Genomic DNA, 57,671 nt, shown 5'->3' on the forward strand with positions numbered 1-57,671 from the left:
AAGTCTGAATCTTGGGGTTCGTCAATAACTACTAGGACTAAGATCTTAGGGTCGTTAACCGGTGCATATCCGATAAAAGAAACTACCTGCTTCGTATAGTCATATCCGGCCTCACCATTAGTTTTAGGCTTAACCGCGGTACCCGTCTTCCCGGCTACACGGTAACCCGGAATGTACGCATGGCGCCCTGTACCGATTTTCTGGTCAGAGACAACCTGCTCCAGGTAGCTTCCCACTTCCTTGGCTTTATCCGGAGAGATTACCTGCCGAACGACTTTCGGCTGCGTAATCACCGGGGCTCCTGCTGGCGGATCAATCTCCTTGATAATATGCGGCTCAAGCAGCTTGCCTCCATTGGCCACTGCGGCAACTGCCGCAACCTGCTGAATCGGGGTCACGGTAATACCGTGGCCGTAGGTCGTGGTGGCATACTCAATGTCCCGCTGTGGGTTAACGATCCCTTTCGCTTCGCCCGACAGCTCAATGCCAGTCTTTTGGCCAAATCCGAAGCTCTTGATGTAATTCAGCAGTCTCTCCTTGCCCAGCATCTCGTAACCCAGCTTAACAAAAGCTACGTTACTCGAATGCTTAACCCCTTGAAGATAAGTTAATGGCCCCCATCCTTCATGCTTCACGTCATAGAGAGGAGTCTTGTAACCAGGAATCTTGATATGCCCTGACATGTAGGTAGCGTTCGGGTTGAACAAACCCTCCTGAACGGCACCTGCCAAAGTCACAATCTTGAAGGTCGATCCCGGCTCATAGGTAGAAGCAAGCGCATGATTCCTAAAGTTATTCTTGTACTCTTCCTTCCAGTATTCATTCGGATCGAAAGTTGGCATATTGGCCATCCCCAGAATCTCCATCGTATTCGGATCAGCCGCGATAACCGTCATACTGATCGGCTTCAGCTTGGCAAAGGCCTCTTTCATCGCACCTTCGATATAATACTGTATTGTATCGTCGATCGTCAGCTTGATATTACTTCCATCTTTGGGAGCCTTGTATACTTCCTCGGCTTTTGTCAGCTTGACGCCCTTCCGGTCACTCTCATATTTAATGGAGCCGTCGACCCCGTGCAGAAGATTATCATACTTTTTCTCCAGGCCCGTTATAGCTGTGCCCTCCCGGTTGGTGTACCCCAGGATATGAGCAGCAAGGGTTAACTTGGGATAATACCTCTTCTCATCTGCGATGAAGGTGATGCCGGACTCTGCAAGCTTCTTAGGTTTGTGATCCTTCTTAATCTGTTCCGAAAAAGCGTTAACCTTATCCTTCAGTTCCTGATCAATCTTCCAGCCTTCATTTCGTACCTCAACCTGATCAAGTGTCTCTCCCTTTTTGCTCTTGCTGTGAATCAGGCTCTTAATTTCACTTTCCGGCTTGTTCAGCAGCTTGCTCAGCCCACCAGCAACCTCGTCCTCCAACCCGTATTTCAGAATCACTTTTGGCTGAAGGGCTACGGTATAAGCTGGCGCATTAATAGCCAAAGCGTCTCCGTTCCGGTCCGTAATCTCACCGCGCACAGCCGGAATGGGCTGATTCCGGGACCAATAGTTGTCTTTACCGTATGCCTCCCAGAAGGAACCTTGGACAATTTGAAGCCAGAAGACTTTACCTATAATTACAAGAAAAAAGAGGGTAACGAGTCCCCCTATAAGTAGTGTCCGAAGTTTTATTCTCTTGTCCATCTCTCAAAACCTCATCTTTATCGGTTAATTCCGGGCAGTCTTCGTCCCGGATATATCCTTACCGGCAGCAGAAGCGCTTCCGCTCGGCTCATTCTCGCTGTCACCAGGCTGCTCGTATCCCATCTGCATTGCAGTACTTAGAACCGCCTGCTCCAATTGCTGTCTCTTCACTTCCAGCGCCGACATTTTCTTTTTGACTTCGGAAATTTCGTAATCCGTTTTGTGGACCTGGTAGTTCAGATCATAGACTTTGGCATTCTGCCATGTCAGCAGACTCGCCACTGCCACACAGAAGACTACAGTAAAAATATACAGCAGCTTCTCACTAACTGGCAGCGGTGCGCGTCTTGTAACAACCTTCGTCGTTTCTTTGTATTTAGGTAATGTTTGAGTTTGAGCTTGTCCCCGTCCGGACGTTTTCTCTTTAACTGCCAGGTTTCCCCGTGTGTAGGCCATATCAGATATCCTCCGCTATAGATTGCAATTTCTCCGCTACGCGCAGCTTGGCTGAGCGCGCCCGGGGATTATGAGCCAGCTCCTCTTCAGAAGGAACCAGCGGTTTCCGGTTAATCAGTTTGAGCGTTCCCTTCCCTCCGCATACGCACATTGGGAAGTCCGTAGGACAGGTACATTTCTCTAGATATCCGGCAAAAATTTGCTTGCAGATCCGGTCTTCCAGTGAGTGAAACGTAATCACCGAAATACGGCCACCGGCAGCCGTGCAGCGAACGGCTTGATGCAGCCCGTCCTCGAAGGCACCCAGCTCATCATTTACGGCAATTCGCAGGGCTTGGAAACTCCGCTTCGCGGGATGCCCTCCGGTTCTGCGTGCCGCAGCCGGAATTCCCATCTTAATCAGTTCGACAAGCTGGCCAGTGGTCTCAACCGGCGCCTCCTGCCTGCTGTCAACAATGACCTTGGCGATACGCCTGGAGAATTTCTCTTCCCCATATTGAAACAGAATACGGGCAATTTCCTTCTCCGGCCATTCGTTAATAATTTCTCTTGCAGTGAGATCCGAGGAACGGTCCATCCGCATATCGAGCGGCGCATCTGCATTGTAACTAAATCCGCGTTCGCCCTCATCGAACTGAGGAGAGGATACACCTAGATCATACAGAATACCGTCAACCTGCGGGATTCCTCCTTGCTGCGGAACCCAGTCCAACTCTTTAAGTTTCTCTTCCAAATAACGAAAATTGCTCTTCACCAAGGTAAGTTGGTCTCCATAATCGGATAGCTTCTCTTTGGCGTTCTCGTGTGCCCAATCATCCTGATCAAAGGCAATCAGTCTGCCGCCAGGCCCAAGCTTCGACAAGATTACCGAGCTATGGCCTCCGCCACCTAAGGTGCAGTCCACATAAATGCCGTCCGGCTTGATGCGCAGCCCTTCTGTCGCCTCTTCCTTGAGTACCGTGATGTGATGAAACAAGCTGCCGCCCCCCAGACTCTAGAATATAAATAGTATGTTCTCTTTATAGTTCGAAATTGAAATCAACCAGCTTCTCCGCAATTTCATTGAACGTATCCTCCGATTGCTGGAAGTACTGTTCCCACGTATCGCGGCTCCAAATTTCTACCCGATTGGATACACCAATCACTACACAATCCTTCTCAAGCTTTGCATACTGCCGGAGAGTAGCCGGTAAATTTACCCTTCCCTGCTTGTCCCATTCACATTCAGTAGCCCCGGAGAAAAAAAAGCGGGTAAAAGCGCGTGCATCTGACTTCATCAGTGGCAGTGCTTTAAGCTTCTGCTCCATAACACCCCATTCATCTTGGGGATATACGAACAGACATTGGTCCAGTCCGCGGGTAACAACAAAAGAAGTGCCCAGAAGTTCGCGAAATTTAGCCGGGATGATAATTCGGCCCTTATCATCAATGCTATGCTGATATTCTCCCATAAACATTGGATGCGCTCACTCCTTACCTCTTTCCCCCACTTTGCACCACTTTCCACCACTTATAAATAATACTTATTCTCCGCACTATTGTAAACTCCTTCTAAGCGGGGATAAAAATTTAATGGTAAATTGCGGTACTTAGGTCCCAAACGCAGAACTCCCTTCCTGAACAATCAGGAAGGGAGTTCTCACATCTTTTAATTTGTTATTTCCAGCTGTCCAGATAGGCCTTCTGCTCTTCACTCAAGGTGTCAATCTGAATGCCCAGGCTGTCCAGCTTATATCTGGCGACCTGTTCATCAAGCTCATAAGGAACATTGACTACGGCGCTGCCGATTTCTTTATAGTGATCATTTACATATTTCAGTGATAGGGCCTGCAGAGCAAAAGTAGTATCCATGATCTCAGCCGGATGACCATCCGCAGCACCAAGATTAACCAGTCTTCCTTCTGCAATCAAGTACACCTTACGCCCATCCTTGAACTTGTATTCTTCAATATTCTTACGAACGGTGCGAATGGAGACTGCACGCTCAGCAAGTTCAGGCTTGTTCACTTCCACATCAAAATGTCCTGCATTGGACAGAATTGCCCCATCTTTGATGACATCATAATGTTCTCCGCGGATAACCGAATTGTTGCCGGTGACCGTGATGAAGAAGTCTCCGACTTTAGCTGCCTCGATCATAGGCAGAACGTCGAAGCCGTCCATATGGGCTTCAACCGCACGAATGGCATCCACCTCGGTAACAACTACTTTTGCGCCAAGGCCCTTGGCCCGCATAGCGACACCTTTACCGCACCAGCCATAACCAACAACGACAACTGTCTTGCCCGCAACGACAAGGTTGGTCGTACGAATCAGGCCGTCCCAAGCGGATTGGCCGGTACCATAGCGATTATCGAACAGGTATTTACAGTAAGCATCGTTCACGGCAACCATCGGGAATTTGAGAGTTCCCTCTTTCTCTAGTGCCTTCAGACGAATAATCCCTGTTGTGGTCTCCTCTGCTCCGCCGCGGATTGTCTCCAGCAGGTCAGGACGCTCTCCGTGTAGAACCGATGCGAAATCACTTCCGTCATCGATAATGAGATCTGGCTTGGTCTCGAGCGCTTTAACAATCAGCTGCTTGAACTCCTCCGGCTCGGGGTTGTATTTGGCGAACACGGTAATACCGTCTTCCACCAAGGCCGCACACACATCATCCTGTGTAGATAGCGGATTGCTTCCCGTAATGGTAACTTCCGCGCCGCCAGCCTGAACAACTTTGGCCAAATACGCTGTCTTCGCCTCCAGATGCAGGCAGATCGATACCTTCAGACCTTTGAACGGCTGTTCCACCTCAAATTGCTTGCGCACCCGGTTAAGGACAGGCATATGGGCTTCTACCCAATCGATCTTCAGATGCCCTTCAGGGGCTAATGAAAGATCCGTAATAATACTATTCTGAACAGCTTGTGTACTCATTGGTCCACTACCTCCACTAATTTCTTTCGTTGAGCTAAAGCTCTATAATTCGGTGTCCACCTGTAATTTCGTAAGGAATTTGCAGCAGCTCATGCACCCACTCTTGCCCGTACTTATTCAAGTAATAATATGCATTTAGAACCCGCTCCTGCGGCTTATCCATAGGGAACAGAGTAAGCCCTATACACTCCCACTGCTTCAAGGCCGCCGCATGGGCTTCCTCCAAGGCTCCCAGGGTTCGCTGACGCAAAAATTCAATCTGTTCCCTGATCTTCTCCTTATTGGCAGCACCCAACTTCAGAAGTCCGCGTCTAACTGTCCCGATCTCTTCGATCAAAGGTTCGTACAAGGCTTCGAAAGATTGGATGACCTCATCGAATCGGCCATCCACGTCCATATCCACTTGACCCGCAAGCCAGGCTTCTCTCTTGTCAGCCATTCTATCTTTGACATCTTCAAAAGAAAGTTCGTATTTAGTCATATACTTCTGTACGGCTGAATCCGTCATCGTAAATGACATTCTCGGCAGCAGAATTGGCATTTGGAGGCCCATAGCTGTAAAGGCTCTTCCTGTAAGGCCCCAATAGGCGATCTCTCCTGCCCCGAGCACGGTTCCCAGAACAGGCAGAAGTGAATCCTGCATCAGAGGGCGGGTCAGCACATTATTGCTGAAGCGTTCAGGATGAAGATCAGCCTGCTCAAGCAGCTCATCCCGGCTGAAAGATATCAGACCTTTACGGTCCTCAAATCTGCCTTCACGCTTGAATAGAAGCAGCCGTTCTCCTTCATGTATGTAGAACAGGTTGGCTCCATCTGGAGCCACTTCCGCCTGGGCCTCAAAGCCAAGGCTCTCCAACTGATCAGCGGCTTCCCGGTACGCTTGCCCCAATCGGTCGTTATCCAGAATAATTCGTCTAAAGACGGACTGTTCGACCTCCCGAAGCCCGTTATCCGAGGAATCCAGCAGAATGAGACCGTACTGGCCGAACCACCTGCCAAGCTGCTTGGCAAAAAACTCGGTCAGTGTTCGGGAAGCGGCAGCGTCTGCTCTCAAGTCCGCAAGTAGCTCGGCCTTGTGCTCGCTATCCTGCAGAGCCCCTGAGAGCTTCTCGATAACCGTATTCCACGATTCCTGACTAACCTCCGTCTGGCCGACCTGGGTTCGCCTGTCATCGTTCTTATGAAGCCGGATACGGGTAACGTCAAGCTCACGAGTTAGTACATAAGCATGATTGGCTTCTTCCCAGTCATGATCTTCGCCCGCGATCCAGAATACGGGAACCACGGGTTTGTTCAGCTTCTTGGAAGCGTGAGCAGCCGCCTGGATGATCGTAATAGCTTTATAGATGACAAGCGAAGGCCCTGTAAATAGCCCAGATTGCTGGCCTCCCGTCACTACATACGTATCCGGCTGTTCCAGCAGATCGAGCGCAGCAGACACCTCTGGAGAAGCATTATGCAGAGCGTTATAACGACGAAGCCGCTCAACAACCGCCTTTCGATCCACGCGGGTATCTTCCGAGCGGTCCAGCCACTCTGCCCGGTTCATCCAGCTGACATCCAGTCTTGCATCACCTGTATATAACTGCTGCACAGCAGCATAGTCCGAGACCAACGCTTCAGCCAGCGGCTGCTGCGATGGAAGCGGCTCAGATATGATATTCATAGGGTGTGATCCTCCTGTCTGTAGCCCAACTAGCCTTATTTGATTGTACTCAATCTAAAGCTCCTCCGTCAAAAGAAAACAGAAAAACCGCCGACTATGATCATACCACTGTCTTGCTCACAGTGGAATGACCCCCTCGGCGGTCCATTTTTAAGAATTAGGTATGGCAACCCAGTGTCCCTTGGTCACTTCAACAAGAGAAGAATTGTCCAAGTTATAGATATCGCCGGACGCAGCTCCGTCCTTGGCTGAGTGAATGGGACCCGAGCCCGTGTCATTCAGCAGAATGCGCGGCTTGCTCGCTTCAACTTCCGGATCGGGTACCGGAATGGCAGACAGCAGCGTTTTCGTATAAGGGTGCATCGGATTCGCATACAGCTCTTCACTTTCAGCAAGCTCGACCACTTTACCCAAATACATAACAGCTACCCGGTTGCTGATATGCTTCACCATGGATAAGTCATGGGCAATGAACAAATACGTCAGTCCAAGCTTCTTCTGAAGATCCTGCAGCAGATTAACAACTTGTGCCTGAATGGAGACATCCAGCGCCGAAATCGGTTCATCACAAATAATGAACTTGGGATTGACTGCTAGTGCACGGGCAATACCAATACGCTGACGCTGTCCCCCCGAGAATTCGTGCGGGTAACGCGTCGCATGGTCCGGATTCAATCCGACCATATCCAGCAGCTCCTCAACACGCTTTTTGCGTTCCTTCCGGCTTCCGGCCATATTATGGATATCCAGAGCTTCCCCAATGATATCCGTTACCGTAAAGCGGGGATTGAGCGAAGCGTAAGGATCCTGAAAGATCATCTGCATATCGCGGCGCATCGCCTTCATTTTGCCTGGGGACAGCTTGTAAATATCAGTTCCGTTAAACCGGACGCTTCCTGCCGTAGGCTCGTACAATCTAAGAATTGTACGGCCTGCGGTGGACTTACCGCAGCCCGATTCCCCAACAACGCCCAGCGTCTCCCCTTCATTAATGGAGAAGCTGATGTCGTTCACGGCCTTCAGGACGTTCCCCTTGCCAAGATTGAAATATTTCTTCAGACCTTCTACCTCGATTAACGGTCCACTCATGAAGATTGCACCTCCTGTGCCATCGGATGCTGCAGCCAGCAGCGTGACATATGCGTGTCGCTCAAATGGGTTGGATCCGGATCGATACGCTCACACACTTTCATGGCATGATCACAGCGGGCGGCAAAAGGACATCCAACCGGCGGCTTGATCAAATCCGGAGGTGTACCAATGATCGGGACAAGCGGCTCATCTTTGCGCTGATCAATTCTTGGGAGTGAGCGGAGCAGACCCCGCGTATAAGGATGCTGAGGATTCTTGAAAATCTCCATGCTGGTTCCCGTCTCAACGACTTCCCCAGCATACATCACGATAACCCGGTCTGCCATCCCGGCTACAACACCAAGGTCATGGGTAATCATAATAATGGAAGTGCCGAATCTCTCCTGCATATCCTTCATCACGTTGATGATTTGAGCCTGTATGGTAACATCCAGTGCCGTGGTAGGCTCATCCGCAATCAATAGCGACGGGCGGCAGGCTAGAGCAATGGCGATCATAACCCGTTGGCGCATGCCTCCTGAGAACTCGTGCGGATACTGATTGAACCTTGCTTCGGCATTTTTGATCCCGACCAGCTTAAGCATTTCCACTCCACGTGTCTTCGCCTCAGCGAAGGACAAGTTCTGATGCTTGATCAACCCTTCGGTAATCTGCTTACCTACTTTGATCGTCGGATTCAGGGAAGTCATCGGATCCTGAAAGATCATTCCGATATCTTTTCCGCGAATGGCTTCCATTTGTTTATTCGTCTTGCTAAGCAAATCCTCCCCGTTAAAGATCACCTGGCCCTGCTTAATCTTGGACGGAGGAGAAGGAATCAGCCTCATAATGGTCTGAGCGGTAACGCTCTTGCCGCTCCCTGACTCACCTACAATTGCTACGGTCTCCCCTTTGCCTACCGTGAAGTTCACGCCTCGAACAGCCTTGACTTCACCACCGCGGACAGAAAAGGACACGTGAAGATCTTTTACTTCTAAAATGGATTCCATACTAGTCTCACCCCCTATTTTTTGAGTTTAGGATCAAGTGCGTCACGCAGACCGTCACCAAATATGTTAAATGCGAGCATAGTTAAGCTGATTAATAGAGCAGGGAACAGCATCCGCCAAGGATACAGCATCCAGCCCGACAGGGAGGAGCTGATCATCGAACCGAGCGAAGCTACGGGCTCCTGTACACCAAGACCCAGGTAACTCAGGAATGCTTCAGAGAAAATTGCATTGGGTACCGATAGAGTTAAGGTAACGATGATCGGCCCCATCGCATTCGGAAGCAGATGACGGAACAAGAGCCGTCCAGAGCCCGCTCCCATGGAACGGGAGGCCAGTACATATTCTCTGTTCTTGAGCTGCATAATCTCACCGCGGACAATCCAGGACATATTGATCCAGCCTGTAATGGTCAGAGCCAGAATAATGGTGCCCAGACTCGGTTCAAATACAACGAGCAGCAGAATCGTAACCAACAGATAAGGAATAGAGTACAGAATTTCAGCGAATTTGTTCATGATCTCATCCACACGACCGCCGAAATATCCCATGATACCGCCATAAATAACACCAATCATAACGTCAATTAAAGCTGCTGCAAGGCCGACGACCAAAGAGATCCGCGCCCCCATCCAGGTACGCACGAACATATCACGGCCAAGATCATCCGTGCCGAACCAGTGAACTGAGTTCGGTGGCTTATTGGTATTCATAAGGTCATTCGTCTGATAATCAAACTTGGAAATCATCGGTCCGATAAAGGCCATAATGACCACAAGCGCCATAACAATCAGGCCGGCCATCGCAAGCTTGTTGGAACGCAGCCGTTCCCAGGAATCACGCCAAGCGGAGAGGCTTTCACGCTGAATGACTTCGGACTGCTTCTCGTCCACTCCGATTTGCCGGAAGTCTTCCGGTGTCAAATTGGCAGCTGAAGCCTGAGGAATCAATTCATTTTTCACGCTCAAGGTTAGCCCTCCTTTCTGTTCGTCAGTTTAATTCGTGGATCTACGAACACATATGCAATATCAGTCAAGAAACGGGCAAGCATCAGAATGACGCCATAAAAGATGGTTACGCCCATGATCAGGGTATAGTCACGGTTGCTAATGCTTGAGACAAAGACTTTCCCGAGACCCCCAATTCCGAAGATCTGTTCTATTACGACGGAGCCTGTAATGATGTTGGCTGTCATCGGACCCAGATACGTGATTACGGGCAGAATCCCGTTTCTAACCACGTGCCTGAACAGAATCGTCATCCAGTTAAGCCCTTTGGCTCTGGCTGTCTTGATATAGTCCGCATGAAGCACCTCTAGCATGCTTGAACGGGTCAACCGGGCTATGAAGGCAATCGGCTGTGCTGCAAGAGCAGCCACAGGCAGAACATAATCAAGTGGTCCATTGAATCCCATAACATTGAAGATACCTGCCTTTTGAGCAAAAACGAACTGCAGCATGGACGCCACCACGAAGCTTGGAACCGCAATTCCCAGCACAGCAAGGACCATGGCCACATTATCAATCAGTCTCCGGTGATAGAGTGCAGCCAGGAGACCTAGCAGCACACCTACAACTAGAGATACAACAATAGCAACCAACCCCAGCTTCAGGGAAGCGCCAAACGTATCCGTGATCAGCCCGGTTACCTCTTTGTTCTGCATCTTCATGGATATCCCGAAGTCACCTTGGGCAATATTCTTCAAATATTGTCCATACTGTACGATAACCGGCTTATCGAGACCGTATTGTTCCATCAAACGTTCCCTGATTTGCGGGGGCACCTGCTTTTCCGACATAAACGGGTTACCGGGAATAGCTTTCATCAAGAAAAAGGTCGCCGTAATAAGAATGAGCAAAGAAACTAACATATATAGAAATTTACTGGTAATGTACCGAACCATACAGCCTTCACCCCAATCTGTCTGTGTTATCCATTCCCTCTATAACTTCTCCAAAGGAAACAAGATATGGTAAAATCCCCTTTACACAAAAAATCGGGATATATATGGAGGAACCCGGTCCTCACATATACACCCCGAAGCAATCATCCGGTTACAGAAGATTACTATTAATGTTCCATCAGTTTAACGCGTGTAATATCAAGCTGACCTGCATAGTCTACAATTACGTCTTTCACGTATGGCTTAACCAGTTGAATGTTCGTGTAGTAGTAGATCGGAAGGATAACCTGGTTGTCTTTAATCAGAATATCTTCCGCCTTCTTCATTGCAGCATTGCGTGCTTTGTTATCGTTGCTGGAGTATGCTTCTTTAACCAGCTTGTCATATTCAGCATTCTTGAAGCCAGTATCATTATTACCACTAGTTGAAGTGAACATGTCAATGAATGTCATCGGATCATCATAGTCCGCACCGAAGCCGGCACGTGCTACTTGGTAGTTCAGGTTGCGGCGGTTCTGCAGGAACACACCCCACTCCTGGTTCTGAACAGTTACTTCAGCGCCCAGGGTCTGTTTCCACATATCCACAATAGCCAAAGCCAGCTTCTTGTGGTTATCGTTCGTGTTATAGATCAGAGTAATCTTAGGAAGCTTGGTCAGGCCAGATTCTTTCAGACCTTCGGTAAGAAGCGTCTTAGCTTCATTAGCATCTTCCTTGCCATATACGGTATCCGGATTCTCTTCACGGTATGCTTTGTCTACGCCTTTGATGCCGGGAGGCACAAGACCGAAGGCAGGAAGCTGGTTAGCCAGAGTTACGTTGTCAATCAGCGCTTGACGGTTGATTGCTTTAGTGAACGCTTGACGGATTTTTACGTTATCAAAAGGTTTTGTTGTTGTATTGAACAGGTAGTAGTAAGTGGATGCAATCCCCTTAATCGTCAATTCATTCGGAACCTCGGATTTGAGGGAAGCGATCTGATCTGTAGGAATCTCGCCGATAGGCTGTCCTGCAAGATCAAGCTGACCGCTCTTATAGCTGCTCACTTCTGTAGCTGCTTGGTCTACGATTGAAGCCGTGATTTTATTCAAAGTAATGTTCTTCGCGTCCCAATACTTGTCACTCTTCTCCACTTCAAGAGCTTGTCCAGTTGTCCAAGTTGTTAGCTTGAAGGGTCCGTTGGAGATCAGCGTACTTGGATCGGCAGCCCATTTTGGATTGTTCTTCACAGATTGATGCACGGGGTAGTAGGTTGTGAATGAAGTAAGTCCCAGGAAATAAGGGGTTTCATTCTCAAGCGTTACCTTCAGTGTCTTATCATCAACCGCTTTCACGCCAACTTGACTGGCGTCAGTGATCTTCTTCTCATTGTAAGCTTGCGCATTCTTGATGTAATACAGTTGGTAAGCGTACGGAGGAGCTGGAACCGTTGCCGGGTCAAGCACACGCTTCCAAGCGAACTCGAAATCTTTTGCGGTTACAGGATCACCATTGCTCCATTTTGCATCTGAACGAAGGTGGAAGGTGTATTCCTTACCCTTTTGTTCCCATTTCTCAGCCACACCTGGAACGATGTTGCCGTCTTTATCCTTAAGCGTCAAGCCTTCGAACAATGTTCTAAGCACCGCGCTGGATACGTTATCCTGCGATTGAGCTGGATCTAACGTTGGCGGCTCGGAAGCCAGGTTGATATGGAACGTTTGATCTGCTGCGAGCTTGTCGCTTTGGGTCCCTGCATTGCCCTGGTTAGTTGAACCAGCATTACCATTATTCTGACCACAGGCGGCTAGAACGGTGCTGAGTGCAAGCAATAGTGTTACAAGAACCAATAATTTCTTTCTGTTCATCTAGCTGTCTCCCTTACAATGTTGGTATGTTGGTATGTGTGTACTCGATTATACAACCATTGGTCAAAAAATCACAATGGGAATTCCTGCCTCTCCCCTCTGATTTAAATAAAACAAAAAGCATATTCACTAAGAAATATGCTTATGTTTATTGGTTTTTTTCAATAACCGAGCAGGAAATCACATTTTTATGAAAGTTCTGTTTGAAATGTAATGATTGGTTTTCAATTACATCTTATGCGTTGTGATGCTAAATTAAGTATGTCTCTGTTACACCCCTAATATGTATGGAAAGAAACCAACAATTACAAAAATAATATAGGCAAACCCGGCTGCCAGAAACGCTAACCTCCACACCGCACGAACCAATCTTTTGACATCCACCTGCCCTTTCATCCGATTCTGGGCTCCTCCAATCAATCCTCCAAGGATCAGAAGCAGCAGCACAATCAAATAGAAACCGAACCCTGAGGCAAAGATTAATTTGAACAAGGCGGAGACGGATAAGATAAGAAAGACGGTGGTAACATCTACAGCCAGCAGTAAGGATTTCCTCCGATCCCTTCTCCCATTCCAGATATAATGAATCATATATACGAGCAGGAAAGGAACAATGGGCACAGCACTGAAAAAGATAAACGGAGCGAGCAGTATATTCACATCTTCCACCTCCACATAATTTGAACTTGCTCAATTTAAGTTATAGGCTCCTCGGCTTCGATCGTCATGGAAGCAACTAGCCGCCAGACCATCTCCAGAGCGGGTACCTCTATTTCTTTCTCACGAGCCATCCTCACCAGGTGGCCATTTATGCTGTTCACTTCCGTGACCTGACCAGCCAAAACATCCTTCAGCATGGAGGACATGTTATTCGCCGTAGAGCGGCATACCTGAGTGACTTGGTCCTGGATATCAGCATCATATGTAATTCCATAGTGATTATAAATTTGTAAAATCTCCTCAATCAGACTAGCCAGCAAGGCTCTCCGCTCTGTAGAAGCAAGCAATTCCCCATTATGGACTCTCCATATTGCAGTCAAAGGATTAATGGCTGCATTAATCAGAAGCTTGCGATAAATTTCCTTATCGATGTCATTCGACAATATGGAGGGAAATCCTGCCACGGACAGGCGTGAGGCTAAATTTTCAGCTTTTTCCCTCAACTGCTCTGCCCCGTCATGCATCCCCGTCAAACCTAATCTTGTCTGCCCTGACCCGGCACGGTAGATGGTATAATCCCCCTCTTTCCGGGCCCCCTCGGTAGTCAGTGCTGCTAGAACCTTTTGCCCTCCCAGCGCCTCACCAAGCCGTTCAATATGCCCCACCCCATTCTGGAAACATACTATATCTGTTCTAGGTCCAAGGAGTGTCCGCAGTTGCGAGTGTAGACAGTCATTCATATGCCGCTGCTTCGTTGTCACGAGAATCCAATCTGCATTGAACTTATAGCTGCACGCCTTGTCCATATTTCTGGCACTTTCCACTTCGAAAAGGTCAGCTGGTATGAGCTCTTCTTGTCCACCTTCCATAATGAGCCGGATTCCGTTCCTGCTCAGTTCCCGGGCCTGCTCGGAAGTACGAGTCCAGAAACGCACTTCCTCCCCTGCTGCAGACAGCGCAGCTCCGAACATCAAACCCAGCGCTCCTGCGCCTACAATCTCTATTCTCATCCCTATTCCCTCACTTTGAGCAAGTTTATCTACATTCTTTTATACCATAAAAAAACCCCCGACCTCACAGACCGGGGATTAGTTCTATTCTAAAAAGCACATTCACTATTCAATACGCTCCAAATTTCCATTTGCATCCATTTTAAACCGGGATTTCGATTCTTCATCTTCCTCATTGAGAAATGCAAGCCGGCGTGCCCGGTCCATAATCTGAATCAAAGCCTTATAATCATCATTGACTACCCGGTAGTCTGTCTGTACTTCATTTACTTGAAGTGACAATCTGCGATTCTCTTCTCTTAATGCTGCATTCTCCTCTTCCTTATCCCGGATCTTCTTCTCTAAAGATCTCATATGACGGCTGCTTTCTTGAACCGTGTTCTTCCACTGTCTTAAGAAGCGGATAACCGCGTCAATAGAAAGGGTCTCTTCAGTTACACCTTCACTCTTGTACAGCCCTTCTTCCAAATCTATGGATGTTAGAGATGCCATACTGCTCCCACCCATTAAAGGTGACTGTTTCTTTAAATAATTTCTTTTTTGGCGCTGCGCCTTGGCAATCTGAATAGCGGCTTCATATTTTTTACGGACACAGCTGTTCCATCTAAATCCGCAGGCGGCGGGGGTTCTTGCTATCTTCTCCCCAACCTCTTCAAACGCGGTTAGCTGTGTGCTGCCCTCACGAATATGGCGCAGCGTGACCTCAGCCAATATCAAGTCATCTTCAGCGCTCCATGCATCCTGTCTTACTGCTGTCATGCGATACAAACCCTCCTAACGACATCCTGATATAACCGTCTTCATAAACCGGATTTCCCGGCGGCCTGAATAAGGTAAAAAAGCTGCTTAATCCATTTCTATGCCTCTCGTAGAGTTCATAGAATCTATTTGATACTAAAATGTATTTCCAAAAATCTAGCTTGTCATACCTGATGACCCTAATAACACAAACTCTTAATTAATCATACTTCTCGTTTACACACTAATACATTCCGGGTATAATGTAGTTATTAAATTGAGGTCGCTTACATACATACGAGAGGGGGATAAATCATGGCACGCATGTTCCGGGTGCTTGGTTTCTTCACACTAGCCATCGGGCTAATGGCTTATGCCGGCAACTTGATCGAAATGGCCCTGCTGTTCTTCTTGCAAACTGCCTTTTTTGTTATTTTCGGGTATTTGAAATTTACAGAAAGAACATATATCTTGCTCTTCTGGGGATACATGATCGTCACATTTACCGGCTTTAGCTACTGGACGGTATTCAAAATGGGCTTGCCGCTTTAATCGGCTATGGTTCCAACCAACAAAAGGGTGACTCGGCAGCTGCCGGGTCATTTTTTTTTCGTTAAAAGACATCTATTATGATTCGGGTAAATATATAATCATATATACTTCACGAAGCTATTACATATGTAGGTTAATTAAGGAGAGGATTTTATTGCTACGCCGTTGTTTTTTAAGCTGCTGCCTGCTGATGGTCTGCACTGTCATTATTCTCTTCCCCTATCGTGCCTATGCAGAAGATCCTCTATCTGAAGAGACTCGAAAGCTTCTAGAGAAAAGCCTGTCTATTGTCGAGATTGACCGGGAAATCAAAAAGACGGAAGGTCTGAAAACGCAGGCTCAGTCCAAATTGGACATGCTCTCTGGGGAGCTGGAAGCCAAGCAGGCCCAAATCTCTGCCAGCCAATCTCAGACAGATGATCGAATTCGTGCATATTATATGGGTGAGAGAGAGGACTTACTCGGAGCGCTCCTATCTACCGAGAGCATCAGTGATTTCATTTCCGTACTCGATATCATTGATATGATTTTTGAGAGGGATCGCGATATTCTAAATGACTACCAGGAAGCCTATCGAAATCTTATGGATACCAGAGACAAGCAGAGCCAGCTGCTTGCTGAGCTCACTGAACTTAAGAACAACCTTCTGCTTCAGCGGGAGCGTGTAAGTGAGCTGCAGGCTAGTGTTAACAGCTCCCTGAAGGGAAGTTCTGATGCAGAGAAACTTAAAGCGCTTATGGAAGAGATGAATGCCTATTGGAACAATGTCGGACTATTTGAGGTTAGACGACACTTCAAAGCACTCGCGGAAGCCATGGTGGATCTGCCCGAATTCCTGAAGAACAATGGGAACAGCATCACCGCCTCCGGAACGAACTATACGATCTCGATCAAGCAGGAAGATTTGAATGCATTCCTTAGATCCGAGAATGAAATCTTTAATAATTTCGCCTTCACCTTCGAAGATGGCAGGATCATTGCCGAGGGGAAACGGGACTCCTTACAGCTAAGGGTTGAGGGGCACTATACAATTGAGAATGAGCCGCAGAACTCCATTCAATTCCATGTGGACAAACTAGTATTTAATGGACTCGTGCTGCCTGATACCACCTGCCGTGAGCTGGAGGAAGACTTCGACCTTGGATTCTACCCCAAATTAATCATCCCGTTAGTAGAAGCCAATGAAGTTACGCTGCAAAAAGGACTTCTCATTATAAAATTAAAGCTCGCCCTCTAAGGGCGAGCCAGTTGACCGAGATGCTCGAATGAGACCATAAATGATTTCAGGCTGCCTGTTCCGGTCAGATATGCCACAGCGTTAGAAGATAGCCGGTTAATGTAATCCGGCAATTTGACATCTACAGGGGCAGAACCGATACGGCCTTTCGACTGAATGGCCGAGATCCATGGCAGCAACTCCTTCAAATCAGGTTGATTGTATAAGGTTTTCATTGTTGGAAGCTTCCCCTCCTCACGGTAAGCGGAAGCCTGCTGCTTGGAGGAAGTAATCTCAGAAATCCAGGCGTTCGCTGTCTTCGCATTCCGGCTCTGGGCGGTTAAGCAGAAGCTTCTGCCCTTAAGCCAGAGTACATGTGCGTCATACTGGGATGAAGGCTTCTCCATCTCAATCGACGGACTGAGCTCCCCATTAAATGACGAGGCTTTAGTTACATAAAAGAGAATTTCTCCCCGCTCCAGCCGCTTCCGGGTCAGCTGTTCTTCCGTACTATCTCCATTAACTAGATAGAACTTTGATTTCATTTCCTGAATTTGCTGAAAAGCCGCCTTCATATCTGCCGTCAGTGTAAATCCGTTCCCCTTTCCATCACCGGGTGTTCCACCCATTCTCCACAGTAATGAAATGACTGCATAAGCATCACTTGGGTCTAGGGCAGCCAAATAGGGAATACGATTGTTCTTATTATAGCTGGCGAGCAGACCTGACCATTCCCCGGAGGTTTGGGGAAGCTGGGTGTAACCCAAGTCCTGCAGCCGTGCACGGTTATAGACAACGACATAGGGATCATAGTCCTTAGGAACGCCCCATACATAACCGTTCCACGTATTCTGACTAACTGAATTACTCAGCGAATCGGCTCCGGCCTGGCCCGAATAGTAGGCCTCTACGGGCAGCAGGAAGCCGGAAGAAGCGAACTCCCTGATCCAGGCATTGTCCATCAGTAGGACGTCAGGAGCTTCGCCCATATCTAGGCTATTCTTAAAAGTATGATAGGCATCCTTCTCAGCAATATTAGCAAGCTCTACTTGTACATGATGCTCTTCCATGAACGATTGATTGATGTGATTCAGCCATTCAAACTCTTCGGGTGTCATCGATACGGCAACCTTGATGTTACCGACCTCTTTCTCCGTCTTTTGCTTGGGCTGAGGAGTAATACTAATCCCCGTCTGCCGGTCTGGCTGGGGAATTGCTGCGTCTTCACCAGGAGACAAGCTGATCAAGGCCAACAGCAGGACGGCAAAAAGCACCCATTGGTTTTTCTGCTTCACAACCCGAACTCCCTCTCGTGCCTTATAGTAACCTTCATGAATATTGTAACAAATTCCCTGCGTCTTTGTCCCTATTAATTGGCAAACCGCTTCTTCTGGTATATATAAAACAGACCGCCGCTGAGCTAATCAGCGGCGGTCTTCATAACTAAAGCAGGTCAGCAGCAACCTGTGCCAACTTGGAACGTTCTCCCTTTTCGAGCGTAATATGACCACTTATACCTTCCTTCTGGAAGCGTTCGACCAAATAAGAAAGTCCATTGCTGACCGAATCCAGATAAGGATGATCAATTTGTTCAGGATCACCCATCAGGACAATTTTACTGCCCTCTCCCACCCGGGACACAATGGTCTTCACTTCATGGCGGGATAGATTCTGGGCTTCATCAATAATGATGAATTGTCCGGGAATGGATCTTCCCCGTATATAGGTGAGCGCCTCAACCTGAATGCTTCCGAGACCCATTAATATTTTATCAATATCGCCTGACTTCTTGGTATCAAAGAGATACTCCAGGTTATCATAGATCGGCTGCATCCAAGGCCGCAGCTTCTCTTCCTTCTCTCCCGGCAGGTATCCGATATCCTTACCCATAGGAACTACAGGACGGGCGATTAACAGCTTCTTGTACTTGTGGTCGTCTTCTGTCTTGAGGAGCCCTGCTGCTAATGCCAGCAGTGTCTTCCCGGTACCCGCTTTCCCTGTGATGGTCACCAGAGGAATGTCATCATTCAGCAGAAGCTCCAGGGCCATCCGCTGCTGGGCATTGCGTGCACTGATTCCCCAGACCGGTTCATTGCTCATATACAAAGGTTCAAGACGGGTTACATCTTCATTCACTTTAAGCAGTGCCGATTTACCGCTGCCCATTTCATCTTTGAGAATGACAAATTCATGCGGATACAGCGAGAAATTAAGTCCCAGCGGCTTAATCTGTAAGGATCGATAGGTATAGAACTCATCTATGATAGAAGGATGAACTTTAATATTTGAATAGCCTGAATAGAGATCACCAGGACCTGCCGTCCGGTCTGATAAATAATCTTGTGTAGTTAACCCCAGCACATCCGCTTTGATTCGCACCAGCACATCTTTACTTACCAGGACAACAGATCTCGGACTGGCGGTCTCCAGTTCCTCCAAATGGTAATTTAATGCTACCGCCAAAATGCGATTGTCATTCGTTACTTCGCCGAACATTTCTTGTACCTTGACGAAGCTTCTATGGTTAAGTTCAACCTTCAGCCTTCCACCGTGGTCAAGTTCAATTCCGTTGTGCAAATGTCCTTTCTCTCGAAGCCCATCAAGCAGCCGAGATACTACACGGGCATTTCTTCCGATTTCTTCCGGGTTACGTTTCTTGGAATCGATCTCCTCCAACACAACGGCAGGAATAACAACCTCATGTTCTTCAAAAGCAAAAATCGCATTGGGTTCATGCAGTAACACATTCGTATCCAGGACAAATATTTTCTTCATAGCTATCCCCTCCACCGCGGTCTTTGCAGCCTTTTCATTCACATACATATTTTTCTCCGGCCCGGGTAGCCTAACATTACAAACCGAATTACCCGAAAGGAAGGAACATTCATGCGAACATGGCTGTGTCTAATATTAACGGCATTACTGCTATCAAGCTGTGGAACTGCAGCTAATAAACATGCATCACCCTCTCCTCAGAGTCAAAAGGGAAGTAATCCGCGCATACTAAGCAATGATCAAACGGGAAGAGCACATATGAATCGGGCGGGACAGAACCAACAGGGCCAGTATAACCAAAATAATCTGCAGGGCCAACATACTCAAAATAATCAGCAGGGCCAAACAGGTCAGCAGTCTCTACAGGCACACCTCGAATCCATTGCCAAGCGGGTTCCAGGAGTTAAAAATGCATCCTGTGTCCTGATTGGGGATACCGCCGTTGTGGGGCTTGACGTCGATGGCAACCTGGATCGTTCCAGAGTAGGTACAATTAAATACTCTGCTGCAGAAGCACTCCGTAAGGACCCGCACGGGAAGAACGCGATAGTTACCGCAGATATCGATTTATCACACCGAATTTCAGATATCAGTCAGAGCGTGCGCCAAGGGCACCCTTTATCAGGATTCGGCAATGAACTTTCCGATATCATTGGACGCATTATTCCCCAAATGCCCAAGGATGTAAGACCACCTGTTAATAACGGACCGGGGCCGGCCAGCAAAGGCACTGGAGAACCAACCAAATTACAGAACCATAATAAAGCTGTTCATCCACAGAACAAGAGCCAGCAAGCACCGCCATCTACTTCAAGGTAGATTGTCCCAAAAGAACAGAAAAAGCCCGGTGAGGGTTCTCACTGGGCTTTTCTACATGGATGCACACTTGTCCGTCTGGCAAGTCTGCAGCACTAATATTAGATTCATTCATACATACTGTATTAGAAGTCGGCTGCGCATAACAAAGCACATAGCGCTCAGCTTGAAACGGAGCTTGCATACCCGTCATCTCATCGATTAGATTCAACAACACAGCTTCTCCCATTCGGCCAGACCCCCCGTACAGTTGAATCGGTCTTGAATGAATAACTTAGAATTTATATCTAAGGTTAATCATTCTACTAAGTAATGTACCAAGGAGTTCACTTGGTTCATTACTTATACTTATTTATATTATAACACGAGTCAAAACTTGCATTCAATTGGTAACTGCCTGTGTAACCTTGCCCGCCATTTCATCCTGAAGGGCCTTCTTGGCTTTGGTGAGCTCATCATCATTAATGTATACATAAGGGCTCTTCCACTCACCTGTTACCGGCATGAAATGTACATTCTCCTTGGATATGTTCCAGTATGTGGCAATCATATCCTTAAGCTGTTCGGACTCAAAGTCAGTATCCATATTCTTACCCACAGCTTCAATCACACCCGCGGCACCCACAACTCCATTGAAAGACTTGGCTTGATCAATTAGAGCATGCAGTACTTCATTCTGACGGCGGTTCCGGTCGAAGTCATCCGATCCCTTGGTCTTTGGCTTACAGTTAGACTTGCGGTAACGTACATAGTCCAGTGCATCCTTACCATCCAAGTGTGCCGGACCCTTCTTCAGATTGATATCGGTACCGTCTGCCTTATCCCGGTAGCACATGTTCATATCCACGTTCACGTCTACACCTTTAAGTGCATCAACGACATCGCGGAAGCCCTGGAAATTAAGAACGGTTACGTAATCAAGCTCTAGATCGAAGTAATCTCCCATCAGCTTCTTCATGGTGTCCCCAGCCTTGATCGGATCCTTCGTCTCAGCCAGGATGTTCGGGTAGAATGAGTTGATCTTCCCCGTTCCATATCCTTTGGCCTTGAAACGGGTATCCCGCGGCAGAGAGACAATCGTTGCGGACTTAGTGTCCGGATTAAATGCGATCACCATCATGACGTCAGTCAAATGGGTTCCCGTCTCCGGACGGTAATCCGTTCCCATAAGCAGAACCGATAATGGTTTCACCTTGGCCGATTTCTCAGCCGGAACTGACTTCGAGGTGCCTGTTGTGTCAATAACCTGATTGACCTTCCAGTACAAATAGCCGAAATATCCACCAACGATAAGCACTGCGAGAATGATTAGCGTAAGGAGGAACTTCAGAAAAGCCCTGCCCTTACGCACCTTCTTCTTGCCGCCTTGAGGGCGACCTGATTTCTTTCTTTGGCCTCCCTCTCGGGGAGGAAGACCACTGGTTCTAGGATTCATGAATCTTTACACCTTTTTCCTATCAGTTATAGTCTTCCCGCTTTTTCAGCAGGTGGGACCTTGTTCTGTTTCTTCTTCTGGCGCGCTTCTACAAAGTAACGGATCCGCACCATAAGCATTAAGCCGACGGCGACCAGCAGGCACTGGATGATCGGAAGCTTGTCGATCTGAAAGATCAGCAGCAGGAATGAGCCGATCGCCATTAATACGTACAGTATAGCTTCTTTCCAGAGCGGCAGCTTCTGCTGCGCACGGAACACCTTATTATACACATAGGCCACCAGTACAAAGATAATCACATAGGAAATGTACGGGTGATGTGACAACCAGTCCTGCATGGAACGCCCTCCTCACTAAGCCAAACGGCTGGGTATTACAAGCTTGCTTGCGCGTTTTTGCGGTGTTTTTCCGCACGTTCACGTTCACTCTTATTCAAGATTTTCTTACGAATCCGGATTGATTTCGGAGTGATTTCACAATATTCATCATCATTAAGATATTCCAAAGCCTGCTCCAGTGACATGAGGCGCGGAGTCTTCATCTTAACAGTCTCTTCTTTATTCGCAGAACGAATGTTGTTAACGGCTTTTTCCTTACAGATGTTAACGACAATATCGTTATCACGTGTATGTTCACCGACGATCATACCTTCGTAAATTTCTGCACCAGGCTCAACGAAAAGAATACCGCGATCCTCAATAGACAGAATTCCGTAAAGTGTGGATACGCCGTTCTCACTCGATACGAGAACGCCTTCGTGACGACCGCCTACTTGGCCGCCATGAAGCGGTCCATAGCTGTCAAATGCATGGTTCATAATTCCATAGCCGCGAGTCAGCGTAAGGAAATGTGTACGATATCCAATCAGACCACGAGCCGGGATTAGGAACTCAAGGCGGACTTGTCCGCTGCCGTTATTGATCATATTGACCATTTCGGCTTTGCGTGAACCCAGGCTCTCCATTACTGCGCCCATGCTCTCCTCAGGCACATCAATCATCAGGCGTTCGATCGGCTCCATCTTAGTACCATCGATCTCCCTAACGATAACTTCCGGCTTGGATACTTGAAGCTCATATCCTTCACGGCGCATATTCTCGATAAGGATACCCAGGTGAAGCTCACCACGTCCAGATACGATAAATGCATCCGGGCTGTCTGTTTCATCTACGCGCAAAGATACGTCTGTCTCAAGTTCCTTCATGAGACGTTCACGAATTTTACGGGAGGTAACCCATTTACCTTCACGACCGGCAAAAGGACTGTTGTTAACCAAGAATGTCATTTGCAGGGTTGGCTCATCGATCTTAAGAACGGGAAGAGCTTCCGGATTGTTCGGATCTGCAATGGTCTCACCAATGTTAATATCCTTGATACCTGCAATCGCTACAATATCACCCGCACCCGCTTCTTCAGTCTCAACGCGGCGCAGACCTTGGAAACCGAACAGCTTCTCGATGCGAGCAGATTTCTTACTTCCATCACGAGTCATGACTGCTACCTGTTGACCTGCACGGATAATTCCGCGGTTCACACGGCCAATCGCGATACGTCCCAGATATTCGTTATAATCCATCAAAGTAACCAGGAATTGAAGAGGTTGCTCAACGTTCTCGGTTGGTGACGGAATGTGTTCAATAATAGTCTCGTACAGGGCAAGCATGTTATCATCCTGCTTCTCGGCATCCAAACTTGATGTACCATTCAATGCAGAAGCGTACACTACAGGGAACTCGAGCTGATCATCATTGGCTCCAAGCTCAATGAACAAGTCAAGAACTTCATCAATAACTTCAGCCGGACGTGCAGCTGGGCGGTCAATCTTGTTCACGACAACGATTGGAGTCAGGTTTGACTCAAGGGCTTTGCGCAATACGAATTTGGTCTGTGGCATACAGCCTTCATAAGCGTCAACGACGAGCAGAACGCCGTCAACCATTTTCATAATCCGTTCAACCTCACCACCGAAATCGGCGTGACCCGGAGTATCCACAATGTTAATCAGATAATCCTTGTAAGTGATGGCCGTATTCTTCGCCAAAATGGTAATTCCACGTTCTCTCTCCAAATCGTTGGAATCCATGGCGCGCTCTTGCACGGATTCATGCTCCCGGAAAATACCGGATTGTTGAAGCAGCTTGTCGACTAGCGTAGTTTTGCCGTGGTCGACGTGGGCAATAATTGCGATATTACGAATCTGATCTCTAGAATGCATGGTTGTTCTCCATATCCCTTCTGGTTCTATTTAATGTTCTTTCTCCTGTGGAAAAAGTTAATCATCACAAAAGAAGCGCCGGATCTATTAAGGCCGACGCTTGACATATCCCTTATATTATACGCTATATCGCGGATAATTCAAGAACTTCCATTCAGTCACCATCCGCGTCTACTTCTTCCACGCGCGGCAATTAACCAAACCCCGCCGGCAATGAGCAGAAGCGCAATCAAATAAATGATCGAGATGGACAAAAGGGTTATTCCATAGATCACAGCCGTGATCGCCGTGAGAATAATTGCAATCAGGAATACGCCCGCTGGTCTTGGAAAAGCCAGCATGTCGTATTCGAGCAATCCAATCGCGATTCCTAGAATGAACAAAGGCCATATATAAGCGATTACGCCGGAGCCTGAAAAATTGAAAATAAAAAATAATACCCCATACACAGTGAGTATTCCGCCTGGAACGAGCAGAACGGCTGAGCCTCTTCTTGCAAAGAACAGCAGATGAAGCAGAATGCCCGGGACAAGAAAGATTAACGGCCAGAGCGTGAAGCCAAGAAAACTGAATACTCCCCATTTCCCTAGAAGAATAACAATACCCGCTGCTAGAATAAATATCCCGGTAACCAGCTTATTGTTCTCCGACATTCCATCACTCACCTTCCACAAAATTCCTTGTTAAGACAAGCCGCTGCAATAAGCGACATGGTCTTACTCTTAGTTTAATGGAATGATACAAAAAATTCCACTCTTTGCCTCGTCTCCCTCTGCAAATATAAGGCAAAAAGGCCGGCGGATGCCGACCTCTAATTTTTGAAATATTAAGCTTTGTTCTGACCTAATTTCTTGAACCAACCGACCATTATTACAATCCCGGCAAGGAAGACCGGAACGAAGTTGATCATCACCGGAATGATGGACTCCAGCAGCGGACCCACTTTAGGATCATGCAGCAGCATTTTCCCAGCCGTATAAGCAAGAATTCCAGCGCCCAAATAAACCAGCAGTGGATATTTATGCAGCCAATCGGCAATCAAATTGCTTCCCCACACGACGATCGGGATACTGATCGCTATTCCCATCACGAGGATAGCCAGATCACCGTTAGCGAGTGCCGCGATAGCGAGAACATTATCAAGACTCATAATGAAATCGGCGGCAAGGATCGTCTGAATTGATTTCCAGAGCGTCGTCCCTCCCCTAACGGAAGAATCACCATCATGCTCAAGCAGCAGCTTGAATGCAATATAGAGCAGCATAATGCCGCCTATCCCTTGAATCAGGGGAATTTGAAGCAGAATGACAGCAATCCAGGTCAAAATAATTCTTAGCAATACTGCCCCTATAGCACCAAGCCACACGGCCTGTTTCCTTTGTTTAAGAGGCAGGTTCTTGCTTGCAAGTGCAATGACAACAGCATTATCACCACTTAAAACAAGGTTAACCATAAGTATTTCACCAAGCAGCACCAGCGGTTCCACGCACATCCCTCCCCTACTTATTTATGCATGGAATAGCCAAGCTATTCCTAAGGCTTTTCCTAGGAGCTCGATGTTAATTTCGTCAATCATTCTATGTAGGACTAGACAAATGAAACGTTTTGGTTAATAAATACGTATATAACACCGAAGGAAGTGACCTAAGTTGGAATTGTTCAGTGCAGCATTTTTTGTCTCTTTGATTAACATTATTTTTATCGATCTGATTCTGGCAGGGGATAATGCCATTGTTATTGGTATGGCAGCAAGAAAGCTTCCGCAGAAAGTACAGAAGAAAGCAATCTTTTACGGGACAGGCGGGGCAGTTCTGCTTCGGATACTGGCTACCCTCGTTGTGGTATGGCTTCTGAATATTCCTTGGCTTCTGGCCGTTGGCGGAGCCCTGCTAATCTTTATCTCGTACAAAGTGCTGACGGATGATGGGGATCACGATTCAGTCAAGGCTGAAAGTTCGCTTTGGCCGGCTGTCCGTACGATTGTAATTGCTGATGCGGCTATGGGACTTGATAATGTGATTGCGGTGGCAGGAGCTTCAGGCCAGCATATGATTCTGGTCGTTATCGGACTTCTAATCAGCGTACCCATTGTCGTATGGGGCAGTACTCTGTTCATCAAACTACTTAATTCGTTCCCTTGGATCGCTTATGTAGGTGCGGCTGTTCTTGCTTATACTGCGGCCCACATGATTACGACAGAGCCCAAGCTGGCTTCCCTATTTAAGGACAAGCCTATGGTGAGCATTCCCTTTATTATTATCATTGTTGTCGGTGTTCTACTTCTTGGGCATCTTAAGAAGAAGCAGAATCAGCGTTCGGGCGGAAAGAAGACTCACCCCGCCACTCACTCTTAAGATTCACAGCTGAACGATGAAAAAGGAAAAAGGAGCTTCCCTTTGCGGAAAGCTCCTTTTCTTGTTTGGAAAGCTGCTCGTTGGAGAAATTCAATTTACTTCGTGTAAGAAAGGAAGCTCTTTCGTCATTTAGAACCAGTCTTCCTGTATTACTTCCTCGCCCTCGTTAAATGGAGGCTGCACTCCCGGTCGAAGCACCATGGTTCTTGTACCTACAATCGCAGCTTCAATCTCCTGGGTAAGCTCGGGAGAGGTTGCTTCGATCTTCTGTATAATCCGCAGATTCGGATTGGTTGAAGGCGACTTAGGCACAAACAAACTGCAGCAGTCCTCAAAAGGAAGAATGGATAAATCATAAGTGCCGATCTCCTGTGACAGCTGGATAATATCGGGCTTATCCATCATGATCAAGGGTCTCAGCAAAGGGAGCTCCGTGGCCCGTCCAATGACGTTCATGCTGGGCAAGGTCTGACTCGCCACCTGTCCTAGACTGTCGCCCGTGACCAGAGCTAGGGCGCCGTTCTGCTCCGCCAGTGCAGAAGCGATCTTCAGCATCGCTCGCCGCATTAACGTAATCATCAGACTATCCTGCTTAGCCTTGGTCAGCAAGGTCTGTACCTCTGTAAAAGGAACCAGATGCAGCTTGACCTCCCCTGAATAGGTGGATAAGACATGCGCCAACCTTATAACCTTCTCTTCCGCCTTCTTGCTTGTGAACGGATAGCTGTGAAAATGAATACACTCAATTTCAAGTCCTCTTCGCATCGCAGACCATCCTGCTACAGGGCTGTCGATTCCTCCAGATAACAAGAGCATGGCTTTCCCGTTCGTGCCAAGAGGGTACCCGCCGGCTCCTGGTATAACTTCACTGAAGAGATACGTTTGATCCTCCCGAATTTCTACCCTCAGCTCAATTTGTGGGTTATGGACATCCACTTTAAGCGAAGGAAGCTCCCGCAGCAAGGGGCCGCTTACCAGCCTATTCATCTCATGAGAGGAATGAGGAAAGTCCTTCCACACTCTTCGGGCATTTACCTTAAAGGTTGTGCCTTCAGGCAGTGTCTGACTGCCCATAAAAGAGGCTGCGGTGTGCAGTATGGCTTCCAGTTCCGAAGCTACTGCAACTACCGGGCTGATTGAGGCGATACCAAATACCTTCTTCAGCTCCTTAATTACCGCCGGAGCAGATTCTCCGCCAAGCATAATATAAAATCTCCCATATTCCTTGCGCACCGATGCGCGGGGGAAAGCTTCAAGTATCGTAAGTACGTGGGCCATGGCCGCTTTCTCGAACCGCTTGCGGTTCTTGCCTTTGATGGCCATTTCACCGAAACGCATGAGCAATAAATCATAAGTCATCATGAATAATTAATGTCCACCTTTCAAATGACGGAGCCTGCTTACCGCTTTATTAAGCGAGGCGAGCAGAAGCTCAATATGCTGCTCTGTATGTTCCTCACCCAGGCTAACCCGAATCCCGCTTGAAGCGGCAGCTTCACTAGCTCCCATGGCCAGTAGAATACGGCTTGGCTCGGCAGCTTTGGAGGAGCAGGCAGACTTCGTGGAGACCATAAGTCCATCCTCCTCCAGCATATGAAGCACCGCTTCGGCCTTCATTCCAGGAAGAGAAAAGCTGATAATATGAGGGGCAGAACCTTCTAAAGATGAATGGAGGATCACCTCCGGTATTTCGATTAAGCCTTCAATGAACTGCTTGCGAAGCGCGTTCAGCTTAAGCATTCTGGCTTGTACTCCAACACCTGCAAGGCGAACCGCTTTGGCCATTCCCACCACGCTTGGTACATTCTCAGTACCGGAGCGCATCCCTCTCTCCTGGCCGCCACCTGCCAGCAGCGGGAATAATGACACGCCTTCTTTTACATAGAGAAGACCTGTTCCCTTGGGACCTCTGATTTTGTGGGCAGACAAGCTGTACAGGTCAATTCCACTCTCTTTCAGAGAAATAGGCACCTTCCCATAACCTTGTACACCATCGACATGAAAAAGCACTTTAGGCTGTGTTGCCATAAGTTGCAAGCCTATTACTTCAATCGGCTGAACACTGCCCGTTTCATTGTTGACATGCATAATCGAGACCATTATCGTCTCAGGACGGATCGCATCCATAACTTCCTCGGCTGTGACTTTTCCCTCCCCATTTACAGGCAGAAAAGTAACATCAAAACCCAGGACCTGAAGCTGCTTGGCACATTCATATACTGAAGGATGCTCAATTGCCGTCGTAATAATATGATTACCTCTATTTCTATATTGTAGCGCCGCTCCCTTGAGAGCCAGATTGTTGCTCTCTGTGGCCCCTGAAGTGAATATAATCTCGGCGCTCTGTACGCCAAGAGAGGCCGCGCATACTTCTCGGGCTCTTCTCAGCAGTTTGTCGCTGTCCTCTCCAAGACGATGAAGCGAAGACGGGTTCCCATAATGTCTGGTCATCACTTCATTCACCGTGCGGAGAACTTCTTCGCTTGGCGGGGTAGTTGCGGCATGGTCAAAATAAATCATTGGTATCCCCCCCTCTTTTCATTGTAACAGATTTCTGTCCAGCGCTTAAAAAAGCAGCAAAAAAGCGTTCCACAGAAGTAGAACGCTCCATATCTTAAATCTTACACCTCGTACTTTGCACGAGCCCGGTCGATTTTGGTTACATATTTCTGTGTCTCCACAGGAAGTAAATGAAGCTTCTCCATCAGTTCCTTGTCGTTGGAGATTCCCAGCTTCTTCAAGGTGCCAGGTCCGGCATTATACGCGGCCATAGCAGTGCTGATATTCCCGTCATAACGTTTGAGCTGATAGGAGATATATTTGGTTCCCCCATCTATATTCTGCGCGGGATCGAAGGAATTACTGACCCCTAGCCCTTGAGCTGTGCCGTCCATTAATTGCATTAAGCCCTTAGCTCCTGCAGAGGATAAGGAGTTCGGATCAAAGGATGACTCGGTATCAATGACGGCCTTAATCAGGGATTCAGGCACCCCGTAATCCCGGCTTGCCTTGCTGATTAAATCATTATAATCCGTCGGCTTGGAGCTGTGATTATCACTATGATGCGGAATTAGTGCAGGAGTAGACTGTACTCCAGTGCCGGAATCAATAGATGCTGCTGAATTAGATGATTCATTGGTTCCTTCGGTATTTGCTTTCATTAGCTGCCATAGCTGGCCATTCACGTTAATGGTCTGTCCCAGGCTTAAAGCGGAGGAATAATCGTTCTCTGAGGCCGCTGTCGAATCGGACTGCATAAGCTGCTGAAGCACCAAATTAAAAGCGGAATCACTTCCGCCTGTAGATGAAGTATTCTGAAGGGCAGTACCCTGTAAATCGATTCCGCTCATGAGCTGAAGGTCAATCAACTGCTTAGCGGTACGCGGATCTATTTGCATGTATTGCAGCTCCTCTTTTTTCCAAGTCGTTCTCTTTCATTGTACATGCCTATTAGGCGGATAACCAGTATTTGGGCAAAAAAACAGGCCCTATCCTATATATCGGACAGGGCCTGTTAAATATTGAGAGTAATTCTAAAATTTCTTTAACGTGTGAACGGAATCAGAACGAAATAGCTCAGGGTTGCAATAATGCCTAGGCCAGCTGCCCATGCACCCGAAGTTCTTTTCCCCTGGCTGTATGCATAGAACCCGAGGATAGCAGCAATTGGACCAAGGATAATGGACCACATGAACATGGATGCGATACCCAACGCTACACCTACATATCCAGCAGTACGACCTGAAGTGGATTCAGTGGATGATTGAGCTTTATCATCGCTGCGCACAGTCCGTGCACCCGTATAACCAGCTTGCGGCGTCACCTCAGATGCATATTCCTCTTGATGAGTTCTGCGCGGATAATCAACTCGATTGTTGAATTGGCTGGAAGTTCCCTGAGTTGATGATGTCGAGTACCGTGTTGAAGAGGTAGACGACGTTGATGGTGATGATGATATTGATGACGTCGATGGTGAATATGATGTTGATGATGTTGATGATGTTGATGATGTTGATGATGTTGACGACGTTGATGGTGAAGACGATGTTGATGACGTTGACGACGTCGATGGTGATGACGTTGGTGATGACGTTGACGACGCTGACGAAGGATACGTTGAAGATGTTGATGGTATTGATTGCGTTGAATGTGTGTCATGCGACGAATACGTTGACGGGGTTGATGAAGTTGATGATGTTGTCGGTGTAGATGATGTCAATTGGGCTGATCGCTGATCATCTTTGACGTCTTTTGGATATTCACTCATGGTGCACACCTCCGAGAATGGTCAGTTTAGGACGATTTCGACTTCGGCTTGAACGTATGACAGCAGGTCGACGCGGAAGAACGGGCTGCGTCTTGATGGTCTGTGTCAAACGTCTCCCCAGCATACTCCTCGCGGTAGCTTGCAGTGGCATGCTGATCAATGTCAATCATGATTAAATCAGCTTTGCAGACGTTTTTTTCACCCCAATAATGACAGTTAGAGACACTGCACTTCACTACGGGTTTCTCGCCATTTGGCATGTTTATCACCTCAGGTACATTTTCTCCTCAGGCCTGACCCCCTATACAGAGGGGGTGCTGTCAATTCACAGCAAAAAAAAGATACCTTAACAGGTATCTTCGGATTACTTCTTATTTATAATTCTGTCCCTTATGCGTTCGCTTTCTGCATACGGCGTTGGGTCAGATAATCACTTTCATAATACGTGAGCTCATCACGGAGGTCCTCATATACTTTGGTTACATCCAAAACGATGTCACGTGCAGCGCGAACTGGCTTTTTGCGGAAACGAATTGCATCTTGTCCGGTGTAAGCATAACGTCCATCTTCAGAGTAACTTTCATTTTTAGGATAGAAGAAACTGTTCACGCAATCGTGATATACGTTGTAGAGCACTTTCTCTGCTGCTTCTTTATCGAAGTTAGCCCGGCGAAGTACAACACCCAATTTCTCATACACAACTTCTGAATTAACCAGAAGATGACGCAGGTCCGTCAAAAAGCCTTTCGAGAACCGAATGGATTCCTCATCTTGTTCGGGAGCGAGCTGCGTAAGTGAATTTTCGTTCAGAAACTGTTCCAGCTTAGGAATGGCAATCTTAAGTTTCTCTTTGGCGGTTTCGCATAATTGTTGGACATTGGTTTCAGGCATAAAACTGTTCTCCTTCCGTTCTGTCAAGCAAGAGCAATGGGTACACCAAACACAGAGATAGTCACTGTGTTCTAAATCATAGTATCACAAAACAACTTAAAACGATATCCTTTCTTGTCCCCAATCGCTTAAATATTCTTGGGTTACCATCATTTGCACCAGAGGGGCGAAGTTAGGCAGGAATAAAAAGACGTGCCATTTCTAACGCTATAGCTACATAGATATCTGGTGGAATTTTAAGGAGGCTTTATGTTATGTCAAAACGTAAATGGATTGCTGCGGGCTTAACAGGTACCGCAGCTCTCCTTGCAATATCCATGTTCCCATCGAAGACACCCATGCACAATGAGACAAGACCCTCAGAATCCGCCAGCCCCCGCCAGGAACAGCATCTGAAGCAGCTGCTGCTTCAAAGAGATATGGTCGCTACAGACCGGCTTGTCCGCCATGATGCAAGACAGCACCTTAAGGTGCTGAGTCAGAAGCTTGAGCATTCCCCTGAGCAGGTGAACAGTACGTACATCCGCAAACTTCAGGATGAACACCAGCATCTCTTGTCACTGATCTGGATTGATAGCAAGCATGAGCAGGAATTCAGGCACCCTTCCTTCACTCCGGGAAGCAAGGAGGATCAGCAGGCCAAATCGTATATCCAGTTAGCCAAAAAATCGCTTAGCCGTAATCAGTCCTACGAATCACCCGGCTTTCCTGCCGATGATCCGAAGTACTTTGTAGCAGGAGAACCAGCCAAGAAGGGGGATCATGGGGTGATCGCTCTCTTCAGCCTTGATATTCTGGGCAAAGTGAAGAATCACCAGCACAAAAATTTGAGGCTGATCCCCTACCCTAAAGAAGGGCGATACAAAATGGAATCCTTCCATCCGGATACGCTCATGGACACGACCGTAAAAACCGGGCAGGATAATGAAAATGCCAGCCATTATTACGAGAATGAGGTTGTCGTTACCTTTCATAAACCTCCTACTCAAACTGACTTGAAGCAGATCCGCAAGGACCTGAACAGCATCATCCCTTACCAGAAAATTAACAATACGTACATTTTTCACGCCAGCGGAAAGAGTATGAGCCAGCTGCAGGCTTATTTCACCTCAAAGTGGAATCCTAAATTCGTGGAGCCGCATTACCTATACTTAACAAATGAGATCACGCCACAGGCCCAAACCATGGAGGATACGACTGCTGCGGAAGCTCCAAATGACCTTCTTTACTCAGAATACCAATGGAACCTGCCTATTATAGAAACAACAAGAGGATGGAAACTGACCAAAGGTAAAAGTGATGTTGTCGTCGCCGTAGTGGATACCGGAGTCGATCTCTCCCACCCGGATCTGAAGGGGCGCCTGCTCCCTGGTTACAATGTTATCTCTCCAAGCAACAAGCCGATGGATGATGTCGGTCACGGGACGCACGTGGCTGGGATCATCTCCGCGCAGGTGAATAACAACGAGGGGATTGCCGGAATGACTTGGGGGAATAAGGTTCTGCCCGTCAAAGCACTAGATTCTTCAGGTTCGGGCACAACTTATTCGGTTGCCCAAGGCATCATCTGGGCGGCTGATCATGGAGCGAAAGTCATTAATCTTAGTCTCGGTAACTATGCCGATGCCCAGTTCCTGCATGAAGCTATAAAGTATGCCTATAATAAAGATGCCGTAATTATCGCCGCGACTGGAAATGACAATACCGAACGGCCGGGGTATCCCGCTGCTTATCCCGAGGTTCTCTCTGTATCCGCAACCGACTCCAAGTTGAATAAAGCTTCCTTCTCCAATTACGGGAATTACATTGACGTTATGGCCCCAGGCGAGAGTATCGCGAGTACCTATCCGCATAATCAATATGCGGCATTATCCGGCACATCCATGGCAAGTCCTCATGTCTCCGCTCTGGCTGCACTGATCCGTTCCATCAATCCGGATCTGCATAACACGGAGGTCATGGAGATTATCCGCAAGAACGTCATTGATCTTGGAGAGTCTGGGCGAGACAAATACTATGGATTCGGCCAGATTGATGTTCTGGCAGCCCTTCAGGCGGCTGGCAGCGGTATGTCCCCGCTTCAGCTCTGGCCTCAACATGTTCAGAACGAGATCAATAACCTTAAGAACAAGAAACTTCAACCATAATACAAAGAAGCCCCGATCCACGAGCAAATCATTCTTGATCTGCTAATGGATCGGGGCTTCTTATTAGTTGAGGAAAGTCAGACGTAAGCCGGGTTCTGTGCTCTTTGGTGGTTCATACGGGAACTACCCTCCCACTACAAGCGACAATCATCTATCTAGGCCATACATTGCTGCACAGCTCAAGCGACCAACCTAGACGCGCCTCGGGCAAAGGCTGTCTCCCTCATAGAAGGAGGCTGCGTCCCATTAGGTCTTGCTCCAGATGGGGTTTACCAGGAACGAAGTCACCAACGCTCCTCGGGGTCTCTTACACCTCGGTTCCATCCTTGCCTGATCCGTTCCCTGAAGAACGGCCATCGGCGGTCCATTTCTGTGGCACTATCCTTCGGCTCGCGCCGACTGGACGTTATCCAGCATCCTGCCCTGTGGAGCCCGGACTTTCCTCCCGCAAGACGAGCTTGCCGGCGATTGTCTGTCAAACTTTCCATGACTTGATCTAGTATACAGGCATTTCACGACCCGCACAACCCTAAATAACAGGTTCTGTTAGTGCAAAATGGCAATTCGTCATCAATAAATTTACATGAATTGAAAGGGTTCGGTATCGACTTTGGAGGCGTGGACCTCGGTGCTGTACTTGGTCTCACTTAGCTTTTCCTTCAGCCAGCCTGCCACCTTATCCTTCATGATCTTCTCCGCATGGTGACCTGGATCAATGATCGCGATTCCGGCTGCCAGAGCGTCTTGAGCGGTGTGGAAATCCACATCGCCTGTAACCAGCACATCAGCACCGCGGAACTGTGCCTGCTTCCAATAGCGTCCGCCAGAGCCGCCAAGTACGGCCGCCTTCTTGACAGGTCTGTTCAAATCACCTACGACGCGCACATGATCCACCTTCAGTCCCGTCTTTACCCGGTCTACGAAATCTTTCAATAAAACAGGTTCGCGAAGTTTCCCCGTTCTCCCCAGCCCCAATGTTCTTCCCTTCAAATCCATCGAATATAGGTCATAGGCGACCTCTTCATACGGATGGCTCTTAAGCATGGCTGCGATAATCTTGCTTCTAAGACTGCTTGGCACAATGGTCTCGATCCGAATCTCTTCGGCGCGCTCCATCTTGCCTTGTTCACCGATAAAAGGGTTGGTCCCTTCCTGCGGAATAAAGGTGCCATAACCCTCGATATTGAAGCTGCAATGGCTGTAGTTGCCGATTGCTCCTGCCCCAGCATTCAGAACAGCATCCAGAACCTGCTTATGATGAGTCTTCGGAACAAAGACAACCAGCTTGAATAACTTGTCCGTATGCACATTCTCCAGTGAATCAGAAGCCTCAATGCCGAGTGCCTCTGCCATCCAGTCATTAATCCCGCCCTCGGTCACATCCAGGTTCGTATGGCTGATATAGACTGCGATATCATTCTTAATCAGCTTCTCATACAGGCGGCCGGCAGGCGTATCGGTCTGCAGCTGGGCAAGTGGACGGAAGATAATGGCATGATGCGCAATAATTAAATCTACCTTGAGCGCAATTGCTTCCTCTACGACAGCATCCGTCACATCCAGGGTCACCAGTACGTTCTTAATCTCCTTCTGCAAGCTTCCCAGCTGCAGACCGATCTTGTCATCAGGCACGGCTACATGCTTGGGAGCAAGCTGCTCCATCAGCCCTATGACCGTCTGTCCTTTTGCATACATGATAGAACCTCCTTCCACTCTTCGATCTGCACTCTCATCTCTTCTTCCTTAAGGCGGGAAGCCTCTAGTTCCGATTTGGAGATTTGACTGCGGACCTTCATCAGCTTTGAAATTTCCGAATCCCATTTAGCAAAAAAAACAGGAACAGGAGCTTCGCTTAACCTCGGACCCATCAACAGCAGCCGCTCTACGTTCAGTACTTGACTGCATCCCGGGATCAGTCGTTCCCGGTAAAGCTCCTCGTTAAGCGCTGCCGCCTCCGCCTTCTCCAGCCTGTCTGCCGTAAGGATCTCATAAATCTTACCATCCTCTTCAAGAATGTGTTCAGCAGACAAGTACCAGCCTTCTTCCAGCAGCCAGCGGCGTACCAGGTCTTCCCCGACATTCGGCTGCAATATAAGCCTCTTAACTCCATTAAGTTTGGAGATGCCCTGGCTCAATATGGAGACCATAAGGGCTCCGCCCATGCCCGCTATCGTAATGACCTCAACCTCACCAGGATCAATCACCTCAAGTCCGTTACCTTTACGGACGGAAATCCTGCTGTTCAGGCCCGACTGCGCTACCTGCCGCTTCGCAGCTTCATAAGGTCCTTCATTCACCTCTCCCGCTACAGCGGAAGCTGCTTGTCCACTCAGAACTGCAGCCACAGGCAGCAAAGCGTGATCTGAACCAATATCCGCGAATCGGCAGCCCGGCGTCAGCTGATCGCATATTTGTTGTAGTCTTGCTGATAGTTTCATTTAGACACCCACACAATCCATTTTTTTCTAAGGAAATATAGAATAACAAACGCTGCAACAATTTTGAGCAGACATAATAAAACCATCCCGTTCGGAACATTCTCACTCATTAGAAGCATGTCCGCCTCAGGCATGAACCAAACCGTAATTCCAACCGCAAAAAATACCGGAGCAATCCGCTTGATCCTGTGATGGGCCAACCAGCACAGCCACACCATGACTACACTGAGCGGAAGCCAGAATAACTGCATCATCAGCCACGAGGCATCAGGATGGATTCTTTCAAACATTACACCATACAGCAGGATAAAGCATACAAAACCGCAGTAGTTGAGAATTCCTAGGTCCAGAAAATAACCGGCAAGCCACCAGATCAATCCGCATATACCGATCAAGCTTGCGACGCCCCCGGCGGTAAGCCAGTCCTGCAGCCATAAGCTCCAGCCGCCAAGGCCTAGTAAAACAACGCTTCCAACCGAAGCCAGAAGCAGCGCTCCCACCTTCTTCTTCGGTCTGATTACAGCAGCAAAAGTGTAGCAGATGGACGTAACCAACAGTGCGATAGCCATTTGCAATGGCCAGGGAAAAAGGCTAAAATAAAATCCGATAAAGAAAATCAAGGATATAATTCCAAAACCTAGCAGCCATGTTCGCATACTTCCCTGCTGGATTGCAACCAAAGAGAATGTCCTCTTGGATGCTTGAATCTCTTCTTCGTGGTAAAGATTCTCAAGAAAGTCACAATACTGTTCAGGAAGAAGACGATTGGTGCGCCAATAATCAATCTCTTTCAATATAATTTCGCGTCTTTCAGCATTCAAATGTTCCTAACCCCCACATGCTACAGCGAATGAGATACTGCAATAATTATAGATGACCCTGATTCAGAAAAAAAGACCTTACTGCAAAGGCAGAAAGGTCTTGGGTACCGTGGCGTGTCTATTCAAGGAAATCTTTAAGCCGTTTACTACGGCTAGGGTGACGGAGTTTCCGTAGAGCCTTGGCCTCGATTTGGCGAATTCTTTCCCTTGTAACCCCAAACACTTTGCCCACTTCTTCAAGTGTTCTGGTCCGGCCATCATCTAGGCCAAAGCGAAGACGAAGCACATTCTCTTCCCGTTCCGTCAAGGTATCCAGGACATCCTCTAGCTGTTCCTTAAGCAGCTCATATGCCGCCGCGTCAGCTGGAGCGAGGGCTTCCTGATCTTCAATAAAGTCACCCAGGTGAGAATCGTCCTCTTCCCCGATAGGTGTCTCCAAAGACACAGGCTCCTGGGCAATCTTCATAATCTCACGAACCTTCTCCACACTGAGTTCCATCTCTGCAGCAATCTCTTCAGGAGCAGGCTCGCGACCTAATTCCTGCAGCAGCTGGCGAGATACACGAATCAGCTTGTTAATCGTCTCCACCATGTGGACAGGAATCCGAATGGTTCTGGCCTGGTCTGCAATCGCACGTGTAATCGCTTGACGGATCCACCAGGTGGCATACGTACTGAATTTGAAGCCCTTCTTGAAGTCGAACTTCTCCACCGCTTTGATGAGTCCCATATTCCCTTCCTGAATCAGATCCAAGAACAGCATTCCACGTCCTACATAACGTTTGGCTATACTCACGACGAGACGAAGATTTGCTTCAGCCAGCCGACGTTTGGCTTCCTCATCGCCTTCCTCAATCCGCTTGGCCAGCTCGATTTCATCATCACCGGACAAGAGAGGAACCCGTCCTATCTCCTTCAGATACATCCGCACCGGGTCGTTAATCTTGATGCCCGGAGGCAGGGATAGATCATCATCAAAGTTGAAGTCATCCTTGTCTTCCCGCTCACGATCATCATCACCCGGCCGAGAAATAAGTTCCTCATCACTTTCGTTGGATACATCAATTCCGAGGTCACCTAATTGTTCAAAGAACTCATCCATTTGTTCAGGATCCTGGTCGAAGGGGGATAACTTCTCAACAATCTCCTTATAGGATAGTGATGATTTCTTCTTGCCCTTCTCAATTAACTGGTCCTTCACCTGATCGAGTGTAAGTTCTGTTTCTAGTTCAGCATGCTGATCATTTGCCATTCCTCGACTCCCTCCTCCCTAGAAACATCCGTGCTATTTCTCATTCATCTGTCTCTCTAGGGCTATAATCTCACTTGCTATTTGTGCAGCACCCATGAAGTCACCTGCACGTTCCGCAGAGATCATCTGTTCTTTCTTCTGTTCAATCTCCTGCCGAATTGGATACTTGCGAATTTCGCGTATACAGTCATCCAATTCCTGAACCGTCCATTCCTGCGGCGTTTCCATCATCGCGATCGAGCTTACGGTTTTCTCCAGCCTGTCATCATGTAAGGAAGAAATAAACCGGCTTGCATCCGGGCTTTTTCCCTGTGCGTAATAAGCGTATAGATAAGCAGCAACTGCTGCATAATCTTCAATATTGAAACTGTCCCCAAGATGTTGGTTCACATAAGCTGCAACCTCTTCATCCTGGAGCATAAAGGACAGCAGCCTTCGCTCAGCGGCATGATAAGCAGGGAGCAATACAGGCGCCTGTGCCTGCCCTTTTTTATGCCTACCATTATTCCACCTTTTAGGGTTATTATCCCCATCCTGCTGCTTTTTTTGTAGATCGGTACGGAACTGATTGCATTCCTGCTTCAAGCTCTCGAAGGAAACCTTAAGATCGGCTGATAATTCCTTCAAATATATTTCTCTCTCCGTTGGAGATTCAATAGGCGCGATGACTTCCATGGCTTCCTTAATGAAGGGTACCTTGGCATCTTCGCCTGCTCCTAGCATTATATGGTTTTTTTTGAGGTTTATAAGCCTAAATTTGGTTGAGGATACGCTGCCTTCAATAATCTGCCGTATGAAACGTTCGGCTCCATACTTCTGAATGAACTCATCCGGGTCCAGCCCTTCACTGAGAACAGATATCTTCACTTGAAATCCCGCGGCTTCCAGTATTGGAATGCTCTTGAGTGCTGCAGCTTGTCCAGCGTTATCCCCGTCATAACACACGATAACCTCGTCAGCCAGATTTCGCAGTATAGCTGCATGACTCTCCGTCAGTGCGGTTCCCATCGTGGCAACACCATTATGCACCCCAGCTTCACTCGCACTAATCACATCACCGTAACCTTCAAATAGAACAATCTGGCCGGTCTTTCGAATCGATGATTTGGCCTGATGCAGATTGTAAAGAGTACGGCTCTTAATAAACAGCTTGCTCTCCGGCGAATTCAGATATTTCGGTTGTCCTTCACCCAATATTCGTCCCGCAAAAGCTATTACCTTCCCAGTCCGGTTATGAATCGGAAAAATGATACGATCCCTGAATCGATCTACATATCCGGAGCCATCTTGTCTTGATGCCAGCAGTCCACCTCGCTCCATCGCTCCTAGATCGAAAGATCTTTTGTCCAGAAACTGAACCAGGGTATCCCAGCGTGCAGGGGCATAACCAATTTGAAACTGGTCAATCGCCTTGTCCGTGAATCCTCTTGCTTTCAAATACTCCATAGCCGGTTTGCCGTGTTCTGTATTCTTCAGAAGGAAATGATACAGCTTGGCACTCCATTCATGGGCTTGCAGAAGCGCATCCAACTCTGGATTACGCGGGGTATGGTCAGTGCCGGCGGCATCCTTGAACGGAATGTTCGCATCCTCGGCCATAATTCTAACCGCTTCGGGAAAAGATAACCCCTCGATCTCCATTCTGAACTTGATCGCATTCCCACCCATACCACAGCCGTAGCAGTGAAAAATTTGCCGCTCTGGTGTTACCGTAAAGGACGGCGTCTTCTCCGAGTGAAACGGACAAAGACCTTTCAAATATTTCCCCTGCTTGGTCAGATGAACATGCTTGCTTACCGTATCAACGATATCATGCTGTCTAAGCACTGATTCAATGATCTCTTCCGGAATTGTCCCCCGTCCGGTACTCATCTTAACCACCTTCGTCTCTTCTAAATGGAATGAACTTATGACTCCAAGACCTGATTGCTCATTCTCAAGAGAATGGTTATATGGAACGGCTGAATGATGTACACATTCCATATAACACGTAAATTATAATTCGCTAAAATCCAGCGTTCTCCTGCAAATCAAGTAAAACTTTTGTCAATTCCTGTTGGAACGCCTGCCGGTCCTCATCCGTAAAAGGTTTGGGCCCCTTGGCATATTTACCGCCTCTTCTTGCCTTGGCATGGTAATGCCTCCGCTCTAGAAGATAGTCAATATTGCCGCTGTGATAGCTTTCTCCACGGGGTGAAAGCACAGCGCAGGACTTGGCCAGCGCTAGAGCAGCTAGACCATAGTCCTGCGTGATAACAACATCTCCTGAAGCAATATGATTGGCGATAAACAAATCGGCACTCTGGGAACTCCGGTCCACCTGGATTACGGAGACTCCTTCTTCGGCACGAAGAACGTGATCGTAGGAGGAGACCATAAGAACCGGAACATTTAGACTGCGGCCGGTCCGGCTGATCTCATCTTTTACAGGGCAGGAATCGCCATCTACTACAATTCTCATTGTACTCGCTCCCGCACTTTGTCAAGTGTATTCCGATTTATTATATGGTTCCTGCTTATTTATTATATACGTGAAGTTCCAGCTTATTTATATATACGCGATGTTTCAGCTTATTTATATATACGCGAATTCAAGCAAATCTCCTGCTGCTCTCGAATAGAACTGTTCTAAGCCCAGACCAGCTTGCTGAAATCGGCAAATGTCTTTAAATCCTCATCGATTGCGGCAAGAAGTGCAAGACGATTGTTCCGGATCCGCTCATCCTCTGCCATAACCATTACAGAATCGAAAAAGCCTGTAATGCTCGGCTTCAAGCTGCTGAGCAGTTCGAGCGCCCCAGCTGAATTACTAGCCGACAGCTGCTGGCGGTATTCACCTGACACTTTCTGCCACGCAGAATACAGGTTCTTCTCTGCTTCTTCCTGAAGCAGATCGGATCTGACTTTCTCGGCAGATGCTTTGGAGGCTAGATTGCTAACACGGTTAAAGGATTCAACCGTCGTCTTGAATTCGGAGTCCGCATTAACCGTATCCATCAAAGCTGTTCCGCGTGCTACAACAGACACTACATCGTCATAACCAGCGGCAATGACGGCATCGACCACATCATAACGCAGGCTACTGTCTGATAAGGTCTTCTTGACACGAAGTCCGAAGAAATCAAGCAGGTCCTTGCGAATCTCAAGAGCTGAACGCTTCAGAATGCCCATATCCTCATGAACGTCCAGTGCAATTGTAAAGATATCTGAAAGCAGCAGCGGAAGCTTGTGCTCTAGAACAATCTGCACAATACCCGCTGCCTGACGGCGAAGCGCGTAAGGGTCCTGGGACCCGGTAGGGATGATGCCGATTGAGAAGCAGCCGGCAATCGTATCCATTTTATCAGCAATACTGACAATCGCTCCAACCATGGATGCTGGTACGGAATCTCCTGCAAATCTTGGCTGGTAATGCTCGAAGATCCCTTTAGCCACTGCCTCCGGTTCGCCAGCTTTGCGAGCATAGTCTTCTCCCATCACACCTTGAAGCTCAGGGAATTCATATACCATTTGGGTGACCAGATCGAATTTGCAAACTTCGGCCGTACGGCTAACCTCTTCGACGGTGCTGGTCTCCAGACTCAGCTTCTCAGATAGGCTGTCCGCGATCCGGCGGATACGGCGAACCTTATCACCAACGGTTCCTAGTTCCTCGTGGAATATAATGCTCTCAAGCTTGGAAAGGGCATCCTTAATCGGCATCTTCTGATCCTCTTCATAGAAGAACTTAGCGTCAGACAGACGCGCACGAAGAACCTTCTCATTCCCTTTGGCAATCGTATCAAGAGCCACCGAACCACCATTGCGCACCGTTACGAAGTAAGGAAGCAATGAACCTTGGCTATCCAGTACAGGGAAGTACCGCTGATGCTCACGCATGGAAGTAATGAGCACTTCTTGCGGGATGTTCAGGAAAGATTCCTCGAACGTTCCGAACAGCACGGTTGGCACTTCTACAAGGAACAGCACCTCTTCAAGCAGATCTTCTTTTACGGCAATATTCCAGCTCTTGGACCGTGCAAGCTCTTCAATTTGAGAAGAAATCAGCTGCTCCCGTTCATTCACATCGACAATGACATGCTGGGCACGCAGAGCTTCGATGTATGCGGAGGGTTCGGAGATAACCGTGTCCGTTCCAAGGAAACGATGTCCCCGGCTCACATTGCCTGATTTCACATCTGTAATTTCGATATCAATGATATCTTTACCGAATAAAGCAACAAGCCAGCGAATCGGACGCACGAATTTGAATTCATGAGTGCCCCATCGCATGTTTTTGGGGAAAGTCATCGAATGAAGTATGCCCAAAAGTCCTTCCGCCAAAATAGCTGAGGTCTCGATTCCCGTTGTGCTCTTGCTTACATAGATATATTCAGTGCCGCCCAGATCTTTGAAAGTGAACTGTTCTGGATCGACGCCTTGACTGCGGGCGAAGCCAAGCGCTGCTTTGCTCCACTGGCCGTTCTCATCCAGGGCGATCTTGCGGGATGGTCCCTTCACTTCTTCGTGAACATCTTCCTGCTTCTCAGCCACGTCTTGAACAATAACAGCAAGACGTCTTGGCGTTGCAAAAGCCTGTACTTCTCCATGCGTAATCACTGAGTCTGCCAGCCACTTCACCATGCGGTCTTTAAGCTGATCCATCGCCGCGCGGATGAACCGGGCAGGAACCTCTTCAAGTCCAATCTCAAATAATAAATCTTTAGCCACGGGTTACTCCCCCTTTCTTAAGCAGCGGGAAGCCCAGCTTCTCGCGTTCCTCCATATAAGTGGCAGCCACTTGACGGGCAAGGTTACGTACACGCGTAATATACCCGGTTCTTTCCGTTACACTGATGGCACCGCGTGCATCCAGCAGGTTGAACGTATGTGAGCATTTCAGTACATAATCATAAGCCGGGAACACCAAATGCTCTTCCATCGCCTTATTTGCTTCCTGCTCGTACATATTGAACAACGTGAACAGCATCTTGGTGTCGGATACCTCAAACGTGTATTTGGAATGCTCATATTCCGGATGCTTGAATACATCACCGTAGGTAATTCCATCCACCCATTCAAGATCAAATACATTCTCTTTCTCTTGAATGTAGGAAGCCAGACGCTCCATACCATACGTTATTTCAACAGCCACAGGGCTGGTCTCGATTCCGCCAACCTGTTGGAAGTAGGTGAACTGGGTAATTTCCATACCATCGAGCCATACTTCCCAGCCCAGACCCGCACAGCCCAAAGAAGGGTTCTCCCAGTTATCTTCCACGAATCTAATGTCATGCTGCAGGGCGTCTACGCCCAGTGCCTTCAGACTTTCCAAATAAATTTCCTGGATATTGTCCGGGGATGGCTTAATAATAACTTGGAACTGATGATGCTGATACAACCGGTTCGGGTTCTCCCCATACCGTCCATCTGACGGTCTGCGGGACGGCTCCACATAAGCTACCTTCCAAGGTTCCGGACCAAGGGAACGCAGGAAAGTCATCGGGTTCATCGTACCCGCACCCTTCTCCGTGTCATAAGGCTGAACAATAATGCAGTTATGTTCGGCCCAGAACTGCTGCAGTGTAAGAATCATTTGCTGAAAATTCATGAACACCATTCTCCTTTACGTATCTATTGGACGCAGTGGGCGGGAATTGAATTGACACTACCTAAGCACAGCAAAAAGCTCCCGTCCCTACGCCTGCTGTACAGACATAGGGACGAGAGCTGTTCCCGCGGTTCCACCCTACTTGATCCAGCTGAACTGCAAGTTAATCCGCAGTGCTTCGCTGTATCCACTTTTCCGTTCGTTTCATGCTCCCGGGTGCCCTTTCATGAATTCGTTCTTTCGGGCTTCCACCATCCCCGAATCGCTTGAATCAAGAACCGCAACTCATTACTTTCCCGTTCAACGCATGTTCTCTGTAAGAGAATTTCTAATCAATAATAAATGATTTCATGGTGTTAGTCAAACTCAGCTTCAGCTATTCGAGTTCGTATTTATCCAGCTGGTCTAAGAAACGCTGTGTTTTCAGGTTAAGACTAAGCTGGGCATCCATAAAAGCACGCATAATCACTTTCATCTCTGCTTTTGTGCTGTCTTTGACGTCAATGTTTCCAAGACGTCTCAGATCCAGCTTGGCAAAAAGTCTTAGCAGCTTGAGCGTACCCGGTGTAACCGTCATCCCCGAAGGGTCATGATGCTTGCATCTTCGGCACAGGACACCACCCAGTCTGGGGCTGACCACAGCTGGCTCGTCCTCACTTCCGCAGGATACGCATTGATCGAGAACAGGTCCGTAGCCTGCGGCCTGAAGTATTTTCATTTCGAACAAATGCACGGTAACCTGTGGATCTTTTCCCGAGGTCAAAGCCTCCAGACAAGCCTTAAGCTGGTTGAACCAGAATGCGCCTACTTCCTCATCCTGCAGTGTTCGATCGAGCAGTTCGCAGGCATAGGAAGCATAAGAGGCCAAGATCAGGTCTTCACGCAAAAGATGGTGAGATTCCAGAATCTCACCTTGATTTAAAGTACCCAGTCCGTTTCCCGTGCGGAAAAACAGATATTCCCCATTCGTAAAAGGCTGAGTCAGCGCAGCGTGGCGGCTTTTCGATTTCTTCGCACCCCGTACAAGCACTCCGATCTTACCATGAGTGGCCGTACAGATCGTAATAATCTTATTCCCCTCACCGTAATCCATGCTGCGGATGACAATCCCCTCCACCCTGTATAGCATGTATCCTCCCCCAAGCTCTCCCTGATGTTCACAAGCGATTAATTCGCTTCCTCTTCAAGGATCAATTCATCCACGACCTCCGGCTCTTGTTCTGCATGAACCGTGGCCGCTTTGTAAAGCAGGTAAGCATCTACATCTCCACTGTTCGAAAAATAATTCCACGAAAAATCACGCATACGTACTCATCCTCTCCTCGAAAATGACGCTGCATTTACGAGATTAGGATGTGCTGTGGAATCCGATCTATGTGTTGCAATAACTCCCAGTATACAATTACCCTAAGAGTTCTTGTGGAATCCAAGGTCCTTTAGAACCCGGTCCTGGTTACGCCAATCCTTCTTCACTTTAACCCATAGTTCCAGGAAGATCTTTGAGCCTAGGAGATTCTCGATATCCTTACGGGCCAAGCGTCCCACTTCCTTAAGCATGGCGCCTTGCTTGCCGATAATAATGCCTTTTTGCGAATCCCGTTCAACAAAAATTACCGCGGAGATATGAACTACCCCATTTCCCTCCACTTTCATATCCTCAATCGTGACCGCAATGGAATGCGGGACCTCCTCACGAGTATTCAGAAGAATCTTCTCCCGAATCAGCTCCGCGCATACGAACTGCTCCGGGTGATCCGTGATCTGATCTTCAGGATAATACTGAGGACCTTCCGGCAAATATTTGGTGATCTGCTCAAGCATAGTGTTGACGTTGTTGCCATGCATCGCAGAGATCGGAATAATCTCCGCAAAATCATTCAGCTTCCGGTATTCCTCAATTAGAGGAAGCAGCTGCTCGGGCTCTATTTTGTCAATTTTATTGAGGATTAGAATGACCGGTGTACGGATCCCTTTGAGACGCTCGATAATGAACCGGTCACCGCCCCCGAACCCTTCTGAGGCATCGGCAAGGAATAACACGGCTTCCACCTCGCCCAGGGTGTTAAGAGCTGTCTGATTCATGAAGTCACCCAGCTTGGACTGGCGTTTATGAATTCCTGGCGTGTCCAGGAATACAATTTGCATCTCCGGAGTCGTATAGACACCATGAATTTTGTTGCGGGTAGTCTGAGGTTTGTCGGACATAATGGCAATTTTCTGCCCAATGACTTGGTTCATTAATGTCGATTTGCCTACATTGGGACGCCCGACGATGGCTACGAAGCCGGATTTGAATTTAGGTTTCATTTGGAGTGCTCCTTTTGTAGTTTCATACCCACCCAAACCCTCCCTGCTTAGGGAGGGCCCCAAGGGCTCTGCCCTCTGGACACCCTGTGGTTTGGCGGAATGGGGGTAGTTGGGTGCGCCTGGGCTGCTGTTGGGGCAATGAGCCGCTTGCCGCCCCTGCGGGGCCCGCTTTACTTTCGGCGCTCCTGCCGGTACCTGTGAAATAAGTGCGGTAAGCCGCTTGTCGTCCCTTCGGGACACGCTTTACTTGCAGTGCACCGGCGGGAGCGTTTTTGTGTTTGTGCGTGCTGGGAGGCGCTGTCCCGGCGGGCTGCGCTCTTGTTCGGCGCACAAACCCATGCGGGGGTGCGCCGTTCGTGCGCGGTGGCGCTGTCCCTGCGGGATGCGCTCTTGTTCGGCGCACAAACCCATGCGGGGGTGCGCCGTTCGTGCGCGGTGGCGCTGTCCCTGCGGGATGCGCTTTTGTTCGAGCACAGATCTTCGTTCTGGTGGTTATCTACCTAAAATGCTTAGAAAAACAACATATCAAAAGGCGTAACGGAGGGGAAGCTTGGAACTGTAGGAGCGAACGCGATCGCCTACAAGCTTTCTGAAAGAAAGCTGCATCGGAAGCATAAGCTTTGTCTCCGGATTTCAACCGCTATGCTTATAGTTCAAGAAATCTGGAGACAACAGCGGCCGAAAGTCCAAGTATCCTCGTAGTTACGACCGTACATATATTATAATTTCAAGCTCGTCTTATATTTTTGGTTATTTAGCAGTTACCCACTCGAGCACAGGGGCGTAGAACAGGACAATGCCGATGATCACAGCAAAGATCGCTGAGACGAGAACGGCGCCGGCGGCGGTGTCCTTGGCAGCTTTGGCCAAAGGATGGAGATCCGGGCTTGCCAGGTCGACCACCGACTCGATGGCGGTGTTGATTAGCTCCAGAGCAATAACCAGTGCGATCGTAAGCAGCAGAATAGCCCACTTGACCGGAGTGAAATGGAAAAAGGCGGCCGCACCGGCCGCCAGCACCGCGCAAAAGACATGAACGCGTAAATTGCGCTGTGTTTTGAGCCCGTACCCTATGCCTTCAAATGCATAACGGAATGAGGAACTCCATGTATGACTTCGCTTCATTAGCGTACGAGGCCGACCTGTGAGAGGGCGGCTTCCTGCTTGGCCATCATTTCCGCTTCGCTGGCTTCATCCTGATGGTCGTAACCCAGCAGATGCAGGAAACCGTGTACGAATAAAAAGCCGATCTCCCGCTCAAGCGAATGCCCGTATTCCTCACTTTGCTCTTTAGCCCGCTCTACGGAAATAATAATATCTCCGAGCACATCAGGAATATCATCCAGGTTCTGACCCTCTTCGAGCTCGTACAGAATTTCCGGCTCCTCGTCCACGGATTCATTCATGGCAAAAGACAATACATCCGTTGGCCGGTCAATCCCCCGGTATTCCTTGTTCAGCTCATGGATAGCTTCGTTATTGACGAACGTGAGGTCAACCTCTCCTTCAGCAATCCCTTCAGCTTCACCTGCAATATCCAGAGCTTTTTCAAGTAATTCTATCAATTCCTGACTGATTTCAAAATCTTCCTGTTCATTGTTCCAAGCCAGCTTCAGACCCACTCGCTTCACGCCCCTTGTCCTTCTCATCATTTCCTTTTGGCTTCTTAATATCCTCTGGATACTCGATCCGGGAATGGAAGATACCCATAACCGTTTCCATCAAAGTCTTGGCGATCACATCTAGCTCCCGCATCGTCAGATCACATTCATTGAACTGATGGTCGTCAAGACGGCTTTTTATTATCTTCTCAATCATGGATTCGACCTGCTCTACCGTAGGCTTGCGAAGCGATCTTACAGCGGCCTCAACACTATCGGCAATCCCGACAACCGCGGCCTCCTTAGACTGTGCTTTCGGACCCGGATAACGGAAATCTGTCTCCGTAAAATCGGGCTCTACCCCCTGCTCCTCAGCAATTCTGAGCGCTTTGTGATAAAAGAAATGCAGGAATGTAGTTCCGTGATGCTGCTCGGCGATATCCCGAATCGGCTTAGGAAGCTTGTATTCCTTAAGCATTTCAACCCCGTCCCTCGCATGGGCTACTATGATCGACTTACTCAGCTTCGGATCAATGAAATCATGCGGATTCTCCATATTGTTCTGATTCTCAATGAAATAGCTTGGACGCTTGGTCTTACCGATGTCATGATAATACGACCCCACCCTGCAGAGAAGTCCATTCGCACCAATGGCTTCAGCGGCCGCTTCGGACAAATTGCCGACCATAACACTATGGTGATAGGTTCCCGGCGTCTCCGTGAGCAGCTTTCTTAAGAGCGGGTGATTGGGATTGGACAGCTCCACCAACTTGAGAGCGGACAGAATTCCGAACGAAACCTCGAAGAACGGCATTAGACCAATGACCAGAATCGTGGTTAGGAGCCCTCCGGCAAAAGCAAACCCAATCGCGTACAGCGTGTTTGACTGGGTCCAGCCGTTCTCATTAAGTAGAACAAGCGTAAATACAGATAATGATCCAAACAGGCAGACCATAATGCCAGCTTTCAAAATTGTGGAGCGCTGACTGGCACGGTGAATCGAGAATATGGATACGAACGAGATAATGACCGCAAAGAAACCGAAATAGAAATCAAAAATCTGTCCCTGATGACTGTTCAGAATGATACTAGCCAGAATTCCAAGCACGATGGAACTGATATATGCCAGCGGGATATCAATCAGCAGCGTAATCAACATCGCTCCTGTAGCTATCGGAGCCAAATAGCCAATGTAAGGGCGCTGAGGGCTCTGCAAAATATTAACCACGTGGATCGACAGAATGGTGATTGCAAAAATCAACAACAGCATAACCAGCTGCACATTGTTATATTTAAACCTGGCAGCCCCCTCGGATTGCCTCATGTACATAATAAGTCCAAAACCCAAGAGGAGCGACATCAGCAGCAGTCCCAGCTGAGGCCGGTAATTGACTTCATCCTTAAGAAGCCCGTTCTGGTCAAGCAGGTTGTACATTTCCTCGGTAATACGCTCACCTTTGGCAACAAGTACATCGCCCTGTTTGATATACACGGGTTCGGTACTCTCTCTAGCCAGCACTTTGGCTTCCTTGGTCGCTTCATCATCCCTGAAGTTATTAGGTGTAATTACAAGACGAATAAGCTCCTGAGCTACCTCACGGGAAATTCGTTTACTCAGCATGCTGGAGCTGACCTGCTCCGCTACTTTGGCGCGTACCGAAGGTGCCTCGGTAACCTGATCCCCCGTCAACCGGGCTACAATGTCTTTCGCTACTGGCTTCATCTCACTGATGTCTTCGGGCGTAAGACGCGGAATTTTGATAAATGTCTCTTCAGAAATATGATAAGCCTGCTCATTGATCCGTTTCTTCATCTCTTCCAGCAGAGATTCAGAATAGATGGAGGACAGCTTATTGATCATAATAAAATTTTGCGTATATTCCTGAACCTTGCTAGGAAGCTCCTGCCGGTAGATCGAGATCTTGTCCTCTCTTGAGACTTGATCATCCTGATTCAGACGAAGAATCCGGTCTAGAAGCTGGGTTACGAGCACTTCATTACGAAGCGGCACGATTTTGTATATATCCTTCTGTTTCTCGGCTGCCTGCTCCTGTGCCTTGAGCGTAGCTTTGTTATTGGGAATCTGGACAGGTGCCAGGATCTCTTTATCGCTTGGCTGCCCAATTACGATATTGTAGCGTTCAGGCAGCAGCTTTGGAGCCAGACTGACATAAAATAAAACAACAAACAGCAAAAACAGAACATAGCGTACAGGTACGCTATGTTTCCATCCTGCCGTTTTGGATTGAAATGTACTGCTTTTCGACTTTTCCTTCGAGGTCATAGAACAGCCCTCTCTATCTTCTGAAAGTACCTGATTATTTGTGGGATTTCTCTCTTTAGATCGACGGTTGCTCTCCTGCTGCTATTCCTGATTCTCTGCAGCCCGGTCGTAAGCAATAATGATTTTCTGAACAAGGGAGTGACGTACAACATCCGATTCATCGAAATAAACGAAGCCAATTTCATCAATATTCTTAAGAATGGACTTGGCTTCAACCAATCCCGATTTCTTGCCCCTAGGCAAGTCAATCTGGGTAACGTCCCCCGTAATTACCATTTTAGAACCAAAACCGAGACGGGTAAGGAACATTTTCATTTGTTCAGGAGTCGTATTCTGGGCTTCATCCAGAATAACAAAAGCGTCATCCAACGTTCTGCCGCGCATGTAAGCGAGCGGAGCAATCTCAATGAGCCCTCTCTCCAGCGCCTTAGCCGTCTGTTCAGGTCCCATAACATCGTACAGTGCATCATATAAGGGGCGCAGATATGGATCTACCTTCTCCTGCAAATCACCGGGAAGGAAGCCCAGGCTTTCACCAGCCTCTACGGCAGGTCTGGTGAGCACGATCCGCTTGACTGAACCTTCCTTCAGCGCTGTGATGGCAAGAACTACCGCCAAATATGTCTTACCTGTACCAGCCGGACCTACTCCAAAGACAACGTCTCTTTTCTTGATGGTTGTGACATAATGCTTCTGCCCAATCGTCTTCACGCGGATCGGCTTGCCTCTGTAAGTGATCGCTACCTCACCTTTATATAAATCAAGCAGTTGATCGGCGCGCAAATCGAGAGCAAGATCTATCGCATACAGTACATCACGCTCGGTGAGAATGTAACCATTACGAATGAGCTGCAGCAGGACTTCAAACAACTGCTGAACCACATCCACGTTCCTTCTCTCTCCGCGAATCGTAATCTCGGACTCCCGCGAAACCACTTGTACTTCAACCTTCTCCTCAACCAGCTTAAGGAACGTATCCTGCGGGCCGAATAAAGACAGCCCTTCTGCTGCACTTTGCAGCGGTATCTTGGTGCTTACGGTTTGCTCTGACAAATAGCCTCATTCTCCTTGATGGTGAACTATCGGAAGTTCTTCCGCTATATTCTGTTCCACTTCAAAAAGCACTTTCATATAAACTTTACCATTGTCTGTCTTCTCATGCAAAATTTTTTGCTGTACAATTTGAGCATCTGCGCCGTTTTTCGCCAATATATCAAGCTTAGCTCTTTCAAGTCCACGGATTACCGTCTGTTCCACAGATTGTTTAGTCTCAAGCTCCGTTACCTCCATCACATCCTCGGACATCCAGCCTATAGGCAGCTTCCAATTCCTCCAGGTCAACGGATCCATCTGGGTAAGGGTCTGAGATTGCTCATAACTCACCTTACCATAGCCCCAGATCTGAATCGCTGTACTGCCGAAATACAGATATCCCTTCTCTTTCTTCTCGCCCGTATAAACCTTCTGCTTGCGGACAAGCGGTGCCTCTATTGTATATTCATGCCAGACCAGCCCTCGAACATCTCCTTTTGCTACAACTGCTTGTTCGCCCTGGATTCCTGAAATAAGAACGCTTCCCTTTGTCACTCGATCATTCTTCGAAACCTCTGGCTGTCCACGTTCCGCAAAAATGTGTGTAACGACCGCATCCGTCTTGCTGACCAGACTTCTTGGGCTTTGCAGCTCCGTATTTTTAGGCTGGGCTGCCTCCACCACTTCAATCGTAACCTTGGTACCTGTCTTTGAAACGCCGACCCAGGAAGTTCCACTGAGCTTTCTTGTCAAATCCTTGGAGAGCTTGTCCTGTTCAGGCAGCCGAGAAATCCACTGAAACGGGTATATTCCCTCCTCCTTGGCAGCAAGCAAAATATCTTCGGTTGGAATTTTAACATTCCCCTTCACTTCAATATCCCATACCATCGAAGAAAATCCGTAGATCATTAGGAAAAACAGAACAAAACCCGCGATAAACCACTTGCGTTTAAATACCTGGTTCCAGAAAAAGGGTAGCCCCTCTCTTTGATCCACATGCACTCGGCAGCTTGTCTTCTTGAGGAGCGGGCGAAGCCGGTAATAATCGGAGATCACAACCTCCATCTCGAGCCGATTAGGACCTATTGATTTGAGGTTCCAGACTTCAATCCGTTCTCTGGCCAGCTCATTCACAAAAGCTTCAATGTGCCCGCCACGAACAGTCACCTTTACAGAACCGCGTAATTTGGTTAATCCCGGTGTCTTCATCGTTTCTCCCCCGTTCCAAGATACTGAATTGCTGCTATATCACCCTCAATGAGAATCTCTTCAGGCATGATCGCTTTGATTACGAGACGGCTTCCTGCTACCGTAAGGGACCCTTCAGGAAGTGCCAGTCTCAGTTGATCTGGTGAGAAATGCAGGACACCGCGATGATTCTCAATCAATAACTGTTTGTTGCCAACCATCGTGAGCCTTGGCAGGTCAAATACGAGATCCTGAGGGAGGTCGAGAATATCGACCGACCATTTGCGTAGTTTGCGGGTGAAACGGCTCATCGGCAGTCCTCCTTCCCATACTGTACAAAATATGCGAGGGAATGCAGATTTATGAGAGTCAGGAATCTTTTTTCAGGGGAAGAGAGCTTGATCTGGATATTTAGTTATAAAAAGAAAAAGGGCTGATCCCAATGGAATCAGCCCACAAATCTTATTTTCTATACCTATATGGACGCTTTGCACGCGGCTCCCCCAGAATCTCAGCCCAGATAACCCCATTCGCCAGCTGACTTGAAGTCAGCGAAGGTGATCTTTCAGCTGAGGTGTTCGAAGCTTGGCGATTTAAGTCCTTCTTACGCTTCAGTTCACGGACAAGTGAACGATTGGTTCGTTCAAGCCGTTCGAGCTTGCGCTGCAAACTAATAATTTCAGCTGCCTCACGGCCCTCTTCAATCTCCACAGACTTTTGGCCGATAGAATTCTCTTCATGTTGTGACCAGCTTTCGGCAGTTGAGGGAGACAGAATATTTCTACCCCATTCTTCCAGCTTCTGATCTGACGATTGGTTAGGCCCCACAGCACGCCCAGATGTCTGAGAAGTGTGAGTACCCGTCTGATCGGACTGCCGCTTGCGATTAAGCTCTCTGCTCGGATCTCCCCCGAAGGTGGGCATCCGGTTAGATGAGCCTCCTGGCTTGCCCTTCTTGCCTAGCATAGACAAGACCGCAAATCCGATAACGATAACCAGATATAGATGACTCGTCACCCATTCCAGCAGATCATTCATTTAGAGCACCGCCTATTCGTCATCCTTGGTTGTAGAAGATTCATCCGGCTTGCCAATGGAACTGCGCATGTTGGTATCAGCTTCAATATTCTTTAGATTCATGTAATCAAGCACGCCGATCTTACCGCCCCGGAGAGCCTCTGCCATAGCAAGAGGAACCTCGGATTCCGACTCCACTACGCGAGCACGCATCTCGACAACCCGCGCCTTCATTTCCTGTTCTTGAGCTACTGCCATAGCTCTGCGCTCCTCAGCTTTCGCCTGAGCAATCCGCTTGTCTGCTTCAGCCTGTTCTGTCTGAAGGAAAGCACCGATATTCTTACCCACATCAACGTCCGCAATATCGATTGAGAGAATCTCAAATGCAGTGCCTGCGTCGAGACCTTTATTAAGAACGGTACGGGAAATCAAATCCGGGTTCTCCAGTACATCTTTATGCGAGTTACTCGAACCTACCGTGGTAACGATACCTTCACCAACACGCGCGATAATTGTCTCTTCACCCGCACCCCCGACAAGCCGGTCAATGTTCGCACGCACAGTAACACGTGCTTTAACTTTAACCTCAATCCCGTCTTTCGCAACGGCAGCTACTACTGGAGTCTCAATGACTCTCGGATTAACGCTCATCTGAACGGCTTGAAGCACATCACGGCCCGCGAGATCGATTGCGGCAGCCCGCTCGAATTCCAGCGGAATATTTGCCCGTTGGGCAGCAATCAAGGCGTTGACTACCCGGTCCACATTACCACCGGCCAGATAATGGCTCTCGAGCTGGTTAATCGAGAGACCCAGACCCGCTTTGTGTGCTTTGATGAGAGGATTGACAATCCGAGCCGGGGTAACCCGGCGCAGCCTCATGGCAACCAGGGTTAATATACTGATTCTGACTCCCGACGCAAGTGCGGATATCCACAGCATCACTGGGAAGAAGCTCAGGAAGACGCTCAGTACAATAATGGCGATCACCACAATGAGCAGTATTCCAACAAATGAAGAATCCAACATACAGCGTATCAACTCCTAATGTCTATTATTTATAGTCATAGGGATGAGCTTGGCTCATTCCATAATCCCCATGTATCAGACTTCTGCAACCACTACTCTAGTTCCTTCTACCTTAATTACTTTTACGGAAGCGTCTGCTTTAATGAATCCGCCTTCGGTCACGACATCAATGCGTTCAGATCCAATTACAGCCGTCCCGGCAGGACGAAGTGGAGTAAGGCTGATTCCTTCGAGGCCAAGGAGATCTATTCGCTCCGTTACAGAGCTATACCCCTTATCCGTGGTCAGTTCGTCACGAAGTATGAAGCGATTCCATACCCCACGTTCTTTAAAAATCCACACGACGATGATAATAACCACCAGCGCAGCAGCAAAAGCAATTCCAAGTGTCTCTAGTGCATGCTGAGTGTCGTAAGCCGCCCGGACTACACCGGCTACCAGACACACCGACCCCAGTATTCCAAGAATCCCGAAGCTCGGCACAAACAGCTCAAGCGCCATTAACACCAGACCGATTAGGAACAATACGCCTGTCTCTAGACCTGCGAATCCAGCAATATAATTGCCGAAGAAATACAGCCCGAAAGCCGTAATTCCAAGTATTCCAGGAACTCCAAAACCAGGAACAATAAGCTCGATGACTACTCCTGCAATCCCCAGAAATAGAAGAATCGTCATCACAATCGGGTTCGTGAGGAATATTGCCACATTCTCCGCCAGTGTCCTCTCTACACGAATGGTATCTTCGCCATTGTACCCCATCCAATGAATAACTTCTTCCGTGCTGTCAGCAAGGGTATCGGCATAACCTACCTTCAGTGCTTCTCTGCTGCTTAATGAAATAATCTGGCCCTTCTCCTTGGTTCGGTTAATCTCCGGCATCTCTACCGTGATAGATGGGTCGACCATCCCCTCCGCGATTCGGGGATTGCGATGCTGAAGATCCGCGGCCGCACTCATCTTGCTTTTCCAATAAGCAATCTCCTTGGGACTGTTCACCGCCTGGCCTGAAGCATCAACGAGCGCAGCGGCTCCAATCGCGCTATCCGGTCTCATGGCAATCTTATCCGCGTGCAGGGCTATATAACTGCCTGCCGAAGCTGCATTTCCCTGGATAAAAGCTACCGTAGGAATCGGGCTTCCGGCGATCATTTGCCCGATATTCTCCGCATTGTCTACCCGGCCTCCCGGCGTATTCACTTCAAGGACAATAAGGGCTGCCCCCTGGTCCTTTGCTTCCCTAAATCCCCGTTCAAGAAATTTCTCCAGTCCCGACTCAATCTTCTGATCCAGCGGGATAACATAGACCGTTCCTGACTTGAGATCAGCTGGTGCAGGAGCAGCTTCAGCATTAGACAAGCTTACCGGAGCGAATCCTGACAAGAGTACAATCACCAGCGTGATCATGAAATACATGCTTAGTCCCAGCTTGCGGTTCACTTGTGTCCCTCCCTTATGTAAATATTAATAGCCCGATTAACTATGTTCTACGAATTATTTCATACTTCGTTTCATCTAACAAAAAACACCCTCTATCGCTAGAGGGTGTTTCGTACTTGTTATTGCAATAGCTGTTGAACTGCCTGGTTAACAAGTTTGCCATCAGCAAGGCCTTTGACCTTAGGCATAAGGGCACTCATTACTTTCCCGATATCCGCTTTAGAAGAAGCACCGGTTTCCTGGATGGTCTGCTGTACAATGACTTTAATTTCTTCTTCAGAAAGTTGCTCGGGAAGATACTCGGCAATTATCTTGATCTCTTCTGCCAAAGGAGCAGTTAGATCATCACGGCCTGCTTTTTGAAATTCTTGGAGGGCATCTTTGCGCTGTTTGATCTCACGACTTAGGATATCAAGCACTTCGTTGTCGTCCAGAGTTCTTTTCAAATCTATTTCAAGATTCTTAATCGTTGCACGAACCATTCGAATGGTGGAGAGCTTGAACTTATCCTTACTCCTCATCGCTTGCTTCATATCTTCGTTCAATCGCTCGCTAAGATTCATGGTAGTTCAGATCCTCCTAAAACTTTCTCTTACGAGCAGCCTCGGACTTTTTCTTGCGCTTCACGCTTGGCTTCTCATAATGCTTGCGTTTCTTCACCTCAGCCAAGACTCCATCTTTTGCAATGGAACGCTTGAAGCGACGAAGTGCAGCATCAATAGTCTCGTTTTTGCGAACTTTAGTTTCAGACACCAGTTTTCCCTCCCTCCGACCAGACCGTCCAAGAGCACAACACGGTTCATCAACTTTCATTATAGGTGAAAAGGAAATAGGGTGTCAACCGTGAGTGACTTTCTTTTTTATATCCAGTTAAATTTATGTTCCAAAATTAGGCGTGTGACTCGGAAATTCCGGTCAGTGCCCCAAGCTTCGCCCCGCCAAGAAGATGATAATGAATGTGATAAACAGCCTGTCCGCTATCTGGACCACAGTTATTAATCAGACGATAACCACTCTCCGAAATCCCCAGCTTCTTCGCTGCATTCTGAGCTACCTTATGCATCTCACCAATCATCGCCAGATCCTCTGCAGCCACATCGTTCATGGTAGCAATATGCTTCTTCGGTATGATCAGAACATGGGTAGGCGCCGCAGGTTGGATATCATGAAATACCAGAAATTGGTCATCCTCATACACTTTGTTGGAAGGGATCTGGCCTGCGGCAATTTTACAAAACAAACAATCCATCGTAGTCGTAACCTCCTTTTCTTGATTTCGCCTTAGAAGCAGGACGAGACCGTCAGTTCCTCAACTACACTTATCATACCGAAAATCAGCCCAAAAAAGAAGCACATGCTTCGCAGGCATCAATCCTGCGCTGCATGTGCCTGTCATTCATAAGGCTGCTTACAAATTTTCTATCATAATACGGGAACCTTGTCCCGCATTCTCTGCCGGATGAACCACCAGCTTACGCGGAAGCCGCGCTCTTAGCTCAGCAACATGGCTGATGACGCCTACAGCAAGGTGGTCATGATGAAGCTGTTCCAGCGAAGTGATGACCGTATCCAGCAGCTCCGGATCCAGCGTACCAAAGCCTTCATCGAGGAAGAAGAACTGTAAAGGATATTGCCCTCTAAGCTGAATCTGAGCCGACAAGGCTAGGGCCAGGGCTAGAGAGGTCAGGAAGGTCTCCCCGCCGGACAATGTAGATACCGGTCTTTTGATTCCGCCATTGGCATCATCACATATTATGAACCCGCCTCCCGAATCCGTCTCCAGAGAGTAACGCTGCTTGGTCAAGTCTCTTAGCCGCTGTGAGGCGGCCTGGCTGACGTTCATGAGCTGTTCTTCAGCCACATATTCTACGAAGGCATTACCTCTTAAGCTGGACTGCAGCTTGCTCAGCAGATTAGCAGAATGGTCAAGCTTGATCCGATCGGATTCAAGCTCTTTCCAGCGGATGTGACGCACCTCGATATCCTCAAGATCACGCTCGGCTCTTGCTTTGGATTGTACCGCCTTCTCATCC

General features: G+C 48.1%; 58 protein-coding genes and 1 other RNA gene (2 of these 59 cut by a window edge). 6 read left to right on the forward strand and 53 right to left on the reverse strand.

What is annotated here, in order from left to right:
• The 14 genes from EJP77_RS05250 to EJP77_RS05315 all read right to left on the reverse strand — a co-directional run.
• Positions 1 to 1,691: the 5' portion of a penicillin-binding transpeptidase domain-containing protein gene (locus EJP77_RS05250; RefSeq protein WP_127198077.1), read on the reverse strand. It extends 523 nt beyond the left edge of the window; the window shows 1,691 of its 2,214 coding nt (coding positions 1-1,691); the start codon lies at positions 1,689 to 1,691; its stop codon lies off the left edge, out of view.
• Between the two features lie 24 nt (positions 1,692 to 1,715).
• The gene (locus EJP77_RS05255) at positions 1,716 to 2,147 is read right to left on the reverse strand and encodes an FtsB/FtsL family cell division protein (RefSeq protein WP_185897158.1); all 432 of its coding nucleotides are present in this window, start codon (positions 2,145 to 2,147) and stop codon (positions 1,716 to 1,718) included.
• A 1-nt stretch (position 2,148) separates the two neighbouring features.
• Positions 2,149 to 3,123 carry a 16S rRNA (cytosine(1402)-N(4))-methyltransferase RsmH gene (rsmH, locus tag EJP77_RS05260; protein WP_127198078.1) on the reverse strand — a complete coding sequence of 325 codons (975 nt, stop codon included), beginning with the start codon at positions 3,121 to 3,123 and terminating at the stop codon, positions 2,149 to 2,151.
• Positions 3,124 to 3,166: 43 nt separating this feature from the next.
• The gene (gene mraZ / locus EJP77_RS05265; RefSeq protein ID WP_127198079.1) at positions 3,167 to 3,604 is read right to left on the reverse strand and encodes a division/cell wall cluster transcriptional repressor MraZ; all 438 of its coding nucleotides are present in this window, start codon (positions 3,602 to 3,604) and stop codon (positions 3,167 to 3,169) included.
• A gap of 199 nt (positions 3,605 to 3,803) precedes the next feature.
• Positions 3,804 to 5,066, reverse strand: coding sequence for an adenosylhomocysteinase (locus EJP77_RS05270; RefSeq protein ID WP_127198080.1), 1,263 nt, complete (start codon positions 5,064 to 5,066; stop codon positions 3,804 to 3,806).
• A gap of 34 nt (positions 5,067 to 5,100) precedes the next feature.
• Positions 5,101 to 6,732, reverse strand: coding sequence for a bacillithiol biosynthesis cysteine-adding enzyme BshC (bshC, locus tag EJP77_RS05275; RefSeq protein ID WP_127198081.1), 1,632 nt, complete (start codon positions 6,730 to 6,732; stop codon positions 5,101 to 5,103).
• Positions 6,733 to 6,882: 150 nt separating this feature from the next.
• Positions 6,883 to 7,821, reverse strand: coding sequence for an ABC transporter ATP-binding protein (locus tag EJP77_RS05280; protein ID WP_127198082.1), 939 nt, complete (start codon positions 7,819 to 7,821; stop codon positions 6,883 to 6,885).
• Positions 7,818 to 8,813, reverse strand: a complete 996-nt coding sequence (locus EJP77_RS05285) for an ABC transporter ATP-binding protein (protein ID WP_127198083.1) — start codon at positions 8,811 to 8,813, stop codon at positions 7,818 to 7,820. The genes EJP77_RS05280 and EJP77_RS05285 overlap by 4 nt, the downstream gene beginning before the upstream one ends.
• A gap of 14 nt (positions 8,814 to 8,827) precedes the next feature.
• A complete protein-coding gene (locus tag EJP77_RS05290; RefSeq protein WP_127198327.1) occupies positions 8,828 to 9,775 on the reverse strand; it encodes an ABC transporter permease in 948 nt (315 codons plus the stop codon).
• Between the two features lie 8 nt (positions 9,776 to 9,783).
• Positions 9,784 to 10,716, reverse strand: coding sequence for an ABC transporter permease (locus EJP77_RS05295; RefSeq protein WP_127198084.1), 933 nt, complete (start codon positions 10,714 to 10,716; stop codon positions 9,784 to 9,786).
• A gap of 167 nt (positions 10,717 to 10,883) precedes the next feature.
• Positions 10,884 to 12,563 carry a peptide ABC transporter substrate-binding protein gene (locus tag EJP77_RS05300; RefSeq protein WP_127198085.1) on the reverse strand — a complete coding sequence of 560 codons (1,680 nt, stop codon included), beginning with the start codon at positions 12,561 to 12,563 and terminating at the stop codon, positions 10,884 to 10,886.
• A gap of 270 nt (positions 12,564 to 12,833) precedes the next feature.
• The gene (locus tag EJP77_RS05305) at positions 12,834 to 13,223 is read right to left on the reverse strand and encodes a DUF3397 domain-containing protein (RefSeq protein WP_127198086.1); all 390 of its coding nucleotides are present in this window, start codon (positions 13,221 to 13,223) and stop codon (positions 12,834 to 12,836) included.
• Positions 13,224 to 13,258: 35 nt separating this feature from the next.
• Entirely contained in the window at positions 13,259 to 14,233 is a 975-nt protein-coding gene (locus EJP77_RS05310; RefSeq protein WP_127198087.1) for a ketopantoate reductase family protein, read from the reverse strand.
• A gap of 105 nt (positions 14,234 to 14,338) precedes the next feature.
• Positions 14,339 to 14,992, reverse strand: coding sequence for an RsfA family transcriptional regulator (locus EJP77_RS05315; RefSeq protein ID WP_127198088.1), 654 nt, complete (start codon positions 14,990 to 14,992; stop codon positions 14,339 to 14,341).
• A gap of 294 nt (positions 14,993 to 15,286) precedes the next feature.
• Between EJP77_RS05315 and EJP77_RS05320 the strand changes: the two genes are divergently transcribed.
• Together EJP77_RS05320 and EJP77_RS05325 are read left to right on the forward strand one after the other, a co-directional pair.
• Positions 15,287 to 15,523, forward strand: coding sequence for a DUF2626 family protein (locus tag EJP77_RS05320; protein ID WP_068616319.1), 237 nt, complete (start codon positions 15,287 to 15,289; stop codon positions 15,521 to 15,523).
• A 154-nt stretch (positions 15,524 to 15,677) separates the two neighbouring features.
• The gene (locus EJP77_RS05325; RefSeq protein WP_127198089.1) at positions 15,678 to 16,760 is read left to right on the forward strand and encodes a coiled-coil domain-containing protein; all 1,083 of its coding nucleotides are present in this window, start codon (positions 15,678 to 15,680) and stop codon (positions 16,758 to 16,760) included.
• Here EJP77_RS05325 and EJP77_RS05330 read toward each other — a convergent pair.
• Positions 16,757 to 18,034 carry an extracellular solute-binding protein gene (locus EJP77_RS05330; RefSeq protein ID WP_127198090.1) on the reverse strand — a complete coding sequence of 426 codons (1,278 nt, stop codon included), beginning with the start codon at positions 18,032 to 18,034 and terminating at the stop codon, positions 16,757 to 16,759. The two genes, EJP77_RS05325 and EJP77_RS05330, sit on opposite strands and share 4 nt — an antisense overlap.
• A 148-nt stretch (positions 18,035 to 18,182) precedes the next feature.
• On the reverse strand, positions 18,183 to 19,514 hold the full coding sequence (locus EJP77_RS05335) for a PhoH family protein (RefSeq protein WP_127198091.1): 1,332 nt from the start codon (positions 19,512 to 19,514) through the stop codon (positions 18,183 to 18,185).
• A 111-nt stretch (positions 19,515 to 19,625) separates the two neighbouring features.
• Here EJP77_RS05335 and EJP77_RS05340 point away from each other — a divergent pair, with 111 nt between their 5' ends.
• Positions 19,626 to 20,333, forward strand: a complete 708-nt coding sequence (locus EJP77_RS05340) for a YhcN/YlaJ family sporulation lipoprotein (RefSeq protein WP_127198092.1) — start codon at positions 19,626 to 19,628, stop codon at positions 20,331 to 20,333.
• Here EJP77_RS05340 and EJP77_RS05345 read toward each other — a convergent pair.
• The 6 genes from EJP77_RS05345 to EJP77_RS05370 all read right to left on the reverse strand — a co-directional run bounded on the left by EJP77_RS05345 (position 20,320) and on the right by EJP77_RS05370 (position 25,466).
• Positions 20,320 to 20,559 carry a hypothetical protein gene (locus tag EJP77_RS05345; protein WP_127198093.1) on the reverse strand — a complete coding sequence of 80 codons (240 nt, stop codon included), beginning with the start codon at positions 20,557 to 20,559 and terminating at the stop codon, positions 20,320 to 20,322. The genes EJP77_RS05340 and EJP77_RS05345 overlap by 14 nt on opposite strands.
• A gap of 153 nt (positions 20,560 to 20,712) precedes the next feature.
• Positions 20,713 to 21,765, reverse strand: a complete 1,053-nt coding sequence (locus tag EJP77_RS05350) for an LCP family protein (protein WP_127198094.1) — start codon at positions 21,763 to 21,765, stop codon at positions 20,713 to 20,715.
• A 26-nt stretch (positions 21,766 to 21,791) separates the two neighbouring features.
• On the reverse strand, positions 21,792 to 22,103 hold the full coding sequence (locus EJP77_RS05355; protein WP_127198095.1) for a YlaH-like family protein: 312 nt from the start codon (positions 22,101 to 22,103) through the stop codon (positions 21,792 to 21,794).
• Positions 22,104 to 22,138: 35 nt separating this feature from the next.
• The gene (typA, locus tag EJP77_RS05360) at positions 22,139 to 23,980 is read right to left on the reverse strand and encodes a translational GTPase TypA (protein ID WP_127198096.1); all 1,842 of its coding nucleotides are present in this window, start codon (positions 23,978 to 23,980) and stop codon (positions 22,139 to 22,141) included.
• 158 nt (positions 23,981 to 24,138) lie between these two features.
• Entirely contained in the window at positions 24,139 to 24,633 is a 495-nt protein-coding gene (locus tag EJP77_RS05365) for a hypothetical protein (protein WP_127198097.1), read from the reverse strand.
• A 173-nt stretch (positions 24,634 to 24,806) separates the two neighbouring features.
• Positions 24,807 to 25,466 carry a TerC family protein gene (locus tag EJP77_RS05370; protein WP_127198098.1) on the reverse strand — a complete coding sequence of 220 codons (660 nt, stop codon included), beginning with the start codon at positions 25,464 to 25,466 and terminating at the stop codon, positions 24,807 to 24,809.
• Positions 25,467 to 25,629: 163 nt separating this feature from the next.
• Here EJP77_RS05370 and EJP77_RS05375 point away from each other — a divergent pair, with 163 nt between their 5' ends.
• Positions 25,630 to 26,334 (forward strand): TerC family protein, encoded by a 705-nt coding sequence (locus EJP77_RS05375; protein ID WP_127198099.1) that lies wholly within the window; start codon positions 25,630 to 25,632, stop codon positions 26,332 to 26,334.
• 129 nt (positions 26,335 to 26,463) lie between these two features.
• Here EJP77_RS05375 and thiI read toward each other — a convergent pair whose 3' ends face one another.
• The 4 genes from thiI to EJP77_RS05395 all read right to left on the reverse strand — a co-directional run bounded on the left by thiI (position 26,464) and on the right by EJP77_RS05395 (position 30,292).
• Positions 26,464 to 27,693 (reverse strand): tRNA uracil 4-sulfurtransferase ThiI, encoded by a 1,230-nt coding sequence (gene thiI, locus EJP77_RS05380; RefSeq protein WP_127198328.1) that lies wholly within the window; start codon positions 27,691 to 27,693, stop codon positions 26,464 to 26,466.
• Between the two features lie 9 nt (positions 27,694 to 27,702).
• Positions 27,703 to 28,854 (reverse strand): cysteine desulfurase family protein, encoded by a 1,152-nt coding sequence (locus EJP77_RS05385; RefSeq protein WP_127198100.1) that lies wholly within the window; start codon positions 28,852 to 28,854, stop codon positions 27,703 to 27,705.
• 101 nt (positions 28,855 to 28,955) lie between these two features.
• Positions 28,956 to 29,732, reverse strand: a complete 777-nt coding sequence (locus EJP77_RS05390) for a lytic transglycosylase domain-containing protein (RefSeq protein ID WP_127198101.1) — start codon at positions 29,730 to 29,732, stop codon at positions 28,956 to 28,958.
• A gap of 146 nt (positions 29,733 to 29,878) precedes the next feature.
• Positions 29,879 to 30,292 (reverse strand): hypothetical protein, encoded by a 414-nt coding sequence (locus EJP77_RS05395; RefSeq protein WP_425464226.1) that lies wholly within the window; start codon positions 30,290 to 30,292, stop codon positions 29,879 to 29,881.
• On the opposite strand from EJP77_RS05395, the gene EJP77_RS05400 reads away from it, so the two are divergent.
• Entirely contained in the window at positions 30,274 to 30,543 is a 270-nt protein-coding gene (locus tag EJP77_RS05400) for a hypothetical protein (RefSeq protein WP_185897192.1), read from the forward strand. The two genes, EJP77_RS05395 and EJP77_RS05400, sit on opposite strands and share 19 nt — an antisense overlap.
• Positions 30,544 to 30,627: 84 nt before the next feature.
• On the opposite strand, the gene EJP77_RS05405 is transcribed toward EJP77_RS05400, so the two are convergent.
• A complete protein-coding gene (locus EJP77_RS05405; RefSeq protein ID WP_127198329.1) occupies positions 30,628 to 30,861 on the reverse strand; it encodes a DUF1540 domain-containing protein in 234 nt (77 codons plus the stop codon).
• Positions 30,862 to 30,991: 130 nt separating this feature from the next.
• A complete protein-coding gene (locus tag EJP77_RS05410; RefSeq protein WP_127198102.1) occupies positions 30,992 to 31,492 on the reverse strand; it encodes a YpuI family protein in 501 nt (166 codons plus the stop codon).
• 254 nt (positions 31,493 to 31,746) lie between these two features.
• On the opposite strand from EJP77_RS05410, the gene EJP77_RS05415 reads away from it, so the two are divergent.
• Complete coding sequence (locus EJP77_RS05415; RefSeq protein WP_127198103.1) at positions 31,747 to 33,639, forward strand: S8 family peptidase; 1,893 nt, start codon at positions 31,747 to 31,749, stop codon at positions 33,637 to 33,639.
• 69 nt (positions 33,640 to 33,708) lie between these two features.
• Here the strand turns inward: EJP77_RS05415 and rnpB are convergent.
• The 25 genes from rnpB to EJP77_RS05540 all read right to left on the reverse strand — a co-directional run.
• An RNA gene (gene rnpB, locus EJP77_RS05420) (RNase P RNA component class A) lies at positions 33,709 to 34,123 on the reverse strand.
• Between the two features lie 95 nt (positions 34,124 to 34,218).
• Positions 34,219 to 35,334: a Nif3-like dinuclear metal center hexameric protein gene (locus EJP77_RS05425; RefSeq protein WP_127198104.1), complete on the reverse strand. Its 1,116-nt coding sequence runs from the start codon at positions 35,332 to 35,334 to the stop codon at positions 34,219 to 34,221.
• Positions 35,307 to 36,077: a tRNA (adenine(22)-N(1))-methyltransferase gene (locus EJP77_RS05430; RefSeq protein WP_127198105.1), complete on the reverse strand. Its 771-nt coding sequence runs from the start codon at positions 36,075 to 36,077 to the stop codon at positions 35,307 to 35,309. Before EJP77_RS05430 ends, EJP77_RS05425 begins: the two co-directional genes overlap by 28 nt.
• The gene (locus EJP77_RS05435) at positions 36,074 to 36,898 is read right to left on the reverse strand and encodes a hypothetical protein (protein WP_127198106.1); all 825 of its coding nucleotides are present in this window, start codon (positions 36,896 to 36,898) and stop codon (positions 36,074 to 36,076) included. Before EJP77_RS05435 ends, EJP77_RS05430 begins: the two co-directional genes overlap by 4 nt.
• Before the next feature lie 118 nt (positions 36,899 to 37,016).
• A complete protein-coding gene (gene rpoD / locus EJP77_RS05440; RefSeq protein WP_127198107.1) occupies positions 37,017 to 38,150 on the reverse strand; it encodes an RNA polymerase sigma factor RpoD in 1,134 nt (377 codons plus the stop codon).
• A gap of 33 nt (positions 38,151 to 38,183) precedes the next feature.
• A complete protein-coding gene (gene dnaG / locus EJP77_RS05445) occupies positions 38,184 to 40,022 on the reverse strand; it encodes a DNA primase (protein ID WP_127198108.1) in 1,839 nt (612 codons plus the stop codon).
• Positions 40,023 to 40,155: 133 nt separating this feature from the next.
• Complete coding sequence (locus tag EJP77_RS05450; RefSeq protein ID WP_127198109.1) at positions 40,156 to 40,611, reverse strand: YaiI/YqxD family protein; 456 nt, start codon at positions 40,609 to 40,611, stop codon at positions 40,156 to 40,158.
• A 167-nt stretch (positions 40,612 to 40,778) separates the two neighbouring features.
• Positions 40,779 to 42,860: a glycine--tRNA ligase subunit beta gene (glyS, locus tag EJP77_RS05455; protein WP_127198110.1), complete on the reverse strand. Its 2,082-nt coding sequence runs from the start codon at positions 42,858 to 42,860 to the stop codon at positions 40,779 to 40,781.
• The gene (gene glyQ / locus EJP77_RS05460) at positions 42,853 to 43,740 is read right to left on the reverse strand and encodes a glycine--tRNA ligase subunit alpha (RefSeq protein WP_127198111.1); all 888 of its coding nucleotides are present in this window, start codon (positions 43,738 to 43,740) and stop codon (positions 42,853 to 42,855) included. Before glyQ ends, glyS begins: the two co-directional genes overlap by 8 nt.
• Before the next feature lie 376 nt (positions 43,741 to 44,116).
• Positions 44,117 to 44,869 carry a DNA repair protein RecO gene (gene recO / locus EJP77_RS05465; protein ID WP_127198112.1) on the reverse strand — a complete coding sequence of 251 codons (753 nt, stop codon included), beginning with the start codon at positions 44,867 to 44,869 and terminating at the stop codon, positions 44,117 to 44,119.
• Between the two features lie 38 nt (positions 44,870 to 44,907).
• Entirely contained in the window at positions 44,908 to 45,045 is a 138-nt protein-coding gene (locus tag EJP77_RS05470) for a YqzL family protein (protein WP_127198113.1), read from the reverse strand.
• 102 nt (positions 45,046 to 45,147) lie between these two features.
• The gene (era, locus tag EJP77_RS05475; RefSeq protein ID WP_127198114.1) at positions 45,148 to 46,047 is read right to left on the reverse strand and encodes a GTPase Era; all 900 of its coding nucleotides are present in this window, start codon (positions 46,045 to 46,047) and stop codon (positions 45,148 to 45,150) included.
• Positions 46,048 to 46,797: 750 nt separating this feature from the next.
• The gene (locus EJP77_RS05480) at positions 46,798 to 47,172 is read right to left on the reverse strand and encodes a diacylglycerol kinase family protein (protein WP_127198115.1); all 375 of its coding nucleotides are present in this window, start codon (positions 47,170 to 47,172) and stop codon (positions 46,798 to 46,800) included.
• Positions 47,172 to 47,669, reverse strand: coding sequence for an rRNA maturation RNase YbeY (gene ybeY / locus EJP77_RS05485; RefSeq protein ID WP_127198330.1), 498 nt, complete (start codon positions 47,667 to 47,669; stop codon positions 47,172 to 47,174). Before ybeY ends, EJP77_RS05480 begins: the two co-directional genes overlap by 1 nt.
• Positions 47,641 to 49,932, reverse strand: coding sequence for an HD family phosphohydrolase (locus EJP77_RS05490; protein WP_127198116.1), 2,292 nt, complete (start codon positions 49,930 to 49,932; stop codon positions 47,641 to 47,643). Before EJP77_RS05490 ends, ybeY begins: the two co-directional genes overlap by 29 nt.
• 81 nt (positions 49,933 to 50,013) lie before the next feature.
• The gene (locus EJP77_RS05495; protein WP_127198117.1) at positions 50,014 to 50,985 is read right to left on the reverse strand and encodes a PhoH family protein; all 972 of its coding nucleotides are present in this window, start codon (positions 50,983 to 50,985) and stop codon (positions 50,014 to 50,016) included.
• Positions 50,986 to 50,991: 6 nt separating this feature from the next.
• Positions 50,992 to 52,173, reverse strand: coding sequence for a sporulation protein YqfD (yqfD, locus tag EJP77_RS05500; protein WP_127198118.1), 1,182 nt, complete (start codon positions 52,171 to 52,173; stop codon positions 50,992 to 50,994).
• Positions 52,170 to 52,463: a sporulation protein YqfC gene (gene yqfC, locus EJP77_RS05505; RefSeq protein ID WP_127198119.1), complete on the reverse strand. Its 294-nt coding sequence runs from the start codon at positions 52,461 to 52,463 to the stop codon at positions 52,170 to 52,172. The genes yqfD and yqfC overlap by 4 nt, the downstream gene beginning before the upstream one ends.
• A 151-nt stretch (positions 52,464 to 52,614) precedes the next feature.
• On the reverse strand, positions 52,615 to 53,190 hold the full coding sequence (locus EJP77_RS05510; protein WP_127198120.1) for a hypothetical protein: 576 nt from the start codon (positions 53,188 to 53,190) through the stop codon (positions 52,615 to 52,617).
• Positions 53,191 to 53,202: 12 nt separating this feature from the next.
• Positions 53,203 to 54,198, reverse strand: a complete 996-nt coding sequence (gene floA, locus EJP77_RS05515; RefSeq protein ID WP_127198121.1) for a flotillin-like protein FloA — start codon at positions 54,196 to 54,198, stop codon at positions 53,203 to 53,205.
• 75 nt (positions 54,199 to 54,273) lie between these two features.
• Positions 54,274 to 55,614 (reverse strand): NfeD family protein, encoded by a 1,341-nt coding sequence (locus tag EJP77_RS05520; RefSeq protein WP_127198331.1) that lies wholly within the window; start codon positions 55,612 to 55,614, stop codon positions 54,274 to 54,276.
• Between the two features lie 143 nt (positions 55,615 to 55,757).
• Complete coding sequence (locus EJP77_RS05525) at positions 55,758 to 56,201, reverse strand: GatB/YqeY domain-containing protein (RefSeq protein WP_127198122.1); 444 nt, start codon at positions 56,199 to 56,201, stop codon at positions 55,758 to 55,760.
• 16 nt (positions 56,202 to 56,217) lie between these two features.
• On the reverse strand, positions 56,218 to 56,391 hold the full coding sequence (rpsU, locus tag EJP77_RS05530; protein WP_005547957.1) for a 30S ribosomal protein S21: 174 nt from the start codon (positions 56,389 to 56,391) through the stop codon (positions 56,218 to 56,220).
• A gap of 136 nt (positions 56,392 to 56,527) precedes the next feature.
• The gene (locus EJP77_RS05535; protein ID WP_127198123.1) at positions 56,528 to 56,887 is read right to left on the reverse strand and encodes a histidine triad nucleotide-binding protein; all 360 of its coding nucleotides are present in this window, start codon (positions 56,885 to 56,887) and stop codon (positions 56,528 to 56,530) included.
• 159 nt (positions 56,888 to 57,046) lie between these two features.
• Positions 57,047 to 57,671: the 3' end of an AAA family ATPase gene (locus tag EJP77_RS05540; RefSeq protein ID WP_127198124.1), read on the reverse strand. 2,801 nt of this gene lie beyond the right edge of the window; the window shows 625 of its 3,426 coding nt (coding positions 2,802-3,426); its start codon lies off the right edge, out of view — the gene reads right to left on this strand; its stop codon occupies positions 57,047 to 57,049.

This window comes from Paenibacillus zeisoli (assembly GCF_003994465.1).
GTDB classification, from domain to species: domain Bacteria; phylum Bacillota; class Bacilli; order Paenibacillales; family Paenibacillaceae; genus Fontibacillus; species Fontibacillus zeisoli.

Coding starts and splice junctions, on each gene's coding strand:
- EJP77_RS05365 (WP_127198097.1), bottom strand. CDS start 24,633: ATGTCGGAGAACAATAAGCTGGTTACCGGGATATTTATTCTAGCAGCG.
- mraZ (WP_127198079.1), bottom strand. CDS start 3,604: ATGTTTATGGGAGAATATCAGCATAGCATTGATGATAAGGGCCGAATT.
- EJP77_RS05345 (WP_127198093.1), bottom strand. CDS start 20,559: ATGGGAGAAGCTGTGTTGTTGAATCTAATCGATGAGATGACGGGTATG.
- EJP77_RS05535 (WP_127198123.1), bottom strand. CDS start 56,887: ATGGATTGTTTGTTTTGTAAAATTGCCGCAGGCCAGATCCCTTCCAAC.
- EJP77_RS05310 (WP_127198087.1), bottom strand. CDS start 14,233: ATGAGAATAGAGATTGTAGGCGCAGGAGCGCTGGGTTTGATGTTCGGA.
- EJP77_RS05350 (WP_127198094.1), bottom strand. CDS start 21,765: ATGAATCCTAGAACCAGTGGTCTTCCTCCCCGAGAGGGAGGCCAAAGA.
- EJP77_RS05300 (WP_127198085.1), bottom strand. CDS start 12,563: ATGAACAGAAAGAAATTATTGGTTCTTGTAACACTATTGCTTGCACTC.
- EJP77_RS05525 (WP_127198122.1), bottom strand. CDS start 56,201: ATGAATCTTAGCGAGCGATTGAACGAAGATATGAAGCAAGCGATGAGG.
- yqfD (WP_127198118.1), bottom strand. CDS start 52,173: ATGAAGACACCGGGATTAACCAAATTACGCGGTTCTGTAAAGGTGACT.
- EJP77_RS05415 (WP_127198103.1), top strand. CDS start 31,747: ATGTCAAAACGTAAATGGATTGCTGCGGGCTTAACAGGTACCGCAGCT.
- EJP77_RS05320 (WP_068616319.1), top strand. CDS start 15,287: ATGGCACGCATGTTCCGGGTGCTTGGTTTCTTCACACTAGCCATCGGG.
- recO (WP_127198112.1), bottom strand. CDS start 44,869: ATGCTATACAGGGTGGAGGGGATTGTCATCCGCAGCATGGATTACGGT.
- EJP77_RS05385 (WP_127198100.1), bottom strand. CDS start 28,854: ATGATTTATTTTGACCATGCCGCAACTACCCCGCCAAGCGAAGAAGTT.
- thiI (WP_127198328.1), bottom strand. CDS start 27,693: ATGACTTATGATTTATTGCTCATGCGTTTCGGTGAAATGGCCATCAAA.
- EJP77_RS05335 (WP_127198091.1), bottom strand. CDS start 19,514: ATGAAGAAAATATTTGTCCTGGATACGAATGTGTTACTGCATGAACCC.
- EJP77_RS05315 (WP_127198088.1), bottom strand. CDS start 14,992: ATGACAGCAGTAAGACAGGATGCATGGAGCGCTGAAGATGACTTGATA.
- EJP77_RS05355 (WP_127198095.1), bottom strand. CDS start 22,103: ATGCAGGACTGGTTGTCACATCACCCGTACATTTCCTATGTGATTATC.
- EJP77_RS05430 (WP_127198105.1), bottom strand. CDS start 36,077: ATGAAACTATCAGCAAGACTACAACAAATATGCGATCAGCTGACGCCG.
- bshC (WP_127198081.1), bottom strand. CDS start 6,732: ATGAATATCATATCTGAGCCGCTTCCATCGCAGCAGCCGCTGGCTGAA.
- dnaG (WP_127198108.1), bottom strand. CDS start 40,022: ATGAGTACCGGACGGGGGACAATTCCGGAAGAGATCATTGAATCAGTG.
- EJP77_RS05520 (WP_127198331.1), bottom strand. CDS start 55,614: ATGTATTTCATGATCACGCTGGTGATTGTACTCTTGTCAGGATTCGCT.
- EJP77_RS05510 (WP_127198120.1), bottom strand. CDS start 53,190: ATGAATGATCTGCTGGAATGGGTGACGAGTCATCTATATCTGGTTATC.
- EJP77_RS05255 (WP_185897158.1), bottom strand. CDS start 2,147: ATGGCCTACACACGGGGAAACCTGGCAGTTAAAGAGAAAACGTCCGGA.
- floA (WP_127198121.1), bottom strand. CDS start 54,198: ATGTTGGATTCTTCATTTGTTGGAATACTGCTCATTGTGGTGATCGCC.
- EJP77_RS05410 (WP_127198102.1), bottom strand. CDS start 31,492: ATGCCTGAAACCAATGTCCAACAATTATGCGAAACCGCCAAAGAGAAA.
- EJP77_RS05425 (WP_127198104.1), bottom strand. CDS start 35,334: ATGTATGCAAAAGGACAGACGGTCATAGGGCTGATGGAGCAGCTTGCT.
- EJP77_RS05470 (WP_127198113.1), bottom strand. CDS start 45,045: ATGCGTGATTTTTCGTGGAATTATTTTTCGAACAGTGGAGATGTAGAT.
- EJP77_RS05450 (WP_127198109.1), bottom strand. CDS start 40,611: ATGAGAATTGTAGTAGATGGCGATTCCTGCCCTGTAAAAGATGAGATC.
- glyQ (WP_127198111.1), bottom strand. CDS start 43,740: ATGAATTTTCAGCAAATGATTCTTACACTGCAGCAGTTCTGGGCCGAA.
- EJP77_RS05405 (WP_127198329.1), bottom strand. CDS start 30,861: ATGCCAAATGGCGAGAAACCCGTAGTGAAGTGCAGTGTCTCTAACTGT.
- EJP77_RS05280 (WP_127198082.1), bottom strand. CDS start 7,821: ATGAGTGGACCGTTAATCGAGGTAGAAGGTCTGAAGAAATATTTCAAT.
- typA (WP_127198096.1), bottom strand. CDS start 23,980: ATGCATTCTAGAGATCAGATTCGTAATATCGCAATTATTGCCCACGTC.
- EJP77_RS05295 (WP_127198084.1), bottom strand. CDS start 10,716: ATGGTTCGGTACATTACCAGTAAATTTCTATATATGTTAGTTTCTTTG.
- EJP77_RS05490 (WP_127198116.1), bottom strand. CDS start 49,932: ATGACCTCGAAGGAAAAGTCGAAAAGCAGTACATTTCAATCCAAAACG.
- EJP77_RS05390 (WP_127198101.1), bottom strand. CDS start 29,732: ATGCAAATAGATCCGCGTACCGCTAAGCAGTTGATTGACCTTCAGCTC.
- rpoD (WP_127198107.1), bottom strand. CDS start 38,150: ATGGCAAATGATCAGCATGCTGAACTAGAAACAGAACTTACACTCGAT.
- yqfC (WP_127198119.1), bottom strand. CDS start 52,463: ATGAGCCGTTTCACCCGCAAACTACGCAAATGGTCGGTCGATATTCTC.
- EJP77_RS05480 (WP_127198115.1), bottom strand. CDS start 47,172: ATGAAGCGAAGTCATACATGGAGTTCCTCATTCCGTTATGCATTTGAA.
- EJP77_RS05270 (WP_127198080.1), bottom strand. CDS start 5,066: ATGAGTACACAAGCTGTTCAGAATAGTATTATTACGGATCTTTCATTA.
- era (WP_127198114.1), bottom strand. CDS start 46,047: ATGAAACCTAAATTCAAATCCGGCTTCGTAGCCATCGTCGGGCGTCCC.
- EJP77_RS05285 (WP_127198083.1), bottom strand. CDS start 8,813: ATGGAATCCATTTTAGAAGTAAAAGATCTTCACGTGTCCTTTTCTGTC.
- EJP77_RS05340 (WP_127198092.1), top strand. CDS start 19,626: ATGCGAACATGGCTGTGTCTAATATTAACGGCATTACTGCTATCAAGC.